The organism is Salibacter sp., assembly GCF_031581065.1.
In the GTDB taxonomy this organism is placed as follows: domain Bacteria; phylum Bacteroidota; class Bacteroidia; order Flavobacteriales_G; family Salibacteraceae; genus Salibacter.
This window is the reverse complement of record NZ_JAVLBN010000008.1, coordinates 1-57671: the sequence shown is the minus strand read 5'-3', so window position 1 is coordinate 57671 and position 57671 is coordinate 1. Positions and strand designations below refer to the sequence as shown.

Below are 57671 nucleotides of genomic sequence, written 5' to 3'. Positions count from 1 at the left end.
ATGTTGTATTCTCACAGTAGTATTGGTCAGAACCAATTGAAACGGTTGGTGGGGTTCTGAAAGTAATGTTGATTGTATCAGATGATGTGCAACCTCTTGTATTTGTTACAGTAACAGAGAAGGTGCCTGCTTGTGCAAAAATATTAGCAGTAGTATCACCCGTACTCCAGGAGTATGCTGACTGATTGGCTGGTGCAGAAAGCTGTATGCTGTCTATTAGACAAATCGCAGTATCATTGCCTAAATCAAATTGTTCGCCTGGATCAAAATAAATATTTACAGTATCAGATGATAAGCAACCATTTTGATCAGTAGTTGTAACAGCATAATCGTCAGACTGGCTAACCGTTCTAACTTGGTTAGTTGAAGCATCATCCCATGTATAAGAATTGAAGCCAGCACCAGCATCAAGAACAGATGTTGCTCCAAGACATAAGGTGTCATCTGGTCCAAGATCTACTTGAGTTACATTGAAATATTGAACTTCAGTACTATCACTGTACTGGCACCCTAGAGTGTCAGTTCCAGTAACAGTGTAAACACCTGCAGTATCAGCGAAAATACTTTGAGTAATTTCATTAGTGCTCCAACTGTATGCTGTTAAAACCGAGTCACCAATTATTTCGACAGAGTCTTCTGGGCAAATAACCTCAGTATTTGGAACAATATCTACAATACCTGAACTCGATACTAATATAGAATCACTCTTTTGGCAACCATTAGTATCAATTGCAACCAAAGAGTATTCACCGGGACCATAATTGATACTTGAGCCTGTATCAGGTAATAAGTTCCAATTATAAGTATCGAAACCGGGTGTTGAAGCGTCAATCACAATCGTGTCATAGTAACAGATGAATGTATCATTAGGTAAACTAAATAGGATATCAGGGTTGTGAGCTAAGCTAAAAGTATCTGAATAAGTACAGGAATTGCTGTCAATAGCCGTAATTGAATAATCTCCAGGCGCATAAACTAATATAGAGCTATCACTAGAACTCGTATTCCATGAATAACTATCGAATATGTTTCCCGGCCCGATTTCAACACTATCTTCAGCCACACAAATTGTATCGTCTACAGGTAGTCCAAATGCTAATTGTGTATAGTTTGTAATATTAGCGATATCTGCAGCTGTACATCCTAAGCTATCAGAAATAGTTACCTGGTAATTGTTTCCACCATAACCAAAAATTGTTGGAGTACTTGCGCCTGTATTCCAGGCATAACTATTAAAAGAGCTTGAAAAGGCTCCTAATTCAACAGAGTCATTGTAGCAAATAACTGTATCACTAAGTATAGGGCTAAGTGTTATTAGATCTGATACAACAACAGTAAGAGTGTCTCGATTACCACAACCATTAAAATTGTCAGAAACCACCTCGTACGTAGTGGTTTGACTAGGCTTTGCCCAAAAATCATTCCCTGTGACAGCAGCAGTATCACTAAAGTTGACTCCCGGATTAATAGCTTCTCCTGAAAGAACATTCCAATTAAACTGATTGCCACCTACTACTTCAATAAAAGTAGTGTCATTTTGGGAACAGAGTGTATCCGGGTCACTTGTACTTGTAATAGTTGTTTTAGGCAGGACAGTTAAATCAAACTGTAAAATAGAAAGAGCAGGAACAGGACAGGCGTCATCCTCTAACTGAACTGTAAAACTTTTCATCCCTGCTTGAGTCGTTGGTATATTACCATTTACAGTGATAATGCTTGTATCATCATTTATGACATTGACATTAGAATTAGGGAATACGGCATCAACATTTGTGAATGAAATAACAGAATCTCCTGTTGGTTGACCACCTAAAAGAGAATCAGTAAACATAAGTTGAAAACTAAAAGAGTCACCAGCACAAACCTCCAATGAGTTGGAATCTAATATAGTTGTTTGACTACCTACATTCATGAATCCCGGATCAATCATATATGGTATGGCATTGTTACAGTTTTGTACTACAAACTGAAAGTCTCGAGTTACACAGCCTATAAGTGAGTCTCCACGATATTCACAGACTTCAATAGCAACAACCCAATTCCCTGGAGCATTAGCCATGCTTGCATCAGGAATGAATGATAACTGACCGTTTGTGCTGTTAAAGTTAACAGGAGATGCAGCTCCAAAAGGCTGTGTTGAAGAAAAACCTGCGTTGTAAGTAATAGGGTTTAAGTTATTGCCTAATGGGGTTACTAGGTTGTAAACTAATGAGTCACCGTCTGTCTCAACTACACCGGGATTGAATTCTACATTTTGACCAACGCATACATATGGAATTCCGCTATATGAGAATGTTGGAGAACTATTAGGACAAGGGATGCTATTGTCGAGTGTTGCGACAACTGAGAATTCTTCATTAAGTGAATTAGATATGTTATTTGAAGAATTCCTGTCAGCTACAGAATATGCAAGTTGTAAACTGTCACATCCCGCAGGAAGAGTAATAGTTGCTTGATAGATGTATTCTAACATCCCTGGAAGACCACCACCAGAACAAGAGCTATTGGGTAGAGCTGTTGCACACAATTGAGAAATCTCGCTTGCTGGGCCTATTCGGTTTAATGTTAAAGTTTGATTGAAACCGCAATTAGATGTGATATCAATATCTTCATTATTCCCTAAGGTAGCAGAACCAGAGCAGTCTTCAAATAAACGAAGTGTAATTTGAAATTGATTTGGACCTATACATTGATATTCTATATTACCGCCAGATACGTGAGTAGCCTCTACGGGGTTGTTGACCAGTAAAATAAAAAGGGTTATAAAAGGTGCAAGTAATAATCGTTTCATAATCATCGTGTATCAACTCATTACTTTGGACGCAAAATAATGCTTATCGTTGCTATCTTAAAACTGCAAAATACTAAGAATTACTATTTTTTCATTCTATTCTATTGAAAATATTTGTTGTCAATAGAATCTGATTGTTGAGTTAAACCAAAAATAAAAATATGAGTGAATATACAATCTATCACAATCCGAGATGCAAAAAAAGCAGGGAAGCGCTTCAAATGTTGGAAGATAAGGGTGTCAGCTTTGATGTTGTACAATATTTAAAAGAGGTTCCGACCAAAGAAGAACTCAAAAAAATTCTCGCTAAATTAAATGTTAAACCATTTGATTTAGTGAGAAAAGAGGAAAAGAAGTTCAAAGAAGAGTACAAAAAACTAAACCTGAATGACGAAGAGTGGATTGAAGTAATGCACCAAAATCCAAAGCTCATCCAGCGACCTGTTGTCGTGAAGGGTAATAGAGCAGTCATCGGGAGACCGCCAGAAAATGTAAATGAGCTATTTTAAGCTTCAGTCTTTTCTTCTTCTTTTTTCTCCTCTTCTTCCTTTTCAGGTTTAGCTGCTAAAGGAAGGGTTGTTCCAACTGCAAGAGGTACGAAGAAAGCTGCGCTCGCGATAACGACAAAAACTAAAAATCCTAGAAACTTCATAATCTATTCAATGTTTTCGACCACAAATGTAGAAAATAGCGCAAATGAAATGGCGATTCAGAATAGAAAAGTTTTATTTCGTATTCTGAAAACTCAAAAATAATTGTTCAATGGAATATAGAATTGAAAAAGATACAATCGGAGATGTGAAGGTTCCTGCTGATAAGTACTGGGGTGCACAAACTGAACGCTCCCGAAACAACTTTAAAATTGGTGAACCGGGAAGCATGCCAATTGAAATCGTTCACGGTTTTGCTTACCTCAAAAAGGCTGCGGCTCACACTAATGCTGAGTTAGGAGCTCTCGAAGACGATAAAAAGGAACTCATCAGTAAAGTATGTGATGAAATCCTAAAAGGTGATCTCGATGATCAGTTTCCACTTGTTGTATGGCAAACTGGCAGCGGGACACAATCGAACATGAACGTAAATGAAGTGGTGGCTAACCGCGCTCATGTTTTACAGGGAAACAAGCTGGGAGAAGGAGAGCGGTTTATTCATCCCAATGATGATGTCAATAAGTCTCAAAGTTCTAATGACACTTTTCCAACCGGAATGCACATCGCGGCTTACAAGAAAATTGTAGAAGTTACGATTCCGGGTGTTGAAAAATTGCGCGATACGCTCAAGAAGAAGTCTGACGAGTTGATGAAAGTCGTGAAAATTGGGCGTACCCACCTAATGGATGCAACACCTTTGACGCTCGGTCAAGAATTTTCCGGCTACGTATCACAACTCGATCACGGACTAAAGGCTCTGAACAATAGCTTAGATCACCTGTCAGAACTCGCTTTGGGTGGAACTGCTGTAGGAACCGGAATCAATACTCCTGAGGGCTATGCCGAATTGGTCGCTAAAAAAATCGCAGATTTCACAGGCCTCCCATTTCGCTCAGCTGAAAATAAATTTGAAGCCTTAGCAGCGCACGATGCTTTGGTTGAAACGCACGGAGCGCTTAAGCAACTCGCTGTTTCGCTCAACAAAATAGCCAATGATATTCGATTGCTCGCGTCAGGGCCAAGAGCTGGAATTGGCGAAATCACAATCCCAGCAAACGAGCCCGGTTCATCGATTATGCCGGGCAAAGTTAACCCAACACAGCCTGAGGCACTTACAATGGTTTGCGCACAGGTAATGGGAAATGACGTTGCTGTTACTGTTGGAGGCACGCAGGGACATTACGAACTAAATGTTTTCAAGCCAGTGATGGCTTACAATGTCTTACAAAGTGCTCAACTGATTGGAGATGCCTGCGTATCGTTTAACGACAACTGCGCTGTTGGAATTGAACCTAATGAATCCCGAATCAACGAGCACCTCAATAATTCATTGATGCTCGTCACGGCCCTCAATACCAAAATTGGTTATGAGAAAGCTGCGAAAATCGCTAAAACAGCTCACGAAAATGGGACAACGCTCAAGGAAGAGGCGGTTAACCTCGGGTTTTTGACAGAAGAACAATTCGAAGAATGGGTGCGACCTGAAGATATGGTGGGTTCACTCAAGAAATAATCTTCGATTTAGTCGATAATGATCAGAGCCGAACTTCAATCATGGAGTTCGGCTTTTTTAATTCGTGGTTAAATGTGCTCATCCCCAAACTGCTGACCCAATTTAACTCGCAACGGTTTGATGTTTTGCTCGCTCTTTTTCGATGATATGAGTAAAGCGTCTTTCGTTTCAACAATAATTAGATCCTGAACATCCTGTAATATCGCGACTTTTTCAGGAGTCACATTAATCACGTTTCCTGATGCGTTTTCAAGAAGTGTTTTGCCACTGATTACAACATTTTGATTGGCATCTTTTTCACTAACATCATAAACTGATCCCCAGGTGCCAAGGTCGCTCCAACCAATATCTGCTTCTATGACTTTCACGTTTTCAGCTTTTTCCATAATGCCAAAGTCAATAGAAATAGCCGGGCAATCATTGTATAATTTATCGATGACTTCGCCTTCAGAATGATTCATAAACTTATCGCTGTAAACATCAAAACACTTTTTAACGAGCGGAAGATGTTTTTCAAAAGCTTCTAATATTGTCGCCAAACTCCAAAAAAACATCCCAGAGTTCCATGCAAAGTTTCCAGATTCTACAAACTCTTCAGCAGTTGGCAAATCGGGTTTTTCCCTGAACTGTTTAACAGTTTGTAATCGGTCAGATCCAGCTTCGTATTCGATATAGCCGTATCCCGTATCAGGGCGAGTTGGTTTGATGCCCAGTGTTACAAGGTCATCATATTCTGAAATGTGGTCAATTGCTGAATTGACAGTCGCTTCAAATTCTTTTTGTTTCAATATGAGATGGTCAGCCGGTGTAACGATAAGGTTTGCTTCCTTATCAATAGCAGCGATTTTGTAGGCAGCGTAAGCGATGCACGGAGCCGTATTGCGCATCGTTGGTTCCGTTAATACCTGATCTTCTTTGAGCTCAGGTAGTTGTTCCATTACGATATCTTTGTAATCTTCGTTGGTTACAATCAGGAAAGAGTCTGGCTCACAAACAAACCGGAATCGCTCATAAGTTTGCTGGATAAGCGATTGGCCGGTTCCCAAAATATCCAAAAACTGCTTGGGTGTTTTACTTGTGCTGGCAGGCCAAAACCGGCTACCAACACCTCCGGCCATTATAATACAATAGGTTTTCATGAAACTTTTATTCTGTTTATTTCAGCAAATTCGTTGACTAAGTAATACTTTTCCTTTTGTAAATCTAAACACTTGTAGCGTGTTCGCAATTTTTCTCCTTTTTGAAAAACGCGTTTACCCAGCTTGAATACTTCACCTGTATTAATATCTCTGAGGTGGAGTACATCTTTGTTGTCGTATTTTTTCAGAACCGCAAATAGCCTGGGATCTGAACAGCTCGATGCTTTTGGGTTTTTCATGTGTTTGGTGAGTTCTTTCAAAACATCCTGCGGAAATACTTTTTCGTTGAGAAAGGGATTCATCACATTCATGAAAGCGAGTTTCCACTGGACTCCATGTGGTTTTACCTTGTGTTTGTGGTCCAGGTAAACAAGATAATGAGCAAATTCGTGAATCAGTGTTATGAGGAAAGCGTAGGCATTCAAGTCGGCATTGATTGAAATGCGGTGACCGTGCGTTCCCCGAGGTGAGCGATAATCCCCAAACTTACTCTTACGGGCGCGTTGGATTTTGAGCTGGATCGGCTCTGACCGAAACAATTCAATAACTTGATTGACAGAAGCTGGTGGTATGTATTTTTCGATTACACGCTTGAATTGATCAGCCGGCATTTTATTTCTTTTTATCCCAAGTTGGACACGGTGGATTGCAATCTTTTTTGAAAACTCCACACGATTGAAACAACAAACCCGCAACAAATATTGCAATTATGGTAAAAAGGGTTTTACTTTTCATCGGAATCTTTTGATTTTAGCGTTTGATTTTAGAATGGCTATTTTTACCCAAAATTAAGTAGAATGAAATTGTTGAGCCACATTGGCCGGTTTACGCTGTTAATGCTCATTACATTTAAACGTCCTGAGAGCTGGAAGAGTTTTAGGAAACGGATTGTAACTGAGATGAATGACCTGGGACTGGACAGTTTACCCATTATTGCGGTAATTTCAGTTTTTATGGGAGCGGTGGTTACAATTCAAACTTCTACAAATATTGATAGTGGTTTTATTCCATTGTATACGGTAGGGTTTGCTGCGCGCCAATCAGTAATTCTCGAATTTTCCCCCACGATTATCGCACTCATTTTAGTAGGTAAGGTAGGTTCCAGCATTTCCAGTGAAATAGGAACAATGCGAGTATCTGAGCAAATTGATGCACTCGAAATAATGGGAATCAATAGCGCTAACTTTTTGATTTTCCCAAAAATTATTGCTGCGGTAATTATCAACCCATTTCTCATTACATTGAGTATGGCAATTGGGATTGCCGGTGGTTATGCCGTTGCTGTGGGAACAGGCTTGATTGGAGCATCAGACTATGAGTACGGTATTCAACTCGACTTTAAAATGTATGATTATTACTACGCCATGATCAAAACGGTTGTGTTCGCTTTTGTGATTACTTCAATTCCGGCTTATTTTGGCTATTACACCAGTGGCGGATCTGTTGAAGTTGGTAAGTCCAGTACAACAGCCGTAGTGGTGAGCAGCATTGTTATTTTAGTTCTTAATTATTTACTCACGCAACTTCTGTTGATATGATCAAAACTATTGACCTCTATAAATCATTTGGAGAAACAGAAGTTCTTACTGAGATCAACACAGAGTTTGAACGCGGTAAAACCAATCTGGTGATTGGTGCCAGCGGATCAGGGAAGACGACTTTGACTAAATGTATTGTTGGGTTAATTGAGCCCACAAAAGGAAACGTCCTGTATGAAGGAAAAGATTTTCACGCGATGGACTTCCAGGAAAAAAAAGAAATCAGAAAAAAAATCGGGTTTCTCTTTCAGGGTGGAGCTCTGTTCGATTCTCAAACAGTAGAAGAAAATCTCCGTTTTCCGCTTGATATGTTCACCAATCAAACGGCAAAAGAAAAACTCGATCGAGTAAACTTTTGCCTGGACAGGGTGAATCTAAAAGGCGTTAATAACCTCTACCCGGCTGAGCTATCGGGAGGTATGAAAAAACGTGTTGGTATAGCCCGCGCAATTGCAATGAAGCCAAAATACCTTTTTTGCGATGAACCAAACTCCGGTTTAGATCCCAAAACTTCTATTCTCATCGATAACCTCATCAGTGAGATTACCCATGAATACGATATTACAACGATTGTCATCACGCACGATATGAACTCTGTTCTCGAAATTGGTGAAAACGTGATGTTCATCCACGAGGGAAGAAAATGGTGGGAAGGTTCTCGTAGAGAAATACTACAAACGAACAACCGCGAGGTCGTTGAATTCGTTTATGCTTCCAGTTTTATGCAAACCATTAGAGAAAAAGCCAATCTCAAATAAAACTGTTTATTTGTGACTTGTTTTGAAACGAAATAGCATAACCATATTGCTTTTGGCAACATTTGCCATTTCTTATCTCGGCCCCTATTTGTGGATCGAATATCAGCGATCTGAGGTCAAATCTGAGGTGAAATGGCGCATGATTGACGGAATTGATCGCGAAGAGCTGGTCTTGCTCAAATTTTCAAAACAACAAAGCGAAAACGAGCTGCATTGGGAACACTCAAAAGAATTTGAGTACAAAGGTGAAATGTACGATGTTGTTGAGCGAGAAAATCGCGCAGACTCTGTCTTTTACTGGTGCTGGTGGGATTACGAAGAAACTGAACTCAACAGGGAGCTCGCCTCATTGTTGCAGGATGTCTTTGGATCTGACCATCACAAACAAAAAGAACAATTAGTAACGCAATATTTTAAATCACTTTTTTGGTCAGATCCTCAAGTAAACCAGCCAATTCCAAATAACATTGAAGTTGCCCAAAATAAACCCTACGATTTTTCACTCAAAACAGCTTTGGTAGATCCACCGGAGCAACCTCCAAAATTCGGTTAAACATATTTTCAATTGCGAGCTATACAGCTCAACAGGACTGCTATGCCTTAGAAATAGTAAATGTTTAATCGAAAAATTAAATCCATGAAACAATATTTAATCTTGTGGTTGCTCATGGGATTGTCGTATGCCGGTTTTTCTCAGGAAGTAACCGTTACGAGTGCCGCGAGCGACCAGCCAATTGAATTGGTAACTTTTAGCAGTCAGAACCCAAAGGTTTTTACCACAACAAATGCCGAAGGGAAAGCTGATATTTCAAAGTTCCAGGGATCAGAGTTGATTGAGATAAGGATACTTGGCTACAAAACACGCAGAATGACTTACGAAAAACTCAAAGCTGAAGGGTTTAGTATTCAACTGGAACCTTCAAACCTTAGCCTGGGTGAGGTAGTTGTTTCCGCTAACAGGTGGAACCAGTCATCTTCAAAAGTCCCGTCCAAAATCACCAGTATTTCGAGAAAGGAAATCACGTTGCAAAACCCCCAAACAGCAGCTGATTTACTCGATGTGTCAGGTGAAGTTTTTGTGCAAAAGAGTCAGCAAGGTGGTGGAAGCCCAATGATTCGCGGATTTGCCACAAACAGGCTCCTCTACACGGTTGACGGAGTACGAATGAATACTGCTATCTTTCGCGGTGGTAATATTCAAAATGTGATCTCACTCGATCCGTTTGCTGTAGAAAACACTGAGGTTCTTTTCGGGTCAGGATCTTTGATTTATGGTAGTGACGCGATAGGTGGTGTGATGAGCTTTCAAACGCTCAATCCTCAGCTTTCCCTCACTGATGATCCGTTGATTAAGGGAAATGCTGTTGCACGTTATTCGTCAGCAAATAATGAAAAAACAGGCCATTTTGATGTCAACATAGGATGGGAAAAGTGGGCACTCGTTACGAGCTTCAGTTCAAATGATTATGGAAATCTGAGAATGGGAACTGATGGCCCCAGCGAATATAAACTCCCTTATCATGTTGAACGCATAAGCGGAATTGATCAGGTAGTGGAGAACGAAGATCCGTTTGTTCAAAATCCATCGGGTTATTCACAGCAGAATTTGATGCAAAAAGTTCGGTTCAGACCAAATGAGAACTGGGACTTTGAATACGGGTTTCATTATTCTGAAACGACAGAGTACGGCCGTTTTGACCGCCATTTGCGCACTCGAAACGGAAGACCGCGCTATGCAAAATGGAATTATGGTCCGCAAAAATGGATGATGAACAATCTCAAAATCATGAACAGCAGTTCAAATGCGCTCTATGATGATGTGACGCTACGTGTAGCGCAACAGTATTTTGAGGAAAGCAGAATCGACAGGTCATTTAACGATGATGAGGAGCGCAACCGAATTGAGGAAGTAGATGCTTATTCGGCAAACCTCGATTTCTCAAAGTCGGTTGGAGATAAACACCAGCTTTACTACGGAGCGGAAGCGGTTCTGAACGATGTTACCTCAACAGCTTACATTGAAAACATCATTTCAGGAAATCGTTTTGCAATCGGTACGCGTTATCCTCAATCGACATGGGCGTCTTATGCTGCTTATCTCACTGATTATTACCAGGTTTCTGAAAAAGTGATGTTGCAGGCAGGTGTTCGTTACAATCATTATGTGATTGAATCGGAGTTTGATACTGGTTTTTATGATTTCCCATTCACCGAAGCCAACATTAACAATCGTTCAGTAACCGGAAATCTTGGGTTGGTGTATCGACCAACCAATAGCTGGGTCATTAAAGCAAATGCCTCTACAGCGTTCAGAGCCCCAAATGTTGACGACATCGGGAAGGTGTTTGACTCTGAGCCGGGAGCAGTCGTTGTTCCCAATCCAAACTTAGAAGCAGAGTATGCTTACAGTGCAGATTTGGGAGTAGCAAAAAAGTTAGGTGATATCGTGAAAGTAGATGTTACTGCTTTTTACACGCTGCTCGATAATGCACTGGTTAGGCGTGATTATACGCTTGATGGACAGGATAGCATCATGTATGACGGAATGATGAGTAGAGTTCAGTCTATTCAGAACGCAGCAACGGCCAATGTTTACGGTATTCAAGCCGGCATAGAGATTCATTTGCCTGCCGGGTTTGAATTGTCGAGTGACTTCAATTATCAAAAAGGTGAAGAAGAACTCGATGATGGAACAACAAGTGCATCACGCCATGCTGCTCCATGGTTTGGAGTATCAAGACTTACATACCGTGCAAACAACCTCTCCCTCCAGTTTTACAGCAGGTACAGCGGTAAGATAGAGTACGATGAATTAGCTGTTACTGAGCAGGGGAAGCCTGAGTTATATGCAAATGATGGAAATGGGAATCACTACTCTCCATCGTGGTTTACGGTTAATGTGAAAGCAAACTACCGTTTGACGGAAAACTTAAGTGTAGGTGGTGGAGTTGAGAATATCACGGATCAACTTTACAGGCCTTACAGTTCTGGAATAGCCGCTCCGGGAAGGAATTTTATTCTTTCGCTGAGGGCTAATTTTTAAGCAAAAGGGGGTGTATCAAAAGGCGTATTAAAGTTTAAAATTCATTAAGGAGTAAAATGTAAATACTTCTTAATCACGTTTTTAAATTTTAAATAATTGCCTTTTAATACCGAAAAAATGTAAGATTTTTCGGTATTGATACACCCCCTTGTCCTTATTGATAATCTTATCAACGTTGAATAATGATTTTTTTGCTTAGGTTACCTACTTTCAAGAAATAGACACCATTGTTGAGAGAGCTAACATTGAGTTGAGCATTATTGGATTTTAATGTACCTGATTTAACTAGTTGACCTTTAATATTGAATAGCTCATACTCTAATGATGTTGAATTGGATAAAATATTTACTTGACTATTGGCTGGGTTGGGGAATAATGTGATGTTAATTCTCTCACTTTCGATCACTTCGGACGGTGCTGATACTAATTTGAGTATGTCATTCACTCTAGATAAATTCATTCCATAACTATTACTTTGACTAGGGTATAATGGGGTCATGAAATGAAATTGTGATTCCATTAAAGTTGCACTTGAAACAGAACTTTCATTTGAATCAATAATAGGCTGGTCAGCTATTTTTTTAAGATTTAAATCGTATAGTTTCAATTGGTTTATTTCATAGTCATTGGAGTCGTTTGTACTTTCATTTGAGAAAATAAACAGGGTTTCGTTAAATTGATGTATTAAAGAAATAAAACGGTGTGCACTATCTTTTTGGGTGATAATAGAATCAATAGAGTTGCTGAAATCACTTTTGTTTAGCTTGTATAATTTGCTGTAGAAATAGTTGTTTGAACTATGAGTCAACACTGATGGAAAAATAAAGTTTGCTGTAGATTCCATGGAATTAATGGAACCGGTATCATTAAATGATTTTTCGTCTATGATGTCAAAAGTGTATGGATCAATTGAGCAGATATATGGAATTCTATTATTGAAGGATGCCTCAACTGAATCAGGATTAAAATAACCGTACATATAGATTTGGTTATTATCGTACTTCATGTTTAAAGTATGGCGTGTGAAATTTGTTTTTGCCGTATCAAACTTTACGAAGTTTAAATTTTTGTCGAACTCATAAAGGAATGTGTATTTGAGTTCGCCATTAGCAGAAGCTGAAAACCTCCTGTGTTCAAAGTTGCTGATTATATGGCCATCATCTCTCACTATAACATCCTTGAAGATCATCCTGTAACCAAATCTCGAAGAGTAAGGATGCTGGAAAGTAGCTGTTTTTACAAGGTCAAAATGTTGATCAAACCAAAATATTTTGGGGTCAAAATCTCCGCACTCCTGTATGTTACCGGTCACGACAAACCCGTACTCAGGATGAAGTTTGATGTCAAAGAATTCATTTTGTGGGTTGAGACATTGTGGATCGCTGTAAGTTGTATCATCAATGATTTGATAGGAAGTAGTATCAATACGAGCAAGATAGAAATTGTCTAAACTTTTTGTGCCTACTATTATGAGATCACCATTGTTATCAGCAATCATATTATTGATTCTAATACCGTAATAATCCTGTAATTTTTGAATATTGATATTTTGCCCTTGAAGCTTTTGAAATGAGAATAAGCTTAGAGCTATTAGAAGCAGTATAATGTGGCGAAAAGTGATCATGTGTTAAAATATTATACCGCTAAGTTAAAAAATAAAAAAGACCCGCAAAACATATACGGCTCTTTTTTGCTTTGAAAATGATGTTACCCTATCAATCCAGCTCTTCTCAAAAGCGCATCTGGATCGGGTTCCTGGCCTCTGAATCTTTTGTACAGAATTGAAGGATGTTCAGATCCTCCGGCTTCAAGTACATTTTCTTTGAAACGTTTAGCTGTTTCTGCATTGAAAATGCCGTTTTCTTTAAAAAATTCAAAAGCATCTGCATCGAGAACCTCTGCCCATTTGTAGCTGTAATATCCTGCGCTGTAGCCTCCCTGGAATAGGTGCCCAAATTGCGTACTCATAGCTGTTCCATCTACATTTGGGAGCACATCGGTTTTTGAGAATGATTTTTTCTCTAAATCTGCTACTGTCGTATTTTCAATTTGACTTTCCTCTTTTACATCGTGCCAGTTCATATCGAGCAATCCAAAGCTCACCTGCCTGATAGTTTTGTATCCTTCATTATAAGTCGCACTGGCTTTGAGTCTGTCAACTAATTCCTGAGGGATTTTCTCTCCCGTTTTATAGTGCTTTGCAAAAAGGTCGAGGCACTCTTTTTCGTAACACCAGTTTTCCATTAGCTGAGAAGGAAGTTCAACGAAATCCCAATAGACATTTGGCCCGGTGATGCTCGGGTAGCGTCCTTTACCCAAAATGCCGTGCAATGCGTGACCAAACTCGTGGAACAACGTGGTTACCTCGTTAAATGTGAGCAGAGAAGGCGTGTTGCCTGTCGGTTTGTTGAAATTGCACACAATAGAAACATGAGGCTTTTTTTCTTTACCATTTCGCTTTGATTGCGAGCGGTAGATCGTCATCCAGGCTCCGGCACGTTTACCGGCACGCGGGAAGAAATCGGCATAGAAAATCGCGAGATGGTTCTGATCGTGATCGAGGACTTCATACGTGATGACATCCTTGTGGTATTTGGGAATATCAGTACGTTCCTTAAATGAAATATCGTAGAGCTTACCCGCTGTTTTGAAAACGCCATCAATCACATTTCCCAGCTTGAAATACGGTTTCAACTCTTCGTCATCAACTTCGTATTTAGCCTTTTTGAGTTTTTCGCTGTAATACGAAAAATCCCAGCGTTGAAGATCTTCCAGCCCGTCCTCTTTTTTGGCAAATTCAGCAACTTCCTTCACATCATTCTCGGCAGCCGGCTTAGCTTTTTCGAGCAGGTAATCGAGGAATTCATGAACCTTTTGTGGCGACTCTGCCATGCGTTTTTTCAGCGTGAGGTGAGCGTGCGATTCAAAGCCCAGTAACTTCGCTTTTTTCAGACGGAGAAGCGCTATTTCTTTTACTGTTTCTTCGTTATTTCGGTCATTGTCTTTGTACGCTTTTTTGCCTGATGCCATGAACATTTCCTTGCGTAAATCGCGATTGACGACATACGTCATAAAAGGGAAAAAGCTGGGGAAATGGAGTGTGAAAACAAACCCGTCTTTGTCTCGCTCTTTTGCCTCTGCCTTAGCCGCTTCTTTGTAAGTATCGGGCAGGCCTTCGATTTTTGATTCATCAGTGATGTGCAGCTCGTAATCGTTGGTTTCTTTCAACAGATTCTCGCCAAAGTTGAGCGATAACTTGGCCAGTTTGGTGTTGAGTTCGCGCAGATCTTTTTGTTTATCGGCAGGTAGCTCAGCACCGTTGCGAACAAAATCTTCATACGTGTTTTTGAGTAGCGTTTGCTGATCAGTGTCAAGTGCTTTTTTATCAGTTGTTTCCCAAACTTTTTTGATACGTTGAAAGAGCTCTTTGTTGAGCAGGATGTTATTCGAGTGCTCGGTCAGAGCCGGAGAAACCTCCTGCGCAATAGCCTGCATTTCGTCATTGGTCTCGGCCGAGTTGAGGTTGAAAAAGACCGATGTTACGCGATCTAATCGCTCACCGCTAAATTCGAGTGCCTCAATCGTGTTTTCAAAATTGGGATCGGCATCATTGGCCGTAATTGCATCAATTTCATTCTTGTGTTCGTCAATTGCTTTTTCAATTGCCGGTTTGTAGTCTTCCAGTTTTACCTGGTCAAAAGGAGCCGTTTGAAAAGGCGTATTGAAATCTGATAAAAGTATATTGCTCATGATTGTTGAATCGTTTTATGCGCGAATCTACGAACTAGCCGCGAAATTGTGACGTAAGCATAGCCCGGTTCTGACCGAAACCGAAAAATATCCTAAGGTGATAATAGTCACAGTGCATTAAAAATGAGCTCTCTAAATTCGCTCAAAAGTTTGTTAGCTATGAAAGAACATCAAATTATTATTATTGGAGGTGGAACAGCCGGAATTACAGTTGCTGCACAGCTCCTCAAAAAGGATAAATCGCTCGATATTGCGATTATTGAGCCCAGTGAAAAGCATTATTATCAACCTGCGTGGACTTTAGTTGGTGCAGGTACTTTTGATATGAAAAAGACTGAACGAACTGAGGCTTCAGTCATGCCCGATGAGGTAAAATGGATTAAAGAATACGCGTCATCTATAGAGCCTGATGAAAACAAGGTTTCTCTCAAAAATGGTGTCGATGTAAAATACGAATATCTCATTGTTGCTCCAGGGCTGAGTATTGATTTGGATGGAGTTGAAGGATTGAGAGAGGCAATGGGAAAAGATGGCGTTTGTTCAAACTACATCGATCCGGAATATACATGGGAAGTACTTCAAAACTTCAAAGGCGGAAATGCACTTTTTACTCAACCTGCCACTCCTATTAAATGTGGAGGTGCTCCTCAAAAGATCATGTATTTGGCAGCTGAGTATTTCCAAAAACACGGACTGGCTGATAAAACCAATACCATTTTTGCGACTCCGGGTTCAGTGATTTTTGGGGTTAAAGAATTTGCTAAAACGTTGATGAAAGTTGTCAATCGTCACAATATTGCAGTGAAGTATTTCCATAAGCTCTACAAGATTGACCCAAAAGAAAAAAAGGCGTATTACAAACTCACGGCTACTGATGATTCTCAATGTACTTCGATCAATGATGATGACAATCGTGTAGGTGAAGAGGTGATTGGAGATGCTACTATGGTCATTAAATATGAAATGTTGCACCTGGCGCCACCACAAAAATCTCCTGATTTTGTAGCGAAGTCAAAAATAGCTGTTCAGGAAGGCGGAAATAAAGGTTGGGCTGAGGTTGATCATCACACCCTTCAGAATCCCAACTATCCCAATGTTTTTGCCCTGGGCGATGTGGCTGCTTTGCCAACTGCTAAAACGGGAGCTGCGGTTCGTAAGCAGGCACCGGTTGTTACAGAGAATATCTTGCACATGATCAAAAATGAAAAGAAACTGAGCGATGCTTACCAGGGCTACTCTAGTTGTCCGCTCGTTACAGGCTATGGAAAAATGGTGCTGGCCGAATTTGGCTATGGAAACAAACGAATGAGCGATCCACTCATTTCTAAATTCGTTGACGTGACGAAAGAGAATTACAGCATGTGGATTTTGAAAAAGTATGGGCTTCCTTATCTGTACTGGAATTTGATGTTGAAAGGGAAAGCTTAACAATGTAATTATATTTGCTCTTAATGCAGGATTTGGGTAAAATCTTAATGGTAATAGCAGTGCTTCTCCTCTTGGTGGGAGCACTGCTTTTCTTTTTGGGAGATAAGCTTTCCTGGCTCGGCAATTTACCCGGAGATATCAGAATAGAAAGGGAGAATGTAAAAATCTATATTCCTATCACGACAATGATATTGCTGAGTGTCGTTCTATCTGTAATTATTTGGCTTTTGAGAAAGTTGGGGTAGTCGATAGTAATCAAACTAAAAAAGCAGGCTCTGGTCAGAGCCTGCTTACACAGCTAAACAACCAGGTTTTTAATGCGGCAATTTATGACGCAATAAACCGTAGACAAAAGTCCCTAACAATGCACCAAAAATCACGAGTAAAATGAGCCAGTAGCCTCTACCCAACAACAGGTACATAGGGCCGGGGCAGGCGCCTGCCATTGCCCAACCCAATCCAAAAAAAGTACCGCCTATCAAATAGCGGGCAACACTTTTATTCTTTGGGTTAAATGTGATGAGTTGGCCTTCTATACTCTTTACTTTTTTGCGTTTGATAAACTGAACCATAATGATTCCTAACACAACTGCCAGTCCAATGATTCCATACATGTGGAATGAATCAAAATAGAACATTTCAATAATTCGGTACCAGGAAACAACCTGTCCCTTTGTGAGTGCAATACCAAAAATGACTCCTATTCCTAAAAACTTCAAGTATTTCATAAATAGATTTTTATCAGATTAAAATGGTAAGATATGTGGTAGTATGTAGTACGTCATCGCCATACCGCCAATGAAGAATCCAATCACAGCGATGAGTGATGGGAGTTGAAGATTTGCCAATCCGCTTATTGCGTGACCGGATGTACATCCACCGGCATAACGTGCTCCAAATCCAACGAGGAACCCGGCAACAATAAGGTAAGCTACGGTTCCAACTGTGATTTCTTCAGGGTTAAAAATCTGTGACGGCAAGTAAGATTCGCCAATATTGGTCAGACCCATATCCCGCATGTTTTCAACGGATGATGATGCGAGAGCAACGGTGTGATCTGCCTCCAAAAACATGTACGAAATAAAGCCGCCAATAACACCACCCCCCACAAAGATGATGTTCCATTTTTGCGAGCGCCAGTCCCAGTGAAAGAAGTCGGAGAATTTTTGTGCTCCTGCTGCGCTACAGGCAACCCTGAGCGTATTTGAAACGCCAAATTCCTTCCCAAAATAAAGCAGGAGGAACATGGTTAAAGCAATTAGAGGGCCCACAACATACCAGGGCCATGGTTGCAAAATAAAATCCATAATTTGATTTGTTTGGTTTGTGAAATCAAAAGATAAGTGCTCCACCACTAGCGCAGCAGAGCACTTATTAATTAACTAATCGAATTGAACTTTCGTGATAAAAACTGATGTTCTATTGAACTGCTACCTCTCCACGCCAACTCACAATTCCGCCCTGGAGGTTTGTGATATCTTCAAAGCCTGAGTTGGTCATGATATTGCAGGCATTGAAGCTTCTCGCTCCACTGCGGCAATACACGAGGTATTTTTTTGATTTATCGAGTTTTTGTAATTCGCTTTGGAATGCGGGATCCTGCAAGTTGAGGTTCACCGCATTTGGTATGTGTCCTGACTCGTACTCGCCCGGGGTTCTGACATCGATCAGAACCGCATCGGGGTTGTTTTGAATCTCTTTTTCGAATGCATGTGCATTGATATTCTCAAACATAATGTTTCCTCCTAATAATTTTTTTAAAAATCCTAACATGGCTTATAGCATTGTTGAAGGACAAACATATTCGCTGGTTTTCATGCCTGCTTCCTGAATGGCATCAAAACCGCCTTCAATATTCACAAGGTCATGGTATCCTCTCGATTTGAGAATGGAAGCTGTTATCATTGAGCGATATCCGCCAGCACAGTGTAAATACATTTCTTTTTCCTGTGAGTACTCTTCCATTTTGTCGTTGATGAAATCGAGTGGAATATTGCGTACTCCTTCTCCTTCAACGTGCTGTGACTTGTATTCGCTCTCTTTGCGAACATCAACCACTTCTTCTACTTTTCCGGCTTCAAATGCTTTTTTGAATTCTTCAGCACTTACTGATTTCACACTGTCGCATTCTTTTCCTGAAGCTTTCCAGTTTTCATATCCACCTTTCAGATATCCGAGTGTGTTGTCATAACCTACTCGTGAAAGACGTGTAACGGCTTCCTCTTCACGACCTTTCTCTGTGATGAGAACAATTTTTTGGTTCAGATCCGGAATAAGTGTTCCTACCCACACAGCAAAGCTTCCATCAAGTCCGATGAAGATCGAGTTTGGAACATGGCCTTCAGCGTAAGCTTCCGGAGAACGTACATCGAGCATAATAGCACCTTCAGCATTTACTACATCTTCAAATGTATCAGGATCGAGAGCTACGTTTCCTTTTTCTAGTACTTGATCAAAACTGCCGTATCCTTTTTTGTTCATCACAGCATTTTTAGGGAAGTACTGCGGTGGAGGTACGAGACCTTCAGTAACCTGCTTCACAAACTCTTCTTTAGTCATATCCTGAAGAGCATAGTTCGTTTTCTTTTGGTTACCCAATGTGTCAGTGGTTTCAGAACTCATGTTTTTACCACAAGCTGATCCTGCACCGTGACCAGGGTAAACTGTTAAGTTGTCTTCAAGAGGAAGTATTTTATTGTGAAGTGATTCGTACAAATGTCCTGCAAGATCTTCACGTGATAGATCTGTCTTCACTGCTAAATCTGGTCGGCCAACATCTCCGATGAATAAAGTATCACCGGTGAAGATCGCTTTGTTGTTGCCATCTTCATCAATGAGGAGATAAGTTGTCGATTCCATTGTGTGACCAGGTGTATGAAGCACTTTAATTTTTACATCACCAACTTCAAGGATCTCATCATCCTTGGCGATGTGAGCATCGTATTCCGGTTTGGCGTTAGGACCAAATACAATCTCAGCTCCTGTTTTCTTGGCCAGGTCGATGTGTCCTGAAACGAAATCTGCGTGGAAGTGCGTTTCGAGAACGTATTTGATTTTAGCGCCTTCTTCTTCAGCCTTTTTGATGTAAGGCTCAGTTTCACGAAGTGGGTCAATAATTACTGCTTCGTCTTTTGATTGAATGTAATAAGCACCTTGTGCTAAACATCCTGTATAGATCTGTTCTACTTTCATAACTGTCTGATTTATTTGTTAATTATATTATTAGTTTTTGTTCTTATCCAAATGTGTCGATAGCTCGTTCAATCATGATGTAAACTCCCATGATGAGGACAAACCATCCAAATGCCGGTTTTAGCTTTTCTCCTGATACTTTATTCGACAAAGCACTTCCCATGAAGATTCCGATTACGGCAATTCCTGAGAAAATCAGCAAGAATATCCAGTCGATATCCATATTTCCGATGTCACCGGTAAACCCGATTAAACTCTTCGTGGCTATGATCAGGAGTGATGTCCCTACAGCTTCTTTCATAGGAAGCTTTGATAGTACCACGAGTGCCGGAATTATGAGGAATCCACCGCCAGCACCAACCAGGCCGGTTAGGGTTCCGACCACTATACCTTCTACTATGATAAGCGGATAATTGAATTTTTGCTCTCCAACATCCTCAACTTTTGGCGTTTTTCTTCCTCTGATCATGGATATTGAAGCAGCGATCATCAGTGCTGCAAAAAGTACCATAATACCCAGGTCTTTTGTGATTGGGGTATCTCCCATTGAAAACATGACATCAGGGATTGATGGAACCAGGAATTTTCTCGTTGCGTACACAGCAGCGATTGATGGTAAACCAAAAACAACTGCTGTTTTGACGTTGACAAGTCCTTTCTTAAAGTAGGTACCTGTACCCACTAAACTCGATAGTCCAACAATGAATAATGAATAAGCTGTTGCTTCAACAGGGTCAGATCCCAATAAGTAAACGAGAACCGGAACTGTTAAAATTGATCCGCCTCCACCGATTAATCCTAGTGAAATTCCTATTACTGCTGCTGCGATGTAACCAAGTACTGTGAGTATTTCCATTTTTTAAATAATTTGTTGGTACAAAAGTACCCTGAGGAAGAATAGCTCACAGTAACAAAAATCACATATACTTTTTGCTATATGATTGACTCGTCAATTACTCTATCAGCTCAATTTGGTTGCGCGATAGTTTTACAAGCCCTTTCTTTTCAAGCTGCTTGAGGAGCCTGGAAACAACTTCACGGGAAGTGTTGAGCTCGTAGGCAATTGTTTGATGTGTGCCTTTGATAATATTTGAGCCTGTTGCTTCTGTTGCTTTTTCAAGGTATTCAACTAAGCGTTCGTCCATTTTGTGAAAAGCGATGCTATCGATTGTTTCGAGCAACTCATCAATCCTATCGTTGTAGGTTCTGATCACAAATTGGTACCACGAGCGGTAATTGCGAATAAAATGCTCCATTAAATCTACCGGAATCATGACGATTTCAGAATCCTCAAGAGCGACAGCTTTCACTTTACTCTTCTTGTTACCCATTGTACATACGAGACTAACAGCACAAGCCTCTCCCGGGTAAAGGTAGTAGAGTAGCAGCTCATTGGCTTCCTCATCTTCGCGAAATACTTTTATTTTTCCGTTCAGAACCAACGGAATTGACTTGATGTAAGACCCAACATCGAGTAGGGAGTCACTTTTACTAATTTTCTTACAAATACCCTTCTCTGCAATTTCTTGCTTGAGTTCAGGTTCTGAAAAAAGCGGGAACCGCTGATTGATGATATCAATATTTACTGGCATAGAATTTCATTTTGAGCAACAAATATAGATTTTACTATACTTAAAAAAAGAACTTACGAAAAATACGAAAATCAGTTTAGAACCTGAGTTCGATTATTATTTATAGATTCAAATATTCAAAGAAGCCATTAGACAAGGCTCTTTTGTGAAAATTTAGCGGGCTAAATTGAGCAAAAGAAACGCAGTATTAGTGGCTTCTTTGGAAACCCCACATATAAACAGCCATTTTCTTCCTAAAAGCTCGTCAATATAGCCCGCTATACTTTCCTTGCTTTTAGTCGAAACTCACTATTTATATGTGGTTTGAATCCTAAACTATGAATCGAACTCAGGTTTAAAGGACTTTGATATGTCCTTTAGCTTAAATTCGTTACTTTTGCCGACTCAAATTTTGAAGGATAAATTAATTGATATAATGGAAGTTACTCACAATTTGCAGGATGAGCTGAATGGAACAATCTCTATTAAACTCGCTAAAGACGATTACCGCGATAAAGTAGAGTCAATTTTAAAGGACTATCGTAAAAAGGCCCAAATGCCCGGTTTTAGACCTGGGAAAGTGCCAATGGGAATGGTGAAAAAGATGTATGGTAAAGCAGTTATGGCTGAGGAAGTAAACAAAATCCTCAGTGAAAAACTCAATAAGTACATCGAGGAAAAAGAACTTAAAGTTCTCGGTAATCCCCTTCCTAAAGAAGATGACTCTATCGAGTTTGATCCTGTAAAATATCCAGAACTCAACTTTGAGTTTGAAATTGGCCTGGCTCCGGATTTCAAACTGAAGATGAGTGAGAAAGATAAGTTTACGAAATACAAAGTGAAGATCGATGATAAACTCATCGATAAATATATTGCTGATCTTCAAAAGCGTTACGGAAAAGTGAGCGAAGTTGAAAAAGCTGCTGAGGAAGATATGCTTCACGGTAAATTCGTTGAGCTGGATGAAGACGGAAACGTTAAAGAAGGCGGAATTGAGAACCAGGGTACTATCACGCTTGAATTCATCGATGATGAGAAGCTGAAAAAGCAACTCACTGGTAAAAAGGTAGGAGACACCTTCAAAGTAGATCCTGCAAAAGTGAGCAAAGGCGAACAGGACATGGCGCAAATGCTTGGTGTTGAACCTCACGAAGCAGCTCAAATCAAATCTGAATTTGAGTTCACTGTTGAGAAAGTGTACCACATGAACTCAGCAGAAGTGAATCAGGATCTTTTTGACCAGGTATTTGGTGAAGGAGAAGTGAAATCTGAAGATGAATTCCGTGAAAAGGTAAAAGGCGAGCTCGAAAAAATGTTTGAGCGCGATGCTGATAACCTTCTTCAAAAGAACATCAATGACGAATTGATCGATCGTCACGAAATGGAATTCCCTGATACATTCTTGAAAAAATGGATCAAAGAAGCGAATGAAAAGCCTATCTCTGAAGAGCAAATTGAACAGGAATACCCTGATTATGCAAAGCAACTCAAATGGCAATTAATTCGTAACAAGATAGCTGAAGAGCACAAAATCGAGGTAAAAGAAGAAGAATTGATCGAATTCACTAAAGACCTCGTGAAACAGCAAATGGCTCAATACGGTATTCCTGAGCCAGAAGAAGAAATGGTGATGCAAAGCGCCATGAAAGTGTTACAGGACGAAAACCAATTAAGACAGGTTAATGACAACTTATATGCTCAAAAGTTGTTTGAAATGTTCAAAGACACTTTTAAAATTAAGGACAAAGAGGTTGACTTTGATGAATTTGTTAAATTAGCCACAGGTAAACCGGCTAAAAAAGGCATTTTAAGTAACCTCACAAACATGTTTAGTTAATTATGAGCGACTATAAAGAATTTGAAAAATACGCAGTAAAAGATCGCGGAATAGGATCAAACACTGTGCACGATTATGTTAAAGCATCAATGACTCCTTACATTCTTGAAGAGCGTCAAATGAACGTTCAGGCAATGGATGTATTTTCGAGATTAATGATGGATCGCATCATTTTTCTCGGAACTCCGGTCAATGATCAAATAGCGAATGTAATTCAGGCGCAGTTGCTTTTTCTGCAATCTGCTGATGCTGAAAAAGACATTTACCTTTACATCAACAGTCCGGGAGGATCAGTTTATGCCGGTCTAGGAATTTATGACACCATGCAATATATCGCGCCTGATGTAGCGACAATTTGTACTGGACTTGCAGCTTCAATGGGAGCTGTTCTCCTGGCAGCCGGAACTGACAAAAAGCGTTCTAGTCTTCCACATTCAAGAATCATGATTCACCAACCGATGAGCGGTACTCAGGGTCAGGTTTCTGATATGGAAATTGCGCTCAAGGAAACCACAAAAGTTCGTGATGAACTCTACTCAATCCTTGCAAACCACACGGGTAAAAAATTCGATACGATCAAGAAAGACTCTGATCGCGACTACTGGATGAGTGCTGCAGATGCCAAAGATTACGGCATGATTGACGAAGTGCTCACTAAAGATATTAAAACTAAAAAGTAATCATCGCAAGTAGCACCTTTGCTATTTGGGAAGGACGAATATGAAGGAGAAGGAAGAAATAAAGTGCTCGTTTTGCGGGCGTAAGAAAAGTGAAGTGGATATCATGATTGGTGGCCTCACAGGGCACATTTGTAATAATTGTGTTGAGCAGGCCATCAAGATTGTAGAAGAAGAAGAGAGCAGTAAGGTTCAGCAGTCTCTTGGTCAGAACCTGAACCTCCTCAAGCCGGCTGATATCAATTCACACCTTGATAAGTATATCATTGGACAGGAAGATGCTAAACGCGTTCTCTCTGTTGCCGTTTACAATCACTTCAAACGATTGACACAAAAAGTTGACGAGGATGAGGTTGAGATTGAAAAGTCAAATGTTGTATTGGTTGGGAAAACCGGGACAGGAAAAACACTTTTGGCCAAGACAATCGCTAAAATTCTCAACGTGCCTTTCTGCATTGCTGATGCTACGGTTCTGACCGAAGCAGGTTATGTAGGTGAAGATGTTGAAGCTATTTTATCAAGACTGTTGCAGGCTGCTGATTACGATGTTGAGGCTGCTCAACGCGGAATTGTATTCATCGATGAGATTGATAAGATTGCTCGTAAGGGCGATAATCCATCAATCACACGTGATGTATCGGGTGAAGGTGTTCAGCAAGCGTTGTTGAAGCTCCTTGAGGGATCTACAATTGGTGTTCCGCCTCAAGGTGGTCGCAAGCATCCTGAGCAAAAACTGGTACAACTCGAGACAAAAAACATCCTGTTCATTTGCGGTGGTGCTTTTGACGGAATCGATAAAGTTATCAGCCGTAGAATGAATACGCAGGCAATTGGTTACGGAAACAGAGCTGCCAAACAAATCGACAAGGAAAATATGTTGCAGTATGTAACTCCTGCAGATTTGAAAAGTTTTGGTTTAATTCCTGAGTTGATCGGGCGTTTTCCAGTATTGAGCTATCTCAATCCGCTCGATAAAGAAGCACTTGTGCGTATTTTAACCGAGCCGAAAAACAGCCTTGTTAAACAGTACAAGAAATTGTTTGAGATGGAAAATGTAGAGCTTTCATTCGATAAAAAAGTACTGGAATACATCGTTGAGAAATCGATCGAATTCAAATTGGGAGCACGTGGATTGCGCTCGATTTGTGAAGCGATTATGCTCGATGCAATGTACGATATTCCATCAAAAGCTGATGACTCAGATAAATCTGATAAAAAGGAAAAACAAAAACTTCATATTACGATCGATTACGCTAAAAAGAACCTGGAAAAATCAGGTATCAACAAGCTGAAAGTGGCTTAATTATAAGTTGAAAATATTGAAATTGAAACCCTTCCCTGATCGTTGAGATTGCGGAAGGGTTTTTTATTTATTACAAAGGAAATTTAACCGTCTCAGTAGTGTTGTAAAACGCTACTGAAAAACTGCTGCTACACGAGCGGCTAAAGTTGATCTCTCTTGTTGCGATGTTGGGAGCATTGAGAGCGGCTTTTCCCTGCATTGGGTTTTTGCAGGTGTAAGTGATCATCCAGTCTTCGTTGAACTGAGAGCTGAATTGCTGACCTCTAAAACTTATCCCTCCGTAACTCCCCGATCCTGAGAAACCATCGTCTTCAGCTAAGTAAGGAGTGAAGTTCCCGGTAGTGAATTTCAACGTATCAGAAAAGTTGAAATACATTTTTTGTGTTTTGATACCTTGTCCAAGTCGAAGAATTCTGGCATCAGTAAGTTCTCTCAAAATTCCTTCAGTTTGACTCGTTGAATCAGCCGTGTTGATATCCATTTCTCCCAGTAGTTCATAATTACCAATTTGATGAAAGTCAAATGAAACTCTCATTGATAGTGTTGAATCGTAAGGAGCGTAAAGCCAAACACGTAATCGGCCTTTTTTAGGGTAGTCGCGTTCTGTTATCTTGAGATCCTCTCCATAATTGATCAATATTTCTCTCGGATAACCGAATGTAGAATTTTGCGTGAGCATTAATGTATCCTCTTCACGTGGGAGGTAAAGTGTATCGTCAGTGCTCAAAAGCGTGTCGTTGATCAGTATTTCATGAATGCTCAAAAAAGCCTCGTTGTAAAGCTTCATGGCTCTTACCATATCAGTTGATGCTACAGTTGTATCATCGTTTTCGCGTTGGCTGTCATTACACGAAACGGAGAGCATCAAAACAGCCACAAGGGCTAGTATAGTTGTGGTTCTGACTGTGAATTTAAGGTAATTACCTGATCTAAAAATTTTCATAGTGAAACTGGTTGATTGTTCAAACTTAACCGATTGTCGCTAAAAATAATGATTTTATTGCGAATCATCGATTTTGTCCCAAATACAAAAGCTAAAACTGTATTCGTGACGATGATCAGGAGCGTGATCTTCTTTGCTCACGAGCTTCCATTTGTTCTCGTCAAATTGCGGGAAAAACGTGTTGCCATCAAACTCTTCATGAACACGTGTAATGTGCATGCGGTCTATGAGATTTTGCTCAAGCGCTATCTTGTAAATTTGCCCACCACCAATGATAAATGGCTCCTCATCTCCGGCTTTTTTAGCAATTTCTAAAGCTTCATTTAACGAGTGAACAACAATTGCACCATCAGCCTGGAAAGATTGGTCACGAGTGATAACGACATTGTCTCGGCCTTTTAATGGTCTGTACTTCAGCGGAATCGAGTCCCAGTTTTTTCTACCCATGATAACTGTGTGTCCGGCAGTAGTATCTTTAAAATATTTCAAATCGCGGGGTAGATACCAAATGAGATCATTGTCTTTTCCAATCACTCCGTTTTCTGCAACAGCAACGATTAATGAAACACGCTTAAAAGCCATTATTTATGATGTTTTTGAATATCAATTGGTGAAATATAAGTCAGTTTGTCTTTCACGGTCAGAGCCGAATGAATCATCGTCTCCGCAACTTGCCCAACGTGAACAGGACGCTGTTTTTTTAGCGGGCCAACAAGTAGTGGTTTCAGGAAACTCAACACTTTGTATCCCAAATTTTCGCCAAAACGCGAATCAGGACGTGAAGCTCCGTAAAGAAGTGAGGGTTGAATGATAACGAGCTGTTCAAAATCCAGTTTTTTCAGAGCCTCTTCAATTTCCCCTTTTACTTTCATATAAAAGAACAGTGAGTTTTCGTCAGATCCGTAAGCTGAAACGAGTACGAACTTTTTCACGTCAATCAACTTTGCCCATTTGGCAAAGTGCAGGGCATAATCGAAATCGACTTTTCTGAATTCTTCTTTTGATCCGGCCTGCTTTATCGTAGTACCCAGCGAACAAAAACCAACCTCGGCTTTTACTTTGAGCTCGATATTAGGGAGTTGGTCAAAGTCGATAACATGATTTTGTGTCTTTGGGTTCTGAAAATCGACATCACGCCTGTTGAGGCAGTGGATCTGACCGAAGTCATCATTGCTTTCGAGCTTTTCTACGAGCTGTTTTCCAATAGCCCCTGTGCTTCCTGCAAGTACAGTATTCATCATACTGCTACTGGAGCTTTAATGGCCGGCCATGGATCGTAGTTTTCGAGACTGAAATCGTCAATGCTAAAATCGAAAACGCTTTTCACTTCAGGGTTGAGCTTCATTTTGGGCAGCGGTCTAATTTCTCTGCTCAAAAGTTCTTTTGCCTGTTCTACATGATTTGAATAAAGATGTACATCGCCAAATGTGTGAACAAACTCACCGGGCTTTAATCCTGTTCCCTGGGCTACCATTTGAGTGAGTAGTGCATAAGAAGCAATGTTGAAAGGAACACCTAAAAATGTATCAGCACTTCTTTGGTAAAGCTGGCAACTGAGTTTTCCTTCACGCACATAAAACTGGAACATTGTGTGGCAGGGAGGAAGTCCGGCTTTTGCCATCTCTTCAATTTCAGCAGCATTCCACGCACTCACGATGAGTCTGCGAGAGTTTGGGTTTCGTTTGATTTCTTCAGTGACCCATTTTAATTGATCGGTACCGTTGAAATCGCGCCATTGTTTACCGTAAACAGGTCCCAGTTCACCGTATTTTTGTGCAAATTGATCATCTGTTTTGATCTTTTCTACAAACTCTTTCTTCGCTTTTTTCCACTCATCAGAATATTTCGGGAGCTTTTTGTCCAGATTATTATCAGTAAGCCATTTTTGAAAAGGCCATTCATTCCAAATATTGACTCCGTTTTGGACCAAATACCGGATGTTAGTATCACCGGCAATGAACCATAACAATTCATGAATAATAGATTTCAGATGAACTTTTTTAGTTGTTAAAAGCGGGAATCCTTCCTGTAAATCAAAGCGCATTTGATATCCGAAATGCGAATATGTTCCCACGCCTGTTCGGTCTTCACGGTACTGGCCTTTATCCAGTAAAAAATCAAGCAACTGATGATACTGTTCCATAATGATGAACTGAAAAAATGATGGAACAAAGTAACATTTTTTGACTGTCGATTGGAAATTAAATTAGCATTCCAACAATTGATGCTGTGAAAAGGCAAGCGAGCGTTCCGCCAACGAGTGCCTTGATTCCGAGGTTTGAAAGTAGTCCTTTTCTATTTGGTACGAGGGAACCGATTCCGCCAATTTGAATTCCGATTGAAGCAAAATTCGAGAACCCACAAAGGATATAAGTTGCCATGACAACACTTTTTTCGTGAGTGAATAACTCGGCAGCTTTCATTTTGCCAAGCGTCACATAAGCGTAAAACTCGTTGAGAATGGTTTTTTCTCCCAGTAATTGGCCAACAAGGACTACATCATCCCATGGGACACCTAGCACATATGCTATTGGCGCAAACAAGTAACCGATTACAAACTGAAATGAAAAGTTATCATAGTTCGTATTTTCAGCTATCCAGACGTTAAACCCACCAATTTCACCAATTTGTTCGAGGATGTAATTTCCAAAATAGATGAAAGCAGTGAACACGAGCAACATTCCGGCAACATTTACCGCGAGTTTGATACCATCTGTAGTGCCGTTTGAAATAGCTTCAAGCACATTAGCGCCCATGTTTTGTTTTTGCATGCTCACATTGTCCTCGATCGGTTCGGTTTCCGGGACGAGCATTTTAGCAGCTACGAGTCCGGCCGGGGCACTCATAATAGAAGCTGCCAGTAAGTGTTTGGCAAAAAGAATTTTCTCAGCCGGATCACTTCCACCTAAGAAGCCGATGTATGAAGCGAGCACCCCACCGGCAATAGTTGCCATGCCACCTGTCATGAGCGCCATCATCTCAGACTTCGTCATTTTGAGTAAGTATGGTTTCACCAAAAGTGGTGCTTCAGTCTGTCCCATGAACATATTTCCTGCTGCGGCTAAACTTTCAGCTCCGCTCAGTTTCATGGCCCTTTTCATCACCCATGCAAAACCGTAAACGATTTTTTGTAAAATTCCGAGGTAATAAAGAAGGCTGGTCAGAGCCGAAAAAAAGACGATTGTAGGAAGCACATTAAAAGCGAAGTTCATCAGAGCCGGATCGATTTCACCGGTTTCAAAGTTTCGGAATAAAAACTCTGTACCGAAGTAGGTAAATGAAATCACTTTGACGAAAGCCCTGCTGAAAAACTCAAATACATCTGCAACAGCCGGTACTTTAAGCACACCAATAGCAAATATAAACTGGATAATAAGGCCTTTGATAACCAGTGACCAGTTGATGTTTTTGCGTTTTTCGCTCAACAGGTAAGCGATAAAAAGCAAAAAAAGGATTCCGATCAATCCTTTAAGTACAGAAACGAAAGTAATGCTGGAAATCATTTGCCTCGATTACCTCACAAAGAAAGTAAATTTATGAGAATGGGAGCGTAGGAGATTTAGTGTAATGGGTTTGGATCTGACTGAAGTTCTAATTTGAGTGTCTCCTGTCAATTTCATCGCGCAATTTTGAGGCTAACTCGTAATCTTCTTCCTCAATTGCTTTATCGAGTTTTGTTTCGAGTTCTGAAATCGACAGCGCATTCAGTCCTTCTTTTTGCTGTTTTGGTTCAGATCCGGCAGATGTAACATCAGTTTGGCTTGCAGCTTCTTCCTCTTCAATTGAAATACCTGCCTGCGACATGATGAATTCGTAGGCATAAATGGGGCATTTGAAGCGCACAGCCAATGCGATTGCATCGGAACTGCGCGCGTCAATTTCTTCTTCTTTAACACCGTTATCCAGAATGAGCTTTGCGTAAAAAACGCCTTCTACGAGATTGTAGATTATTACTTCTTTCAACTTTACATCAAACCGATCGGCCACGGTGAAAAACACGTCATGTGTGAGTGGTCTGCTCGGTTTCATTTTTTCCAGCTCAATGGCTATTGCCTGGGCTTCAAAGTTGCCGATAATAATAGGTAGCCTTCGTTTTCCTACGTCATCACCCAGGATGAGAGCGTAGGCTCCCGTTTGAGTTTGACTGTAAGATAATCCTACAATGTTAAGTGCTACTTTTTTCTCCATAGAACAAAGCCCATCCGGGCACGTGTGCTTTAGTGAATATGATTAGTTCTCAGCCTGAAAAGCTTCGATCGCCTTATTCAACTTTGGTACAACTTCAAAAGCATCACCAACGATACCGTAGTCTGCTGCTTTGAAGAATGGAGCTTCAGGGTCAGTGTTAATGACAACGATCACCTTACTGCCGTTAACTCCGGCAAGGTGCTGAATAGCTCCTGAAATACCAACTGCGATGTACAGATTAGGGCGAATCGCGATACCTGTTTGTCCCACGTGTTCGTGGTGAGGTCTCCAGCCCACATCAGAAACTGGTCTTGAACAAGCTGTAGCTGCTCCTAAGTTTTTCGCAAATTCTTCGATCATTCCCCAGTTTTCAGGACCTTTAAGACCGCGACCAGCAGAAACTACGAGATCAGCCTCAGTCAATGGAATGCCTCCATCTGTGTTAGCTTTTTCAACATTAGTTACAGTAATTCTTGAGTCACCGAGATCAGCGCTGAATTCCTCAACCTGAGCTGTTCCACCAACTTCTTCTTTTCCTACTGAATTAGGGAGAATTGAAATAACTTTTTTCTCAGTATTCACTTTGTACATAGCGAATGCTTTTCCTGAGAATACGTTCTTTTTCACGACAAAACCATCAGACGTATCAGGGTAATCTACTGCACCTGAAACGAGTCCGGCTTTGAGTTTTGCACTCAAGATCGGTGCAACACTTTTACCTGTGAAATCCTGAGCGAATACGATGATATCAGCACCTTCCTGCTCAGCTGCTGCAGCTGTTAATTTGGCGAGCTTAGTTGGTAACATGTTCGTAACAGACTTGTTGACCAATACCTTTTTAGCTCCGTATTTACCGAGTGCTTCAAGGTCTCCATTGTCCACATCACCGTAAGTTATGGCAACAGCTTCGCCACCTTCTTTATCAGCTACTTTAGCAGCATAAGAAACAACTTCGTATGACGATTTTGAGATTTTTCCTTCTTGTGTATCTACAAATGCTAGTACTGCCATGATTAAATTACTTTAGCTTCTTTGTGTAATAATTCTACCAACTCTTCAACATTTTCCGGGTCAACCAGCTTCACATCACCTTTTTCAGGTGGAAGTGCATAAGAAACAACTTCAGTCAATTCCTCAGCGTCAACCGGTTCCACAACTTCGAGTTTTTTACTTCTGGCAGCCATGATCCCACGCATATTTGGAATGCGTTGCTCAGCCATACCTTTAGCAGCACTTAAAACAAATGGAGTTTCAACTTCAAGTGTTTCTTTACCGCCCTGTATATCTCTTACGATAGTTGCTTTGTTGCCATCTAAATCCATTTTAGATGCATTTGAAATGTATGGTAGATCCATGATTTCAGCAACCATTCCGCCAACCTGACTTCCGTTATAGTTGATGGTTTCTTTTCCTAAAAGAACCATGTCGTAATCATTTTCTTTGGCGTAATTTGCTATTTGTGAAGCTACGTGATAAGCGTCTTTAGGTTCTGAATCAATACGTACAGCATCATCAGCGCCAACTGCAAGTGCTTTTCTAATGATCGGATCCACATCTTCCTTCCCAACAGTGATCGTTGTAACTGATCCTCCCTGTGCTTCTTTAACTTCAATACCTCTAACGAGTGCGTACCACTCATCATAAGGGTTTACGATATACTGAACTCCTGATTCATCAAACTCTTTATTGTCATTTGTGAATTTGATTTTCGTAGTTGTATCAGGAGCTTTGCTAATTCCTACTAATATTTTCATTGTTAATTGTTTTAACGGTAAAAATCAAAGCGATTACAAAACTAACCAAATTAAGCGCAGTCTAAAAACTGACACCATAAAAAGTATGCATGCATAAGAACTACTTTACTTGTTTAAACAAGATTGTTGCTGAAGGGTTTATTTTTTACATTTGCGCCACTTGAAATATTACGAATAATGAGAGAAATCCAATTCAGAGAGGCTATAAAAGAAGCCATGACAGAGGAAATGAGAAAAGACGAGAACGTCTTCCTCATGGGTGAAGAAGTAGCCGAATATAACGGAGCTTACAAAGCATCTCAAGGTATGCTCGATGAATTTGGCTCTAAAAGAGTCATCGATACACCAATTTCAGAACTCGGTTTTGCGGGTATTGGTGTTGGAGCAGCAATGAACGGATTGCGCCCAATTGTCGAGTTTATGACCTGGAACTTTGCTATTCTCGCAGCCGATCAGGTGATTAACTCTGCTGCTAAAATGCTTCAAATGAGTGGTGGACAGTACAATGTGCCAATCGTGTTTAGAGGTCCAAATGGGCAGGCAGGACAGCTCGCTGCTACACACTCGCAGGCTTTTGAATCAATTTACGCCCACATACCGGGTCTTAAAGTGATTACTCCGAGTAATCCGTACGATGCTAAAGGACTATTGAAGTCAGCTATTCGTGATGATGACCCTATTGTTTTCATGGAAAGTGAGAAAATGTACGGTGATAAAGGAGAAGTGCCTGATAGCGAGTATTTGGTTCCGATCGGGAAAGCTGATGTGAAGAAAGAAGGATCTGATGTAACAATCGTTTCTTTTGGAAAAATCATGAAGGTGGCTCTCCAGGCGGCTGAAGAACTCGAAAAAGAAGGCGTTAGTGCTGAGGTGATCGATTTGAGAACAATTCGACCATTGGACTACGAAACAATTATACAGTCAATCAAGAAAACGAATAGACTCGTGATTTTGGAAGAGAGCTGGCCGATGGCTTCAATTTCAACTGAAATTTCTTATGTCGTTCAGAGTCAGGCATTCGATTATCTCGATGCTCCAATCCGCAGATTGACACAGGCTGATACGCCATTTGCATTTGCTAAAGAACTCATCGATGAAGCTCTTCCGGGAGTTGAAGATGTTGTGAAAGCAGCAAAAAAATCGAAGTACTTGATTTAAGGTAAAAATAGAATATTTAGATAAATGAAGGCTGTTTCCTAATGGATTCAGCCTTTTTTCGTTTAAAAACAGTTCTAAAAGCATCTCTTTATTTTATTCTATATTTGAGACTTTTGAAATTTTCAGAACCTAAACCTTTAATTAAATAAACATTATTTCAAAAGTTAAATGATATGGAAAATCTAGTATACCTATTACCGCTTTTTGGAGTAGTAGCGCTTATCTACATGGTCTTTTTGAGAAAATGGGTCAATAAGCAGGACTCAGGAGGGGCGCGAATGAAAGAACTCGCAGCATTTATCAGAGAGGGAGCGCTCGCCTTCCTCAGTGCTGAATATCGGGTTCTGACCATTTTTGTGATTGTTGCCGGGGCTCTACTCGGACTCATTTCCTTTCTGGTTCCCACAACGCATTGGTTCATCGTAGTTGCGTTTGTGATTGGAGCAGTTTTTAGTGCAGTAGCCGGAAACATAGGAATGCGTGTTGCAACTGCAGCCAATGTGAGAACCACACAGGCTGCCAGGACTAGTTTGCCTAAAGCATTGAAAGTTTCGTTTTCTGGCGGAACTGTTATGGGACTTGGTGTAGCAGGGTTGGCAGTATTTGGACTCAGCTTTTTGTTCTCAATACTATTTGCCTGGTTCATGGGCGGTACGTGGACAAACACTCACGACATGACGGTTGTACTGGAGGCGCTTGCCGGATTTTCATTAGGTGCAGAATCTATCGCGTTATTCGCTCGTGTTGGTGGAGGGATTTACACAAAAGCGGCTGATGTTGGAGCCGATCTCGTTGGTAAAGTTGAAGCCGGAATTCCTGAAGACGATCCACGAAATCCGGCTACTATCGCTGATAACGTTGGTGACAATGTTGGTGATGTTGCCGGTATGGGAGCTGATCTTTTTGGATCTTACGTGGCAACAATGCTGGCTGCAATGGTACTCGGTAATTACGTGATCACCGATATGGGAGGGAGTATCAACGATGCTTTTAATGGCATTGGCCCAATTTTACTTCCCGTAGCAATTGCAGGTGTAGGATTGATCTTTTCTATAATTGGAACACTGTTCATCAAAATCAAGAGTAATGATGCTAAAGAATCTGAGGTTCAGGCTGCGTTGAATCGCGGTAACTGGTCTTCAATTATCTTAACTGCTGTAGCAGCTTATTTCCTTATCGCCTGGATGCTCCCCGATACACTAACTATGAACTTCTTTGGAATGGGTGTTTCAGAGGTTGATAGCATGAATGTTTTTTATGCTGTTTTAGTAGGTCTTGTTGTGGGTGGAGCTATTTCATATTTCACTGAATATTACACAGGTCTCGGCAAAAAACCTGTTATGAGTATCGTTCAGAACTCATCAACAGGAGCGGCAACAAACATAATTGCTGGTCTTGGCGTGGGGATGATCTCCACATTTTCATCAGTTCTGTTGTTTGCCGGTGCAATTTGGGGCGCTTACACACTTGCAGGTTTCTATGGAGTTGCGATTGCAGCATCTGCAATGATGGCAACAACAGCAATGCAATTAGCAATTGATGCTTTTGGTCCGATCGCGGATAATGCCGGAGGTATTGCCGAGATGTCTGAATTACCGGAAGAAGTTAGAACACGAACTGATATCCTGGATTCTGTTGGTAACACGACTGCAGCAATTGGTAAAGGTTTTGCCATTGCATCTGCGGCTCTGACCGCTTTAGGACTTTTTGCAGCTTATGTAACATTTACCGGAATTGACGGTATCAACATTTTTAAAGCAAATGTTCTCGCTGCGCTTTTCGTTGGTGGAATGGTACCTGTGGTATTTTCAGCTCTTGCTATGAAATCTGTTGGTAAAGCGGCCATGGAAATGGTGAAAGAAGTTAGAAGACAATTCAAAGAGATTCCTGGTATTATGGAATCAAAAGCACAACCGGAGTATGGTAAATGTGTTGATATTTCAACTCAGGCTGCTCTTCGCGAAATGATGCTCCCTGGAGCAATGACAATTTTTATTCCGATTGTAATTGGATTTGCTATGGGTCCGGAGCCACTTGGTGCTTACATGGCAGGTGTTGCTGTTTCTGGTGTTCTTTGGGCAATTTTCCAAAACAATGCCGGTGGAGCATGGGACAACGCCAAAAAATCATTTGAAGCCGGAGTTGAAATCGATGGGGAAATGACTTACAAAGGTTCTGAAGCGCACAAAGCAGCCGTTACAGGTGATACAGTTGGCGACCCATTTAAAGATACTTCCGGTCCGTCAATGAATATTTTGATTAAGTTGACATGTCTTGTCGGACTGGTAATTGCACCAATCTTAGGTCAGGTTTACGGTGGAGGCGAAGCCCACGGTGAAGGAATCACAAACAGTGAAGAGGCTTACATCGAGGAAGAGATTAAAGAAATGGAAGCTAAAGAAGCTTCAAAAGATCTTTCTAAAGTATCAGGCCTGTGGGCAATTGATGGTGATCACACATACATCGATTTTGAAATCAGGCACCTGTTGTCAACATCTAAAGGAAACTTTGGTGATGTAAGCGGATCTTTTGAAGTAGGAAGTGATATAAGAAATAGTAATATCGATATCATGATTGATGCTGCTTCAATCAATACACGAAATGAAAAACGCGATAAGCATTTGAGAGGTGAGGATTTCTTTCATGTTGAGAAATACCCAACGATCAAGTTTAGCTCAAGTGATGTTGAAAAAACTGCTGTTGGTTATGTAGCTCACGGAGAATTGAGCATGCGTGGTGTTACTCGTGAAGTTGATCTTCCGTTTACTTTTGCAGGTGTTGAGGAGTCTCCCTACAAAGAAGGCTTGATGGTATCTGGCTTTGAAGGCGAGTTGACTATCGACCGAAATGATTACGATCTCGGTTATCAGCCAGCTCCCGGAATGTTAGGTAAAGAAGTGACCATTCACTTTGATGCTGAAGCACAGCAGATGCAGGAATAAAATCAAAACATCTTCATTGAAACAGGCCGTCCGGTTTTGGATGGCCTTTTTTAGTTGTAAACATCCAGATAAGTTCCGTCAAAATTAGTTTTGTATTGCTTGAGCGGTTGAGTAGCAGGTCCTTTTTGAACAGAGCCGTCATAAATTGAAAACCTTGATCCGCTGCACGGATCTTCAGCAGCAATATTTGTTGAGTCAACAAACACCTGACATCCATCATCAGGCTTGTAAGGAGAATGACGATCATAGGCATTGAATTCATTTGGACCCTGTCTGTAAATCAGGATTCCACGACTTCCGCCCGAGTAATACTCCCAGCCTCCGGTTGCCTGGAGATCAAAATTTGCAGGGTTGTTGACATTGATTCTCAGGTTAACCCGAACACGAGGTATGTTCGTACTCTGTTCGTTTTTATTACATTTGGTTTGGCTGAAAAGCAGGATAAATGCTATTAACCAAACACGTACCGCATAGCCTGCGTACTTCATAAAAAATGTTTTTATGGTAAAACGCTTTTTACAAACGTTAGTTGTGCTATTTTTATTGGCAGGAACCACAGCTGTTCAGGCTCAGGATAAAAAGAAAACGAAGATACCAAAAGATAAAGAAAAGTACGCTGAAGAAAAGGCTAAGGAAAAAAAAGAAAAACAAAAAGAAGTCCGTGAAGAGCTGAAAGAGCGGCATAGAGAACTGCAAAGTAAAGAAACCAAAAAGCGGATGAAACGCTCTAAAAGGCGATCTGAAAGAATGAAAAAAGGAAAACGCAAAGTGCCTTTTTGGAAGCGCTGGTTTAGGAGACATTGATCATGGAAGACATTAGCAATTATTTTTATCTCATTTTTCTCGCCATTAGCTTGATATTTGGGTTTTTGGGAAAAAAGAAGAAAAAGGGGGCTGAGAATGAAAAATCCTCAGGCTCTGATTTTATTACCAACTTTTTAGACGAACTCGACCCTGATGGCGGGCAACGGGATGACCGAAGAAAGCCTGAGCCAGTTACTCATCAACAATCAGAACCGGAGCCCGAGCCGGCAATGGAGAGTTCTCAAACGAATGTAAGCGACTCGAGGAGACCGTTATCAGAACTGGTAAAAGATAACGATGTCAGCAAAAAAGCTGAAGAATTGCGTCAACGAAGTCGTAAAGAAATTGCATCGGCCGATACGAAAATGGACTTTCACAAGCAGCAAAGTGCTTTGAAATTGGCTAAAAGGAGAAATGCTCGAAAGAATCATCCTCTTGATGGTATTGACTTTGATATAAAAAATGCAGTAATTTATGATGCAATTTTGAATAGGCCTAAATTCTGATCAATAGACCAAAATATTATCTGTCAATCCTTTTTTTGCTCTCGTTCTTTTCCCTGAACCTGAGAGCTCAATCCTATTATTTTAAATCGTACAATGTTGAAGATGGCTTGCCTTTCATCAAGGTGAACAGCATGACACAAGCATCTGATGGAACACTTTGGCTTGGTGGTTATGCGGGAATTGCCAGGTATGATGGCTTGTCTTTTGAAACTCCTCAACTCAAAAATGAAATTATTCATTCCAATGTTTCTGTTCTCAAGAATGATGGAGAATCAATTTGGGTAGGAACAACTAAAGGTGTTTCGCGAATTGTAAATGATTCAGCGATAAACATTGATATTAATGACGGCCTCAGCGAGTTAGCAGTACGGGATATTGTATTGGTCAATGATGCCGCCTATATCATACACCCAGGTTCAATTACTGTTTTGAATGGTGAAAATCCGATTGATACAATACACGCAGGCACTGATATGAGACTTCGGGTGGGTTCGTGGTACAGAGATGCTCTTTGGGTCGGCTCTGACCGTGGACTGTTAAAAGTGAATGAGAATGACAGCCTTTTACCTGTATCGTTTTCCAGTCAATTCAGAGCCAGGGTTCACGCATTTGAGATAGTGGGGGATAAGCTCTATTTTGGATCTGACCATGGGCTGCACAGCACAACTGATGGTGAGAGCCTCGAGACCTTTGGTGTGGTAAACGGCTTGCTAGGCAGTACAGTGAGCAATATTGTACAAAAAGACTCAAACGTTTTGTGGGTATCTACAGAGTTGGGGCTCAATCAAATTAAAGGAGATAAGGTGAGTTTGTTGTTGATCGATGATCACCCCGGAAGCAACCATGTTAAAACATTTTTTACTGATTATGAAAATAACACATGGGTGGGAACTGATTTTGGTCTTTATAAATCTGTAGGGAATGCGTTTGAGCACTTTTCCTACAAAGATGGTTTGAGGAGTAATTTTATATATGGAATTGAGGCTGATTCAAGAGGGAATATATGGGTAGCTACTGAGAGTGAAGGAGTGTATAAATACAATGGAAGAAATTTTACCGGTTACTCAGTTTATCATGGATTGCCTAACAATAGAGTGAGGAGCATTCATGCAAAAGGAGATAGCCTGCTCATAGGAACACTGAATGGCTTTGTTGTTAGGGAGAAAGGTGTCTTCAAACGAGTCAAAAACGGCCAAATTCCCGCTTACAGTATTCAGGATGTTAATGGCTATGGAACATTAATAGGGAGTAGATCGGGAGTAGCAAAGTTTGAAAAGGATAGTATAAGATGGCTTTTTAGAGATACTACTAAAAAATACAATGTTTGGGATATAGTTAACACTGAGGATTCAACCCTGTGGATAGGAACTTTTGAGGGAGGTTTATTACATTATAGAAATGGAGAGTTGTTAGATGGAAATGAAATCACCGGTATTCCCTTTTCTCAGCATATTGCTATTGTAAGAGATTTTAAAAATAATTTGTGGGTTTCTTCATTTGATGGTGTCTATCATTATGACATTCAGAACCGAACAGCCAAAAGGTATAGTACGGAAAACGGGCTCAGTTCAAACCTTATATATACGCTTGATATTGATGAGTCTAATAACCTTTGGATCGGTTCAAACCAGGGAGTGAACAAAATCAACCTTGAGGATTATTATGAATTCGATCAGATCCATTTTGCAGCTTATGGAATTAATGAAGGGTTTGTTGGTGTTGAGTCAAATGCCAATGGCTTATTCATAGATGAGAATCAAAATGTTTGGCTGGGAACCGTAAACGGACTCATGCGTTTAGATCCATCCAGGTTACAGGAAAACAGGAAAGAGCCAAAACTTCAAATTACAGATATTGAGCTTTTTTACAAAGACACCAATATTATCAATGGAGTTCATTTACCTCATGATCAAAATACAATCAGTTTCCAGTACAATGGTATATCATTGACCAACCCTGAGAAAGTACGCTACCGAATAAAACTTGAAGGGTATAGTGAGTGGTCTCCGGTTACAGATAAAAGAGAGGCTACTTACAACAATTTGCCACCGGGGCGATACACTTTCAAAGTGTTGAGTTCCAATAATACCGGAGTTTGGAATGAAGAACCCAAATCATTCAGTTTCACAGTAGAAAAACCTTTTTGGCAAACTACCTGGTTCAGAATATCAGGAACAGGTTTAGTTGTATTGATACTGTTTTCGTTTTATCAGGTTAGAGTGAATAAAATTAAGAGGAAGTCCAAATTAGAGAGAAAGCTTGATAACCTCAAGCTGCAGGCTCTTCGTTCGCAAATGAATCCGCATTTCATCTTTAATTCGATGAATAGTATTCAGCATTTCATCAATAGCAATGAAAAGCGAGAGGCCAATTATTACCTCAGTAAGTTTGCATTATTAATGCGTAAAACCCTTGAAAACTCAAGACAAACAGCTATTTCGCTTCAATCAGATCTTGAAGCATTGAAACTGTATGTTCAATTAGAGCAGTTACGTTTTCCAAACAAGTTTGATTTTGATTTGAATATTGATGAAGGAGTAGATCCACGTCAAACATTGATCCCACCAATATTAATTCAGCCCTTCGTGGAGAATGCCGTAATTCATGCCTTTAAAGACGTGGATTATAAAGGAAAAATAAAAGTCACATTGAAAAACGAGAATGAATACCTTGTATGTAGAGTTGAAGATAATGGAATCGGACTGAGTGAAGCATCAAAAAAACAAGTACATTCAACCCATAAATCTGCAGCGATGGATATCATGAATGAGCGGGTTGACACATTATCAGTCTTGTACAAAACAAGACTCGATATTGAAATTGTCGATTTAAAAGATGAGGATTCATCGGGAACACTAATAATATTGAAAATACCCATAATTGACCATGAAAACACTGACATGTATATTAGTTGATGACGAGGAAAAGGCTCGTGATAATTTAGAAAACTTGATCAAGGAGTATGTTGAAAAGCTTCAAATAGTAAAAAAGTGCAGCAACATTACTGAAGCTTCAAAAGCAATTGACGACTACGATCCTGATATCATCTTTCTCGACATTGAGATGAATACAGCAACAGGATTTGATTTGCTGGAAAAGCTCAAAGATGACTGGTACAATGTAATATTCGTTACTGCTCATGACGAGTATGCAGTGAAAGCATTTCGATACTCGGCAACTGATTATCTACTCAAGCCTATTGATATTGACGAATTAATTGAATCAGTTGAGAAAATCCGTAACGGTCAGAGCCAAAAAGAGCAGGCTTTAGATGTGAACGCTGGATCTGATCGTGATGTGAAAAAGCTCGCTGTTCCAATTCATGATGGAGTTAAGCTCGTGAGTATAGATGAAATAATCAGGTTTGAAGGAACAGGTAACTATACAAATGTATTTACCGATGAAGGTGATAAGGGAACATTTTCAAAAGGGATTAAACATTTTGAGGAGATGTTGATGCAAAAGAGCTTTGTTCGAGTTCATCGTTCACATTTAGTTAATATTAATTTTATCAAAGAGTACCATAAAGGTAGAGGAGGTTTTATCATCTTAAAAGACGGTACACAGCTGGAAGTATCTCGAAGAAGGAAGCACGATTTGATGGATAAAATGATCAGTTAATGTTAAAAAAAGCCCGAATACGAAATTTTTTCTACCGAAATCACTTTGTCACTTGTTAAGAGACCTTAAATTCGCGACCTTTATTCTGTATTTAGCAGTAGTTGAAAAATAACAAAAGTGAGTTTTTGTTTGCCTTTTAAATAAGCGTATTTGTTTTTTATAAAGCTGTTAATCAAAGTGCTGGAGTTAGCTTTAGTGAATTGATTTGTATTTGGCTTTGAGTTTTATATATCTTTACGCGCCTTTTTAAAACGTTGAGGAAGAACAAAATTCACGTTATTAAACCTTAAAATATGTTAAGAAAGTTACTTTTAACGGTAGTAGTTATTCTGGTGAGTCAGACAGTTATGCTTGCGCAAACTGGACAGGGGTCAATCCAGGGTAAGTTATTAGATGAAAAAACAGGAGAGCCAATTCCTTTTGCAAACATTGTTTTAGAGAGGAATGGTGTGCAGCAGGCGGGTACGTCAACAGACATGGATGGTAAGTATAACATTAAGCCTGTAGAGCCGGGAACCTACACTTTAAAGGCTTCTTTCGTTGGGTATCAGTCAAAAGCTATTCAGGGGATTAAAATTAACTCTGGTAAAATTTCTTTTGTTGATGTTAAACTATCATCTTCAGTTGAAAACCTGGAAGAATTTGAGGTTGTTGACTATAAAGTACCGTTGATTGAGAAAGATAATACATCTGCTACAACAACCATTACTAAAGAAGATATTGATAAAATGCCAACACGTGGTGCTACTGGGTTAGCACAAACAGTAGGCGGTGTATATTCTCAGGATGATGGTTCTGGAGATCTAAATATTCGCGGTGCGCGTTCTGATGCTAACTATTACTTTATTGATGGGATTAAGGTTCGTGGATCTAATAACCTGCCACAAAGTGCCATTGAGGAGGTTTCAGTTATTACTGGAGGATTGCCTGCTCAATATGGTGACGTTACAGGTGGTGTTATTAGTATTACTACTCGAGGTCCATCAAAGAATTACTTTGGTAGTGTTGAATACATTACATCAGGTTATAAAATCGGTGATGAGGTTTACGGATTAGATAAATTTGGTTACAATCTTTTTGAGGGTAGCGTTTCTGGACCACTTATTATGAAAAAAGATTCTTCAGGAGAGAAAACGGAGCCTTTAGTAGGTTTCTTCCTTTCTGGTAACGTACAATCTACTCAAGATCAACGACCATCAATTACAGGTTCCTGGAAAGTGAAAGATCAGGCTCTAGCTGAATTGCGACAGGATCCTTTGCGTTATGCTACGCAGGGAACCGGAGCTTTTCAAAATGCTGATTTTCTTAGATTAAACAATTTCGAAAAAGTAAGAACTCGACCAAATAACGATCAAAACCGTTTTGTAGTTAATGGTAAATTAGACTTTAATACAGGAGAAACTACTAATTTGACTTTTGGCGGTAGTTATGAGTGGCAGCAACGAAAAGTTTTTGATTATGATTATTCTCTTTTTAATTATGATCAATACCCCGAAGAGACTACTTCAACATGGAGGGTCTTTGGTCGTTTTACTCAACGATTCAATAACAGTTCTGATGAAGATAATGAGAGTGTAGTTAAAAACGCTTACTACACTGTTCAGGCAGATTATAGCCAGAACAACTTTAGAAGATGGGATGCAAATCATCAAGATAATCTTTGGAATTACGGTTATTATGGCCAATTTGAAACTGAGCAAGCTAGAACTTATGAGTTGACAGAGGATGCTCAGGTGTACTCTCGTTCAAACCCCGATAGTTTACTTTGGTCTGGACGTGCTTACTTACAAAGCACATTCACTGATACATTAATTGGGTTTAGCCCATCTAATATTAATAGTGGAGCAGCTGAATTTACCAGTACTTATTACGAGCTCTTTGGATGGCAGGGATATGATGAAAATGGAGATCCTGTTTTTGATAAAGAATTAGCTTCAGATTTTTCTGGAGATAATCAGGGAGGATCACTGATTTATAACCCTGAAAACAGTACATTGAGGCCATATTCCTCTGCAGAAAACTTCTTCCTTCGTTCTTATAATAACATTCGTCAAAACGGAGGTTTTGTTAATGGAGATCTTACAGGAAGCAACGCCATTAGTGTTAATGACGTATGGGACAGCCATGCTACTCCTTTTAACTCTTACACAAAGAACCAGAGAAACCAATTTCGATTGAGTGCAACAGGTTCAGCTGACATTAAAAACCATAACATAAGCTTGGGATTTGAATATGAACAACGAATTGATCGTTCTTACGGTATGGCTCCCGCAGGAATGTGGTTCATTGGTCGTTTGAGAACCAATAGTCACCTGGATCAGTTGAATACTGATGTAGGTGAAATAATTGGATATTCTAATTCAACACCAATTATCAACTTTGAAAGACAAAATGCTTCGCCAGGTGAGTATGCAGGGGAGGTTAATAACGACAACCAGTCATTCTTCGATTATAATCTTCGCCAGAGCCTTGGTTTAGACCCTGATGGTAATGACTTTATTGATTTCAACTCATTATCACCAGAGGATATGGAGGTTGAATATTTCTCAGCTAATGAATTGTTGAATAACGGTTCTGAGTTAGTTTCATATCATGGTTATGATGCATATGGTAACAAAATCAATGATAATCCCAGCATTGATGATTTCTTTAATGAAACTGATGAGTATGGAAACTATACTCGTCCAATTCCTTCATTCCGCCCTACGTATGTAGCAGGTTGGATTCAGGATAAGTTTGCATTTGACGATCTCGTATTCAACGTAGGTTTGCGTATTGACCGCTACGATGCGAATCAATCTAACCTTGTTGACCCTTATGTTTTATTCCCTACTGTTAGAGCAGGAGAACAGGAAGTTCAGTCACTTGCTGAGTCAATGGGAGAATATACTGTTCCGGGTAACATCGGAGATGATTATGTAGTTTACGTTGACAATGTTGAAGATCCTTCTTCAATTGTTGGTTACCGTAATGAGGAAACATGGTTTGATGCTCAGGGTGCTGAATTAGCAGATGGATCTAGCCTTCAAACTACATCAGGTAATGTAGCTCCATTATTAGTAGATAAGCAAAGCACTTCATCTAATGACATTAATTCATCATCTTTTGAGGATTATGAGCCTCAATTGAATGTGATGCCAAGGATCTCTTTCTCTTTCCCAATTAGTGAAGAGGCTCTTTTCTTTGCTCACTATGATGTGCTGACTAAACGTCCAGGCGGGAACAGATTGAATCCATTGGATTATTATTTCCTCGAGCAGAGAACAAGTGCTCAGAGAATTAATAACCCGGCACTTCAACCAGAGCAAACTATCGACTACTCAGTAGGGTTTAAGCAAACTCTGAGTAAGAGTTCTGCTATGACGATCGAAGCTTTCTACCGAGAAATGAGAAATCAAATTCAGTTGATTGGTCGTCAACAAGCATTTCCCAAAACGTACACAACTTTTGGTAACATTGACTTTGGAACAGTTAAAGGACTTACGTTCTCTTATGATTTGAGAAGAACTAAAAATCTTAAGTTGAGAGCTGCATATACACTTCAATTTGCTGAAGGTACAGGTTCTACTCAAACATCTGCTGCAAACCTCATTCGTGCAGGTAAGCAAAATATTAGAAGTACAACTCCTTTGAGTTATGACCAAAGACATGCTATCGTTGCAACTGTAGATTACCGTTACGGTTCTGGCAAAGATTACAATGGTCCAATTGTATTCGATAAACCAATACTTAAAAATACGGGTGCAAACTTCCAGTTTAATCTTGGATCAGGTACTCCTTACTCTAAACAACAAGTGCCAACAGGAAACGGACTTATTTCAGGAGGGGGATCACCAATTATTGACGGTAGTATCAATGGATCACGTTTACCATGGCAATTTAGAGTTGATGCCAGACTCGATAGAGATATTAAGCTTAAAGTTGGTGAAAATAATAAAGAGTTAAATCTCAATGTTTACCTATGGGTTTTGAATGTGCTTAATACTCAAAACATAATTAATGTATACAGAGCAACAGGCACTCCTGATGATGATGGTTACCTGAATGATCCTAGGTTTGCTCAAAGTATTGATGCAAGAATTGATACCCAGGCATTCACTGAACAATACCTCATGAATGTAAACAATTATTACAATTATGCATTACCAAGAAGGGCAAGAATTGGTGTGATTCTAAGTTTCTAAGAATTATGAGAACGGGTGAAAAAAATATGATTATGAAAAGTAAATTAAAACTCCTTCTTCTCTCTTTATTCCTCATGGGGTCTTCTATTAGTGTAATAGCTAAGGAAGGTCCTTACATGGACAAAAGGAATTCAAGTGGGAAAAAAGACAATAGTAGTTCTGATATAGCTGCTAACTGTACTCCACCGACTGGATCTGAAGAGCTCAACATTAACAATACTAGAGCATTGATCCAAACAGGAGGCGATATGTGGTGGGATCTCGTTGGTCAGGCAAAATATGAGATTCCTAAAACAGAAGATGGGAATGGTCCAACAGCCTTGTTTGCGGGTTCATTGTGGCTTGGTGGACAGGATGTATCAGGACAACTAAAGGTTGCTGCTCAAAGGTTTCGTTCAAATGGTAATGATTTTTGGACTGGACCACTCAGTACTACAGATGCTGAAATCACACCTGAAACTTGTTTAGAATATGATCAGCACTTTTTAACTTACCGTCAGGATGTAGCAAGGTTCGTTGCCTGGTATCAAGCTGGCTTAGAAGGGCCGGAAGTGCAACAAGAAAACTTTCCAGATTATCAAATTCCTGAAAGTATTTTGAACTGGCCAGCTCATGGTAGAGACTATGCTCCTTATAATGAGGATTACTACTTAGCGCCATTTAATGATGTTGACGGTGATGGGAACTACAATCCTCAAAATGGTGATTACCCACGTTATAATCTTGAAAACGTAGAGAATTGCGAGCAAAGAATCGTTGATATCTATGGTGACCAAAATCTTTGGTGGGTCTTTAATGACAAAGGAAACATCCACACTGAATCACAGTCAGACCCAATTGGTATGGAAATCCGCGCGCAGGCATTTGCATTTGCTACCAATGATGAGGTCAACAACATGACTTTTTACAACTATGAGCTAGTGAATAGATCTTCTTTCGAACTGCAAAACACTTATTTCGGTTTTTGGGTTGACCCAGATTTAGGGAACCCACAGGATGATTATGTTGGCTGTGATGTTCAGAGAGGTATGGGGTATGCTTATAATGGAGATGAGAATGATGAAGATAACCAGGGGGCTACTGGTTACGGTACTCAACCACCAGCTATTGGTGTTGACTTCTTCCAGGGACCATTTCAGGATAACGACCAAAAAGATAACTGTCTTTGCCTAAATGATTATCAAGGTGCCATTGATGACGATGGTATCCCCTATGATGGTTTAGGTGTTGGTTATGGTGACGGAATACCTGATAACGAAAGACTAGGTATGCGTGCTTTCCTCTACCATAATAATGATCGAAGTAATACTGGAGATCCAGAGAGAGGCTCTGAATATTATAATTACCTTAGAAGCTTTTGGAGAGATAATTCTAGAATGGTGTATGGTGGAACTGGCTATCAGGGAAGTGTTAGCCCTCCATATATTGAAGCTGATTACATGTTTCCCGGAGATTCTGACCCTGTAGGATGGGGTACAGGAGGCGACCCTCAGCCAATTTGGACTGAGGTAACTGCAGGAAACCAGCCATTTGATAGAAGGTTTGTTCAATCTGCAGGACCTTTTAGACTTGCGCCTGGTGCTGTAAATAATATTACAGTTGGTGTTGTTTGGTCTAGAGCTAATTCAGGTGGAGCTGAGGCATCTGTTGAAAAACTTAGAGTTGACGATGATAAAACTCAGGCTTTGTTTGATGCTTGCTTCCAATTACTCGATGGGCCAGATGCTCCTGAAGTAACAACTACAGAGTTAGATAGAGAGATTATTTTAAAAATTGATAATCCTCAAATTTCAAATAACTACAATGAATCTTATGCTGAGGCAGATCCATTTTTAATTCCACCAGATACTTTGACAGCTGAAGATGGTACTAAATATGGAAAACCTTCTGATAATTCTACAGAAGAAAATGATGAGAATTACGAAAGATTAGCTTTGGAGTATCAATCGTATTTGTTCCAGGGTTATCAGGTATTCCAACTTAAAGATAATTCTGTATCGGCTTCTGATCTTTACAATAATGATCTTGCAAGATTAGTAGCTCAATGTGATGTGAAAGATGATGTTACTGACCTAGTCAATTACGAATTTTCACAGGATGTAAATGCTGCAATTCCGCAACCGAGAGTTGAGAATGCAGAGAATGAAGGTATTCGCAAAACATTCCGCATTACTACTGATGCATTTGCTGAAGGTGACAATCGTTTGGTAAATCACAAGACTTATTATTTCATGGTGATTGCTTATGGTCATAATAATTACAAGACTTATTCGCAAACTCCAGATGGTTTAGACGGACAAACAGAACCTTACCTTCCTTCAAGAAGGTCTTCTTCCGGTCCGATCCCAGTTACGACTGTGATTCCTCACAAAGTTGATCCAAGGAATGATGGTACAATACTAAATGCTCAATACGGAGATGGTGTGCCTGTGAAGAGAATTGAAGGACTTGGTAACTCAGGTTACTTCCTCGACCTGACTCCAGAATCTGAAGATGCTGTTATGAGCGGAGAACCCTGGAAAGTTGAAAATCCAATTTACGAAGCAGGAAGAAGCCCTATTGAGGTTTCTGTTGTAGATCCTCTCAATGTAAAAGATGGAACATATAGAGTTGAGTTTAAAGATTCAACATACAACTTTAGAGAGTCTTCCTTTATAGCAGTTACTGGTTCTACTCTTGAAGACACCGTGTTTTTTCAAAATCCTGTAAATGTATTGGGAGAAAGATTAATTCCAGAAGCAGGTATCGGTATAACTCTAGGTGATGTTACAGATCCGGGATTAACTGATATCAATGGTGATTTAGCCGAGGATAATGGATACATTGGAGCTGAAATTGAGTTCTCTGATAATGAAAATGAATGGCTAACAGGTGTTACTGATACCGATGTTAACACTTACACCAATTGGATCAGGTCTGGGACCTCTGTTGAAGAAGGTCAGGATCCTTATTGGGATTATTCTTACACATTTGATGATGGAATTCAAGGGGCAGGTGTTGATGATGAAGAAGACTATGAACAAATACTAGAAGGTACATGGGCGCCATTTAGATTAGCTGGTTGGAATACACACGCGCCAGGCGCAAATGATGTTGCTAATTTTAACAATCAGTTGTTTGGAGCACCATCAATTGACCCTGAAGTTAGACCTAGACAATTTTTGCAGTATCTGAATGATGTGAATATTTACTTTACATCGGATAAATCAAAATGGACTAGATGTGTTGTGGTAGAAACTCAGGATGACCCATCTCTAGCTCAGGGAAATGCAACAAAGTTATTTCCTCGTAAAGCTCCATCTGTTGATAAAGATGGTAATCCAGCTGACACTAGTCAAGGTCCAAGCAACGATCCTAATAGTCCAGGCTATATCTCTGAAACTGGTATGGGATGGTTCCCAGGTTACGCTATAGATGTTCAAACAGGAGAGCGTCTTAACCTGGCGTTTGGTGAGGATTCTTATCTAACCAGTGATAATGGTGCTGATATGATTTGGAATCCAACTTCTGTCATTTCTCAGGGTGTCCAGCAGGATGCAAATATCAGGTTTGGAGGTAAGCATCATATCTACGTGTTTAGAAATAATGTAGTAGAAGAAAATAAATATATTGCACCTGATTACGCAACATTGAATCAGCCAGAATATAGAATGCCTGCATATGATGAAGGTCGATTCATGATAGAAAAACTGTCAGACCCTGATAGTAAATCTTCTACTGACCTTAGAAGAGATTATATCAGTGTTTACAGAGCTTGTTCATGGACTTCTATCCCAATGTTAGAACCGGGGCAGGAGTTACTGAGTAGTGATGTAACTGTTAAACTACGCGTAAACGAGTCGTTCCAGTTGTTTTCTTCAAAAGAGAAACTATCAATTGGTCAGGAACTTGAAAATGGAGTTCAGTATCTTGTCGAAAAAGGTCCTGTTCAATATCCTGATGTCGATGGAAACTCAACTACCTACCAAAGAGGTAGCATAATTGTTGGTCAAGGCCCAGGACAGGTTCTTGAATCTGTCACTTCTGGCTTCCATACTACTGATAACGATTCTGTTGATAATGTAGTCAGAACCGAAAACGCTGGCAGGCCATTGTACGAGTTTACAGTAGAAGGAATGGAACCAACAACCAATGTCAATAACATTGCTGAAGAAGCTCTTGAATTGATTAAGGTTGTTCCAAACCCTTACTATGCTTACAGCTCTTACGAAGTTGATAAACTCGATAACAGAGTTAAGATTATCAATCTTCCAGAACGTTGTAATATCAAGATTTACACATTGAATGGAATACTTGTTAGAGAGTTCTCAAAAGATGATCCTAATATCAGTTCACTGGACTGGGATCTGAAGAACCATGCTAGAATTCCAATAGCTAGTGGTGTGTATCTAATTCACGTGAACGTTCCAGGTGTTGGAGAAAAAGTATTGAAATGGTTTGGAGTTATGCGTCCAGTTGACCTTGACTCATTCTAAAATTGGGAGCGTTGAAATTATTTATAAATCGACACGGAAATAACTTAAATATGAAAAGACGATATAGTGATAAAATAGTAGGAGCTGTGATTTTTGCAGCCCTTACTATTTTCTCAACGCAAACACATGCCGGAAATGAAGACCGTATTGGTGCTGCAGGCGCAACTCAGTTGTTGTTAAATCCATGGGCTAGAAGTGCTGGATTTGGTAATGCGAACTTTGCTACGGTTGAAGGTGTTGATGCGATATATGGAAACGTATCTGGTTTAGCATTTATGAATCAAACTCAGGTTGGTTTTACTCACACTCGTTACTTAGGGTCTTCAGGTATTGGAATAAATGCTATTGGCCTTGGGCAAAGAGTTGGACAGGCTAGTGTTCTTGGAGTTAATGTTGTTACCATGAATTTCGGTGAAATTGAAAGAACGACTGTAAATCAGCCTGAAGGTGGTCTGGGAACTTACCGTCCTACCTTTGGACACATCGCTCTTTCCTATGCCAGAGAATTTTCAAATAGCATTTACGGTGGAATTACAGTAAAAGCTGTAACAGAAGGTGTAGCTGATGCCAAAGCTCAAGGCGTTGCCTTTGACGCGGGTATTCGCTATGTTACTGGAGAGTATAACAACTTTAAGTTTGGAATATCACTCAAGAATATTGGGCCTAAGATGAATTATGAAGGTGATGGTTTATCGCTTACTAACACCTTAGATGAAAAGCAGTTTACGCTAGAACAAAGGACTGAAGGCTATGAACTTCCATCTGTTTTGAATCTCGGTGCCAGTTATGATTTCTTACTCGGGAATATTGCCGATTCAGCAGGGACTGACTTCGTTGCCGAACACCGCATTACTGGTGCATTTAACTTCATGTCTAACTCATTTGGTAAAGATCAGTTTAGCTTAGGTGTTGAATATGGTCTTAAAGAAATGTTCATGGTGCGTCTTGGTCTCGCTTACGAAGAAGACCTATTCGATAGTGAAGCTTCTCAAAATGTAACTACTGGTCCCACAGCAGGATTCACTGTTGCACTCCCAATAGGAGATGAAGGGAAGTCTGTAGACCTCGATTATAGCTATCGCGATACGAACCCTTTCGATGGTATTCACTCTATCGGATTGACACTCGATTTATAGCAGATAAATTTTCTTATTTTTGTAAAACCCGTCTCTCAAACGAGAGCACGGGTTTTTGTTTGTTTATTACAAGTAAAACAACTTATTGTCATGAGTAAAGTTAACTATTATACAGCTGAAGGTTTAGCCAGGTTGAAGGAGGAACTAAAGGATATGGAGTCAGTTCAGCGACCTAAGATTTCTCAGCAGATTGCTGATGCGAGAGATAAAGGAGACCTCTCTGAGAATGCTGAATACGATGCAGCAAAAGAAGCTCAGGGTCTACTCGAAGCTAAAATTGCCAAACTCAAAGAAGCAATAAGCAATGCCAGAGTTGTGGATGAAAGCCAGCTCGATGACTCTAAGGCGCTCATCCTTTCTTACGTTACGATAAAAAATACAGCGAACGGAAAGAAAATGAAATATCAACTCGTTGCCCCTAAAGAAGCCGATTTGAAGAGTGGGAAGATTTCAGTTGACTCTCCAATAGGAAAGGGTCTGCTTGGAAAAGAAGTTGGCGATATCGCTGAAGTAGAGGTCCCCACCGGTAAAGTGAAATTTGAAGTAGTAGAAATCGCTAGAGACTAATCGATATGGCCAGTATTTTCTCTAAATTGATAAACGGAGAGCTACCTTCTTACAAGGTTTATGAAGACGATAAAGCTTTTGCTTTTCTGGATATCAATCCTATCGCTGAAGGGCATTTACTCGTGGTTCCCAAGAAAGAGGTTGATTATATATTCGATCTCGATCCTGAAACGCTCTCGCACTTACACTTAACCGCTCAAAAAATCGCAAAAGCAATGGATCAGGTTTTCGATTGCGAAAGAGTAGGCGTTGCTGTTGTGGGTCTCGAAGTTCCGCATGCCCACATCCATCTTATTCCGATCAACGGGGTTCACGACATTGACTTTTCTCGTCCTAAAATTGATTTCTCTGAACAAGAATTTAAGGCGATACAGCAAAAAATTACTGACGCTATTTAATCTTACCGGGGTTCTGACTAATAAAGGAACCCCATCCTTTGTATTTCTTTTGGTCAGATCCCTGAGCGCCACCCTGGAAATGGTGGCAAACCGCTACAGATAATCCATCAGTTGCATCGAGGTGTTTGGGCATCTTTTCTTCTTCGATTTTCAAAAGTTTTTGGAGCATTTTAGCAACCTGCTCCTTTGATGCTGATCCAGATCCGGTAATGCTCTGCTTAATTTTCCGGGGGCTGTATTCCGTCATGGGAATGTCGCGGTAAACCGCAGCAGCTATTGCTACACCCTGGGCTCTGCCCAATTTCAACATGCTCTGCACATTCTTACCGAAAAAAGGAGCTTCAATCGCCAGCTCATCAGGATGGTACTCATCGATTAAGTTAAGCGTTCGTTCAAAAATCTTTTTAAGTTTCTGTGCCTGATTATTCAACTTAGTCAAATGAATTTCACCCATTTGAACAAGTTCCATCTTCTTATCACGAACAACGATAATTCCATACCCAGTAATAGTCGTTCCGGGATCTATTCCTAATATGATCTGCTCGGCTTTTTGCAATGTAGTATCTTTGATGTTTTATGTGCGCAAGTTACCCCAAATATAAAGCTACTCTGTCCCTAAACAACGTGATTAAGGGAATTATTTTCCTGTTGGCAGTTGGCTTTTTAATAAGGCACATTAGTGAAAATGCACAATCTGTAAACTTTGATTTCCAGTTTTCCGGTTTTCAGGTTCTCGCTATTCTTGTCTCTATTTTACTGATTCCAGCCAATTGGCTCGTTGAATCCTGGAAGTGGCATATTCTCCTTAAAAAAACTGATCAAACCAGTTTTAAAACTGCAGTTGGAGCTACTTTAAACGGTCTCGTATTCAGTTCTATGTTGCCTAACAGAGTTGGAGAAACTCTCGGTCGAACACTTTACCTATCACCAAAGAACAGAACAAATGGAGCATTTCATTCATTGTTAACATCAGCTGCACAGCTCACAACTACATTAATCATAGGGCTTTTAGCTTTGCCTTTTTATTTTGTGGTGATTGACCAGGAATTGAGTTTAGGGTTGTCTATCTTGAGTTTATCTGCTCCGGTTCTCATTTTGATCGGTTATTTTAACCTTAAAACAGTCTTTAAATTAGTGAGTAACTGGAAATGGGTGAGAAAGAAATTATCAAAACACAATGAAGCATTTGGGCAGTACAGCAATTTGCAACTCATTCACGTGCTGTCGTTAAGCATTTTTCGTTATTTCATATTTAGTCTGCAGTTCACATTGTTAATTTTTGCTTTTGAGTCAGGTTTCTCATTTTTTCATGCGTTTGTCTCAATTCCGGTTATTTATTTGCTAACTACCACAATTCCCAGCTTTAGCCTTGCTGAACTTGGCCTTAGAGAATCTGTAGCCGTATTAATTTTGGGAGCGCTCAACTACTCAATAGCTCCAATATTGGCTTCAACTTTTTCAATTTGGCTTCTAAACATTGCAGCTCCAACATTCTTTGGGTTGGCACTTCTCTTATTCAGGAAACTAAACGTATTACCTTTACGCCAAAATGTACTTTCAGGCGCTCCAAATCGTTAGTTTCGTTGTTTACTTAGCAGTTCTGCTCTATGTATTAAAAATACTGAGAAGAAAATCTCCGTTTCGGTCAGAGCCTAACAATACACCCGTTTCCTTATCGGTTATTGTACCATTCAAAAACGAAGCGTCAAACCTGCCGGCACTTTTGAATTCCATTTGCGAGTTGAAGAATCCTGATTTTGATGTAGAGTTCATCTTTGTCAACGATCATTCAGAAGATGATTTCTGGGATCTTTTTTCGCTAAAGCTCAATTTTACTTACTCGATAATCGACAACAACGGAAGTGGAAAAAAAGAAGCACTTCAAACAGGTATAGAAAAAGCAAAAGGAAATTACATTGCCACAACTGATGCTGATTGTGTTTTGCCTTCAGACTGGCTTGAGACTATTGATGATGCTGAGAAAAGCGATATGCTCATCGGGCCGGTTGTAGTTTCAAACCATGATGGTTCACTCCTCAGCGACTTTCAGTACTTCGAATCAATTGTATTACTGGGATTGTCAAAAGCCACAATCAACATCAACAAATCGATTTCTGCCAGCGGAGCAAATTTGATTTTTAGTAAAAAAGCATTTCAGAATGTTGGAGGATACGATGCGCATACGCATCAAAAATCCGGAGATGATTATTTCCTTCTGAATGATTTTTACGCAAAAGGGTATTCAATTTCGTGGCTTGATAATGCCAGTCCGGTTTACACTCAGCCAGTAAACTCGGTTAAAAAGCTCCTCCGGCAAAAAACGCGCTGGGTGAGTAAAACAAAAGGTAAAATGCCTTTTCATACTACGATCTTAGGAGCTGTTATTCTTTTGGTGAATTTTACTGTTGTCGTTTCAACCCTCGGAGTAATTGTAGGTTATTTACCATCAGTTTTTTTAATAGCGAATTTGCTTAAAGTTTTTATTGACGTACTCTACATCCAGAGTGTATCAAAAAATGAAGGATTGTTTTTCTGTTTCAGAAAAGCATTTTTATCCGGCTTGATTTATCCTTTTTATTTCGCAACAGTGAGTGTGTTGTCGCTTTTCAGGGGATCTGACTGGTAATTTAAAAAATGAAAATAGCTGCGGAGCAAATAACAAAACCAACCACCATTAAAATAAGCGTAAAAGGTAAGATTTGTTTGGCTTTGAGTCCGGTAATGCCGAGTAGTGGAAGTGCCCAAAAAGGCTGTAACATATTCGTGAGCTGATCGCCATAAGCCATAGCCATGATGCCTTTTGTAAAAGTAATATCGAGATCGAGGGCAGCCTGAATAATAATCGGACCCTGAATGGCCCATTGCCCTCCACCGCTTGGCACAAACACATTTACGAGTCCGGCACTGATGAAAGTGAAAAACGGATAACTCTCCGGTCCGGCATTGTTAGCGATAAACTGGGAAATATCAGCTACCATTCCCGAGTCTTTCATGATGCCCATAATCCCAAAATAGAGTGGGAATTGAATGAGGATTCCGGCCGCTCCACTAATCGCATCTCCTACAGCTTTAGTGAAATTGTGAAAAGATTGATGCATCACAAGTGCCAGCCCGAGTAAAAGGAGGTTGATGTTGTTGGGAGTGAAAAAGTTAAATGGATTGTCGAGGTTGAAAAGGATAAGAATTGCTGTCAACAAGACAATTGCCCCAAACAAAATTCCACTCCATTTTGAATGATCAATCTGCTCGGCTCCTTCAATGATTTCCTGTTCGCTCTCTTTGTAGGAGATCTTGAGGTTGAGCGGCTCCGGCTTCGTGTTCTGACCAATAATGTACAACACAGCCGGAACCAGGATCAGAAATGCGAGCGAAACAACGATGTTCATATTCCCGAAAACAGTTTCCTGAAAGGTGATGCTCTCCGGAACTTTAGCCAGCATGGCAGAGTCGAGCTTGTCGCTCACGAGTGACTTTAAATGACCGGGCTCGGCAACTTTGATGAGTGAGGAACCGGAAAATCCTCCGTGCCAAACGAGCAGTCCGGTGTAGCCCGCAGCTCCCACAACGGGATAGTTAATTCTGATCTGGTTACGCTGAGCGTACTCAGCAACTTTACGAGCGAAAACAGCACCAAAAATGAGGGCGAGTCCCCAGTTGAACAATCCAACTAAAATGGTGAAAAATGCAACGATCGAAGCAGCTTTCGCTGTAGTGTTACAAGCTCCTAAAAACCGATCGATGAATTTTGAAACGGGTTTACTCAACGCCAATGTGTGCCCCAAAACGAGGATCAACATCATTTGCATGGCAAAGATCATGAGTCCGCCATTCCACAAACCATCTTTCCAAAAAAAGAGGAGTTCAATCCAGTAAGGATCTTGCTCCTCTGTAACATTTTTTCCACCGGTATCGGTGAAAAGTAAAGCCAGCAAATAAGTGACTACCGATAAAATAACAGCGATAGCAAACGGAGATGGGAGTAAACGTTTAAATAATCGCGCAAATTGATCGGTTAAGTGCATTATTTAAAATGGTAAATCATCATCGTTATTATCATCTGCCGGAACATCAAATGCTGCGTCATTTTCAGGTGGTGGAGGTGGCATTGATGGTCCTCCGCCCTGTTTGGCTTGTGCCTCAGCCTTTTCAATTTTCCACGCGTTGAGATTGACGAAATAGCGCCCGTTGTATTCGTTTCCGCGAAGGTTGAAGTGAACAGTAACTTCTTCGCCTTTTTGGTGTCCGTCAATCATATCACATTTGTCGTTATACAATTCCAGCTTAATATCCTGTGGATATTGTTCCTGAGTTGTTACAACGAATTCGCGTTTTTTAAATCCGCTCTTGAATTCCTGAGCGTCAAATATTTCTTTGATTTTTCCGTGAATATCCATAATTATCTGTCGTTAAAAGTAAGTAGTGTTTTCCAGGCTTCTTCAACTTTTCCCTGGCTCAACAATTCTTTAGCTATTTTATGTAGTTCGAGTTCCAGTTTAGGCGCATCATCTTGCAGGTCAACAAAAAGATCGCTCAACTCAGTGAGCTTGTAATCGTTCACTTCTGTTTCATCAGGAAGTTCGTCCACATTGCCTAATCTTCCCAGGTCATTTCCGGTCAGAACCGTAGAGTTGCGGATGTCTTCAGGGATCTGATCGACACCGATGCCTAAACTTCTCAATGGCTTTGGTATTTCAAAGAGCGCATCTCCGCTTGCCCGGCAATAATAAGATCCGCCCATGCGCGCAACGAGGTCGATTTTCTGTTGATCGATCGATCCGTTTTCGTCAAGCACATCTTCGTTGATGTGGATCATCACAATCTCACAAACGATTAAATTTCCGGCACCGCCTTCAGTTCCTGTTTCAATGATGTCTTTCACTTTACACTCGAGTTGAACCGGACTTTCTTTTACTCTGAAAGGTTTCACCAACTCAGATTTGATAGGAGTAAGTCCTGATTTTTCAAACTCGTTGACACCATCACCGTACTCTGTGCTCGACAAGCTCATTTGCTCAACGATCGGGTAATTCACAATGTTGATCACCACTTCACCGGTTGCTTTTGCATTTTCGAGCGTGTGCTTGGTTGTGTTGTTGCGTACCCTGCGAGCAGGTGAGAATATAGCGATTGGCGGATTAGACCCAAAGGCATTAAAGAAAGAAAACGGACTCAGGTTTGGATTCCCGTCTTCGTCAATTGTACTTGCAAAAGCGATGGGTCGTGGAGCAATAGCGCCCAGCATGTAGCCGTGCAATTTTGCTGTTTCCGTATTTTTAGGATCTACTTTTAGCATGTATTGATTGTTTTGTTGAGCAAAAATAAGGATTGAGTTGAGTTAGAGAAGGTGATTAAAGTTTTGCAATTTAAAATTAATTATATCTTTGCCGCCCGTTCACGCAACACCAATGCGGGTGTGGTGGAATTGGTAGACACGCTAGATTTAGGATCTAGTGCCGCGAGGCGTGTGGGTTCGACTCCCTCCACCCGCACTTTTAAGCCGTCATTTGACGGCTTTTTTTGTTTGTTACAACTTCAACTGAACGTTTAGCCATTCACCATCAAAGTCGGCTCCCAGCTTTTTGTAAAAGTTGATGGCTGATTCATTCCAATCGAGAACCTGCCATTCAAAGCGTCCCATTTTTTCTTTCTTAGCCTTTTCTTTTAAAGCTGAAACGAGCTTTTTGCCAATTCCCTTTCTACGATGATTTGCTGATACGATCAGATCCTCAAGATACAAGCTGGGGCCTTTCCATGTTGAATATTTGTAATAGTAGAGCGCAATGCCTGCTATTTCGTTATCCACCT

General features: G+C 40.3%; 50 protein-coding genes and 1 tRNA gene (1 of these 51 running past the window's edge). 25 read left to right on the top strand and 26 right to left on the bottom strand.

Annotation, left to right across the window (positions count from 1 at the left end):
* Nucleotides 1–2791, bottom strand: the 5' portion of a protein-coding gene (locus RI557_RS03690) for a gliding motility-associated C-terminal domain-containing protein (RefSeq protein WP_310682188.1). It extends 1799 nt beyond the left edge of the window; 2791 of the gene's 4590 nt are visible here — the first part of the coding sequence; the start codon lies at nucleotides 2789–2791; the stop codon falls past the left edge of the window.
* Between the two features lie 161 nt (nucleotides 2792–2952).
* On the opposite strand from RI557_RS03690, the gene arsC reads away from it, so the two are divergent.
* Nucleotides 2953–3300 (top strand): arsenate reductase (glutaredoxin), encoded by a 348-nt coding sequence (arsC, locus tag RI557_RS03685; RefSeq protein WP_310667111.1) that lies wholly within the window; start codon nucleotides 2953–2955, stop codon nucleotides 3298–3300.
* Here the strand turns inward: arsC and RI557_RS03680 are convergent.
* Nucleotides 3297–3443: a hypothetical protein gene (locus RI557_RS03680; RefSeq protein ID WP_310667113.1), complete on the bottom strand. Its 147-nt coding sequence runs from the start codon at nucleotides 3441–3443 to the stop codon at nucleotides 3297–3299. The genes arsC and RI557_RS03680 overlap by 4 nt on opposite strands.
* 110 nt (nucleotides 3444–3553) lie before the next feature.
* Between RI557_RS03680 and fumC the strand changes: the two genes are divergently transcribed.
* Nucleotides 3554–4954: a class II fumarate hydratase gene (gene fumC / locus RI557_RS03675; RefSeq protein ID WP_310667114.1), complete on the top strand. Its 1401-nt coding sequence runs from the start codon at nucleotides 3554–3556 to the stop codon at nucleotides 4952–4954.
* 68 nt (nucleotides 4955–5022) lie between these two features.
* Here fumC and RI557_RS03670 read toward each other — a convergent pair whose 3' ends face one another.
* Nucleotides 5023–6093 (bottom strand): sugar phosphate nucleotidyltransferase, encoded by a 1071-nt coding sequence (locus RI557_RS03670; RefSeq protein WP_310667116.1) that lies wholly within the window; start codon nucleotides 6091–6093, stop codon nucleotides 5023–5025.
* The gene (locus RI557_RS03665) at nucleotides 6090–6704 is read right to left on the bottom strand and encodes a SprT-like domain-containing protein (RefSeq protein WP_310682186.1); all 615 of its coding nucleotides are present in this window, start codon (nucleotides 6702–6704) and stop codon (nucleotides 6090–6092) included. Before RI557_RS03665 ends, RI557_RS03670 begins: the two co-directional genes overlap by 4 nt.
* A gap of 186 nt (nucleotides 6705–6890) precedes the next feature.
* Between RI557_RS03665 and RI557_RS03660 the strand changes: the two genes are divergently transcribed.
* The 4 genes from RI557_RS03660 to RI557_RS03645 all read left to right on the top strand — a co-directional run bounded on the left by RI557_RS03660 (nucleotide 6891) and on the right by RI557_RS03645 (nucleotide 11432).
* Entirely contained in the window at nucleotides 6891–7631 is a 741-nt protein-coding gene (locus RI557_RS03660) for an ABC transporter permease (protein ID WP_310667118.1), read from the top strand.
* Nucleotides 7628–8389 carry an ATP-binding cassette domain-containing protein gene (locus RI557_RS03655; protein ID WP_310667119.1) on the top strand — a complete coding sequence of 254 codons (762 nt, stop codon included), beginning with the start codon at nucleotides 7628–7630 and terminating at the stop codon, nucleotides 8387–8389. Before RI557_RS03660 ends, RI557_RS03655 begins: the two co-directional genes overlap by 4 nt.
* Nucleotides 8390–8441: 52 nt before the next feature.
* Nucleotides 8442–8942, top strand: coding sequence for a hypothetical protein (locus tag RI557_RS03650; protein WP_310667120.1), 501 nt, complete (start codon nucleotides 8442–8444; stop codon nucleotides 8940–8942).
* Between the two features lie 84 nt (nucleotides 8943–9026).
* Entirely contained in the window at nucleotides 9027–11432 is a 2406-nt protein-coding gene (locus tag RI557_RS03645) for a TonB-dependent receptor domain-containing protein (protein WP_310682178.1), read from the top strand.
* Nucleotides 11433–11601: 169 nt separating this feature from the next.
* Here RI557_RS03645 and RI557_RS03640 read toward each other — a convergent pair whose 3' ends face one another.
* Both RI557_RS03640 and RI557_RS03635 read right to left on the bottom strand, forming a co-directional pair.
* Nucleotides 11602–13056, bottom strand: a complete 1455-nt coding sequence (locus tag RI557_RS03640) for a T9SS type A sorting domain-containing protein (protein WP_310682176.1) — start codon at nucleotides 13054–13056, stop codon at nucleotides 11602–11604.
* 83 nt (nucleotides 13057–13139) lie between these two features.
* Entirely contained in the window at nucleotides 13140–15182 is a 2043-nt protein-coding gene (locus RI557_RS03635; protein WP_310667123.1) for a M3 family metallopeptidase, read from the bottom strand.
* A 159-nt stretch (nucleotides 15183–15341) separates the two neighbouring features.
* On the opposite strand from RI557_RS03635, the gene RI557_RS03630 reads away from it, so the two are divergent.
* Together RI557_RS03630 and RI557_RS03625 are read left to right on the top strand one after the other, a co-directional pair.
* Nucleotides 15342–16610, top strand: a complete 1269-nt coding sequence (locus RI557_RS03630) for an FAD/NAD(P)-binding oxidoreductase (protein WP_310682174.1) — start codon at nucleotides 15342–15344, stop codon at nucleotides 16608–16610.
* Between the two features lie 23 nt (nucleotides 16611–16633).
* Nucleotides 16634–16855 (top strand): DUF2905 domain-containing protein, encoded by a 222-nt coding sequence (locus RI557_RS03625; RefSeq protein ID WP_310667128.1) that lies wholly within the window; start codon nucleotides 16634–16636, stop codon nucleotides 16853–16855.
* A gap of 69 nt (nucleotides 16856–16924) precedes the next feature.
* Here RI557_RS03625 and RI557_RS03620 read toward each other — a convergent pair whose 3' ends face one another.
* The 6 genes from RI557_RS03620 to RI557_RS03595 all read right to left on the bottom strand — a co-directional run bounded on the left by RI557_RS03620 (nucleotide 16925) and on the right by RI557_RS03595 (nucleotide 21394).
* On the bottom strand, nucleotides 16925–17338 hold the full coding sequence (locus RI557_RS03620) for a DUF6691 family protein (RefSeq protein WP_310667129.1): 414 nt from the start codon (nucleotides 17336–17338) through the stop codon (nucleotides 16925–16927).
* Nucleotides 17339–17356: 18 nt separating this feature from the next.
* Entirely contained in the window at nucleotides 17357–17917 is a 561-nt protein-coding gene (locus tag RI557_RS03615) for a YeeE/YedE thiosulfate transporter family protein (RefSeq protein WP_310667131.1), read from the bottom strand.
* Nucleotides 17918–18029: 112 nt separating this feature from the next.
* The gene (locus RI557_RS03610; protein WP_310667132.1) at nucleotides 18030–18383 is read right to left on the bottom strand and encodes a rhodanese-like domain-containing protein; all 354 of its coding nucleotides are present in this window, start codon (nucleotides 18381–18383) and stop codon (nucleotides 18030–18032) included.
* 3 nt (nucleotides 18384–18386) lie between these two features.
* Nucleotides 18387–19802 carry an MBL fold metallo-hydrolase gene (locus tag RI557_RS03605; protein WP_310667133.1) on the bottom strand — a complete coding sequence of 472 codons (1416 nt, stop codon included), beginning with the start codon at nucleotides 19800–19802 and terminating at the stop codon, nucleotides 18387–18389.
* 43 nt (nucleotides 19803–19845) lie between these two features.
* Nucleotides 19846–20658, bottom strand: coding sequence for a sulfite exporter TauE/SafE family protein (locus RI557_RS03600; protein ID WP_310667134.1), 813 nt, complete (start codon nucleotides 20656–20658; stop codon nucleotides 19846–19848).
* Nucleotides 20659–20755: 97 nt separating this feature from the next.
* Complete coding sequence (locus RI557_RS03595) at nucleotides 20756–21394, bottom strand: Crp/Fnr family transcriptional regulator (protein ID WP_310667136.1); 639 nt, start codon at nucleotides 21392–21394, stop codon at nucleotides 20756–20758.
* Nucleotides 21395–21809: 415 nt separating this feature from the next.
* Here RI557_RS03595 and tig point away from each other — a divergent pair, with 415 nt between their 5' ends.
* Genes tig through clpX form a run of 3 tightly spaced genes read left to right on the top strand, consistent with a single transcriptional unit; the run spans nucleotide 21810 to nucleotide 25190 of the window.
* Nucleotides 21810–23210: a trigger factor gene (gene tig, locus RI557_RS03590; RefSeq protein ID WP_310667137.1), complete on the top strand. Its 1401-nt coding sequence runs from the start codon at nucleotides 21810–21812 to the stop codon at nucleotides 23208–23210.
* Nucleotides 23211–23212: 2 nt separating this feature from the next.
* Nucleotides 23213–23890, top strand: a complete 678-nt coding sequence (locus tag RI557_RS03585) for an ATP-dependent Clp protease proteolytic subunit (protein WP_310667138.1) — start codon at nucleotides 23213–23215, stop codon at nucleotides 23888–23890.
* Between the two features lie 40 nt (nucleotides 23891–23930).
* Entirely contained in the window at nucleotides 23931–25190 is a 1260-nt protein-coding gene (gene clpX, locus RI557_RS03580) for an ATP-dependent Clp protease ATP-binding subunit ClpX (RefSeq protein ID WP_310667139.1), read from the top strand.
* Nucleotides 25191–25260: 70 nt separating this feature from the next.
* Here the strand turns inward: clpX and RI557_RS03575 are convergent, their stop codons facing one another.
* From RI557_RS03575 to RI557_RS03540, 8 genes are all read right to left on the bottom strand, one after another.
* Nucleotides 25261–26133, bottom strand: a complete 873-nt coding sequence (locus RI557_RS03575) for a hypothetical protein (RefSeq protein ID WP_310667140.1) — start codon at nucleotides 26131–26133, stop codon at nucleotides 25261–25263.
* Nucleotides 26134–26187: 54 nt separating this feature from the next.
* The gene (locus tag RI557_RS03570) at nucleotides 26188–26715 is read right to left on the bottom strand and encodes a dihydrofolate reductase (protein WP_310667141.1); all 528 of its coding nucleotides are present in this window, start codon (nucleotides 26713–26715) and stop codon (nucleotides 26188–26190) included.
* The gene (locus RI557_RS03565; RefSeq protein ID WP_310667142.1) at nucleotides 26715–27374 is read right to left on the bottom strand and encodes an NAD-dependent epimerase/dehydratase family protein; all 660 of its coding nucleotides are present in this window, start codon (nucleotides 27372–27374) and stop codon (nucleotides 26715–26717) included. The genes RI557_RS03570 and RI557_RS03565 overlap by 1 nt, the downstream gene beginning before the upstream one ends.
* The gene (thyA, locus tag RI557_RS03560; protein ID WP_310667143.1) at nucleotides 27371–28276 is read right to left on the bottom strand and encodes a thymidylate synthase; all 906 of its coding nucleotides are present in this window, start codon (nucleotides 28274–28276) and stop codon (nucleotides 27371–27373) included. The genes RI557_RS03565 and thyA overlap by 4 nt, the downstream gene beginning before the upstream one ends.
* Nucleotides 28277–28334: 58 nt before the next feature.
* The gene (locus RI557_RS03555) at nucleotides 28335–29636 is read right to left on the bottom strand and encodes a nucleoside transporter C-terminal domain-containing protein (RefSeq protein WP_310667144.1); all 1302 of its coding nucleotides are present in this window, start codon (nucleotides 29634–29636) and stop codon (nucleotides 28335–28337) included.
* An 88-nt stretch (nucleotides 29637–29724) separates the two neighbouring features.
* A complete protein-coding gene (locus RI557_RS03550; RefSeq protein ID WP_310667146.1) occupies nucleotides 29725–30321 on the bottom strand; it encodes a bifunctional nuclease family protein in 597 nt (198 codons plus the stop codon).
* A gap of 42 nt (nucleotides 30322–30363) precedes the next feature.
* Nucleotides 30364–31332: an electron transfer flavoprotein subunit alpha/FixB family protein gene (locus tag RI557_RS03545; RefSeq protein WP_310682165.1), complete on the bottom strand. Its 969-nt coding sequence runs from the start codon at nucleotides 31330–31332 to the stop codon at nucleotides 30364–30366.
* A 2-nt stretch (nucleotides 31333–31334) separates the two neighbouring features.
* Nucleotides 31335–32075: an electron transfer flavoprotein subunit beta/FixA family protein gene (locus tag RI557_RS03540; protein ID WP_310667148.1), complete on the bottom strand. Its 741-nt coding sequence runs from the start codon at nucleotides 32073–32075 to the stop codon at nucleotides 31335–31337.
* Nucleotides 32076–32252: 177 nt separating this feature from the next.
* Between RI557_RS03540 and RI557_RS03535 the strand changes: the two genes are divergently transcribed.
* Both RI557_RS03535 and RI557_RS03530 read left to right on the top strand, forming a co-directional pair.
* Nucleotides 32253–33233, top strand: a complete 981-nt coding sequence (locus RI557_RS03535) for a pyruvate dehydrogenase complex E1 component subunit beta (RefSeq protein WP_310667149.1) — start codon at nucleotides 32253–32255, stop codon at nucleotides 33231–33233.
* A 173-nt stretch (nucleotides 33234–33406) separates the two neighbouring features.
* Nucleotides 33407–36175 carry a sodium-translocating pyrophosphatase gene (locus RI557_RS03530; protein WP_310667150.1) on the top strand — a complete coding sequence of 923 codons (2769 nt, stop codon included), beginning with the start codon at nucleotides 33407–33409 and terminating at the stop codon, nucleotides 36173–36175.
* 50 nt (nucleotides 36176–36225) lie between these two features.
* Here the strand turns inward: RI557_RS03530 and RI557_RS03525 are convergent, their stop codons facing one another.
* The gene (locus RI557_RS03525) at nucleotides 36226–36663 is read right to left on the bottom strand and encodes a hypothetical protein (protein WP_310667151.1); all 438 of its coding nucleotides are present in this window, start codon (nucleotides 36661–36663) and stop codon (nucleotides 36226–36228) included.
* Between the two features lie 13 nt (nucleotides 36664–36676).
* Between RI557_RS03525 and RI557_RS03520 the strand changes: the two genes are divergently transcribed.
* The 9 genes from RI557_RS03520 to RI557_RS03480 all read left to right on the top strand — a co-directional run bounded on the left by RI557_RS03520 (nucleotide 36677) and on the right by RI557_RS03480 (nucleotide 51866).
* Nucleotides 36677–36979 carry a hypothetical protein gene (locus tag RI557_RS03520; protein WP_310667152.1) on the top strand — a complete coding sequence of 101 codons (303 nt, stop codon included), beginning with the start codon at nucleotides 36677–36679 and terminating at the stop codon, nucleotides 36977–36979.
* Nucleotides 36980–36981: 2 nt separating this feature from the next.
* Entirely contained in the window at nucleotides 36982–37485 is a 504-nt protein-coding gene (locus tag RI557_RS03515) for a hypothetical protein (RefSeq protein WP_310667153.1), read from the top strand.
* A gap of 35 nt (nucleotides 37486–37520) precedes the next feature.
* A complete protein-coding gene (locus tag RI557_RS03510) occupies nucleotides 37521–40400 on the top strand; it encodes a two-component regulator propeller domain-containing protein (RefSeq protein WP_310682163.1) in 2880 nt (959 codons plus the stop codon).
* Nucleotides 40372–41106 (top strand): response regulator, encoded by a 735-nt coding sequence (locus RI557_RS03505; RefSeq protein ID WP_310667156.1) that lies wholly within the window; start codon nucleotides 40372–40374, stop codon nucleotides 41104–41106. Before RI557_RS03510 ends, RI557_RS03505 begins: the two co-directional genes overlap by 29 nt.
* 293 nt (nucleotides 41107–41399) lie before the next feature.
* Nucleotides 41400–45290, top strand: coding sequence for a carboxypeptidase-like regulatory domain-containing protein (locus RI557_RS03500; protein WP_310682161.1), 3891 nt, complete (start codon nucleotides 41400–41402; stop codon nucleotides 45288–45290).
* A gap of 32 nt (nucleotides 45291–45322) precedes the next feature.
* Nucleotides 45323–49765: a T9SS C-terminal target domain-containing protein gene (locus RI557_RS03495; protein ID WP_310682159.1), complete on the top strand. Its 4443-nt coding sequence runs from the start codon at nucleotides 45323–45325 to the stop codon at nucleotides 49763–49765.
* Between the two features lie 50 nt (nucleotides 49766–49815).
* On the top strand, nucleotides 49816–50901 hold the full coding sequence (locus tag RI557_RS03490) for a PorV/PorQ family protein (protein ID WP_310667159.1): 1086 nt from the start codon (nucleotides 49816–49818) through the stop codon (nucleotides 50899–50901).
* 90 nt (nucleotides 50902–50991) lie between these two features.
* Nucleotides 50992–51468 (top strand): transcription elongation factor GreA, encoded by a 477-nt coding sequence (gene greA, locus RI557_RS03485; protein WP_310667160.1) that lies wholly within the window; start codon nucleotides 50992–50994, stop codon nucleotides 51466–51468.
* 5 nt (nucleotides 51469–51473) lie between these two features.
* Nucleotides 51474–51866, top strand: coding sequence for an HIT family protein (locus RI557_RS03480; RefSeq protein ID WP_310667161.1), 393 nt, complete (start codon nucleotides 51474–51476; stop codon nucleotides 51864–51866).
* Here the strand turns inward: RI557_RS03480 and ruvC are convergent.
* Nucleotides 51859–52422, bottom strand: coding sequence for a crossover junction endodeoxyribonuclease RuvC (gene ruvC, locus RI557_RS03475; RefSeq protein WP_310667162.1), 564 nt, complete (start codon nucleotides 52420–52422; stop codon nucleotides 51859–51861). The two genes, RI557_RS03480 and ruvC, sit on opposite strands and share 8 nt — an antisense overlap.
* Nucleotides 52423–52490: 68 nt before the next feature.
* Here ruvC and RI557_RS03470 point away from each other — a divergent pair, with 68 nt between their 5' ends.
* Complete coding sequence (locus RI557_RS03470; RefSeq protein WP_310667163.1) at nucleotides 52491–53444, top strand: lysylphosphatidylglycerol synthase domain-containing protein; 954 nt, start codon at nucleotides 52491–52493, stop codon at nucleotides 53442–53444.
* Nucleotides 53416–54492, top strand: a complete 1077-nt coding sequence (locus RI557_RS03465) for a glycosyltransferase (protein WP_310682157.1) — start codon at nucleotides 53416–53418, stop codon at nucleotides 54490–54492. Before RI557_RS03470 ends, RI557_RS03465 begins: the two co-directional genes overlap by 29 nt.
* Nucleotide 54493: 1 nt before the next feature.
* On the opposite strand, the gene RI557_RS03460 is transcribed toward RI557_RS03465, so the two are convergent.
* The 3 genes from RI557_RS03460 to RI557_RS03450 are packed head-to-tail and all read right to left on the bottom strand — an operon-like array spanning nucleotide 54494 to nucleotide 57159.
* A complete protein-coding gene (locus RI557_RS03460; RefSeq protein WP_310682155.1) occupies nucleotides 54494–55888 on the bottom strand; it encodes a TIGR00366 family protein in 1395 nt (464 codons plus the stop codon).
* A gap of 3 nt (nucleotides 55889–55891) precedes the next feature.
* Nucleotides 55892–56260 (bottom strand): DUF3127 domain-containing protein, encoded by a 369-nt coding sequence (locus RI557_RS03455; RefSeq protein ID WP_151168656.1) that lies wholly within the window; start codon nucleotides 56258–56260, stop codon nucleotides 55892–55894.
* Between the two features lie 2 nt (nucleotides 56261–56262).
* Nucleotides 56263–57159, bottom strand: coding sequence for a flavin reductase family protein (locus RI557_RS03450; protein WP_151168658.1), 897 nt, complete (start codon nucleotides 57157–57159; stop codon nucleotides 56263–56265).
* A gap of 114 nt (nucleotides 57160–57273) precedes the next feature.
* On the opposite strand from RI557_RS03450, the gene RI557_RS03445 reads away from it, so the two are divergent.
* A tRNA-Leu gene (locus RI557_RS03445) sits at nucleotides 57274–57355 on the top strand.
* A 35-nt stretch (nucleotides 57356–57390) separates the two neighbouring features.
* Here the strand turns inward: RI557_RS03445 and RI557_RS03440 are convergent.
* Nucleotides 57391–57671 (bottom strand): GNAT family N-acetyltransferase (locus RI557_RS03440; protein ID WP_310682153.1); only part of this gene is annotated, 281 nt, incomplete at its 5' end.

Excerpts from the sequence above, each read along its gene's own strand:
- RI557_RS03535 (WP_310667149.1), top strand. The coding sequence starts at position 32,253 with ATGAGAGAAATCCAATTCAGAGAGGCTATAAAAGAAGCCATGACAGAG.
- RI557_RS03495 (WP_310682159.1), top strand. The coding sequence starts at position 45,323 with ATGAAAAGTAAATTAAAACTCCTTCTTCTCTCTTTATTCCTCATGGGG.
- RI557_RS03555 (WP_310667144.1), bottom strand. The coding sequence starts at position 29,636 with ATGATTTCCAGCATTACTTTCGTTTCTGTACTTAAAGGATTGATCGGA.
- RI557_RS03645 (WP_310682178.1), top strand. The coding sequence starts at position 9,027 with ATGAAACAATATTTAATCTTGTGGTTGCTCATGGGATTGTCGTATGCC.
- RI557_RS03585 (WP_310667138.1), top strand. The coding sequence starts at position 23,213 with ATGAGCGACTATAAAGAATTTGAAAAATACGCAGTAAAAGATCGCGGA.
- RI557_RS03615 (WP_310667131.1), bottom strand. The coding sequence starts at position 17,917 with ATGGATTTTATTTTGCAACCATGGCCCTGGTATGTTGTGGGCCCTCTA.
- RI557_RS03575 (WP_310667140.1), bottom strand. The coding sequence starts at position 26,133 with ATGAAAATTTTTAGATCAGGTAATTACCTTAAATTCACAGTCAGAACC.
- RI557_RS03635 (WP_310667123.1), bottom strand. The coding sequence starts at position 15,182 with ATGAGCAATATACTTTTATCAGATTTCAATACGCCTTTTCAAACGGCT.
- RI557_RS03605 (WP_310667133.1), bottom strand. The coding sequence starts at position 19,802 with ATGAAAGTAGAACAGATCTATACAGGATGTTTAGCACAAGGTGCTTAT.
- fumC (WP_310667114.1), top strand. The coding sequence starts at position 3,554 with ATGGAATATAGAATTGAAAAAGATACAATCGGAGATGTGAAGGTTCCT.
- RI557_RS03640 (WP_310682176.1), bottom strand. The coding sequence starts at position 13,056 with ATGATCACTTTTCGCCACATTATACTGCTTCTAATAGCTCTAAGCTTA.
- RI557_RS03680 (WP_310667113.1), bottom strand. The coding sequence starts at position 3,443 with ATGAAGTTTCTAGGATTTTTAGTTTTTGTCGTTATCGCGAGCGCAGCT.
- RI557_RS03570 (WP_310667141.1), bottom strand. The coding sequence starts at position 26,715 with ATGGCTTTTAAGCGTGTTTCATTAATCGTTGCTGTTGCAGAAAACGGA.
- RI557_RS03460 (WP_310682155.1), bottom strand. The coding sequence starts at position 55,888 with ATGCACTTAACCGATCAATTTGCGCGATTATTTAAACGTTTACTCCCA.
- greA (WP_310667160.1), top strand. The coding sequence starts at position 50,992 with ATGAGTAAAGTTAACTATTATACAGCTGAAGGTTTAGCCAGGTTGAAG.
- RI557_RS03550 (WP_310667146.1), bottom strand. The coding sequence starts at position 30,321 with ATGGAGAAAAAAGTAGCACTTAACATTGTAGGATTATCTTACAGTCAA.
- RI557_RS03660 (WP_310667118.1), top strand. The coding sequence starts at position 6,891 with ATGAAATTGTTGAGCCACATTGGCCGGTTTACGCTGTTAATGCTCATT.
- RI557_RS03665 (WP_310682186.1), bottom strand. The coding sequence starts at position 6,704 with ATGCCGGCTGATCAATTCAAGCGTGTAATCGAAAAATACATACCACCA.
- RI557_RS03540 (WP_310667148.1), bottom strand. The coding sequence starts at position 32,075 with ATGAAAATATTAGTAGGAATTAGCAAAGCTCCTGATACAACTACGAAA.
- tig (WP_310667137.1), top strand. The coding sequence starts at position 21,810 with ATGGAAGTTACTCACAATTTGCAGGATGAGCTGAATGGAACAATCTCT.
- clpX (WP_310667139.1), top strand. The coding sequence starts at position 23,931 with ATGAAGGAGAAGGAAGAAATAAAGTGCTCGTTTTGCGGGCGTAAGAAA.
- RI557_RS03525 (WP_310667151.1), bottom strand. The coding sequence starts at position 36,663 with ATGAAGTACGCAGGCTATGCGGTACGTGTTTGGTTAATAGCATTTATC.
- RI557_RS03655 (WP_310667119.1), top strand. The coding sequence starts at position 7,628 with ATGATCAAAACTATTGACCTCTATAAATCATTTGGAGAAACAGAAGTT.
- RI557_RS03545 (WP_310682165.1), bottom strand. The coding sequence starts at position 31,332 with ATGGCAGTACTAGCATTTGTAGATACACAAGAAGGAAAAATCTCAAAA.
- RI557_RS03520 (WP_310667152.1), top strand. The coding sequence starts at position 36,677 with ATGGTAAAACGCTTTTTACAAACGTTAGTTGTGCTATTTTTATTGGCA.
- RI557_RS03595 (WP_310667136.1), bottom strand. The coding sequence starts at position 21,394 with ATGCCAGTAAATATTGATATCATCAATCAGCGGTTCCCGCTTTTTTCA.
- arsC (WP_310667111.1), top strand. The coding sequence starts at position 2,953 with ATGAGTGAATATACAATCTATCACAATCCGAGATGCAAAAAAAGCAGG.
- RI557_RS03500 (WP_310682161.1), top strand. The coding sequence starts at position 41,400 with ATGTTAAGAAAGTTACTTTTAACGGTAGTAGTTATTCTGGTGAGTCAG.
- RI557_RS03505 (WP_310667156.1), top strand. The coding sequence starts at position 40,372 with ATGAAAACACTGACATGTATATTAGTTGATGACGAGGAAAAGGCTCGT.
- RI557_RS03600 (WP_310667134.1), bottom strand. The coding sequence starts at position 20,658 with ATGGAAATACTCACAGTACTTGGTTACATCGCAGCAGCAGTAATAGGA.
- RI557_RS03630 (WP_310682174.1), top strand. The coding sequence starts at position 15,342 with ATGAAAGAACATCAAATTATTATTATTGGAGGTGGAACAGCCGGAATT.
- RI557_RS03455 (WP_151168656.1), bottom strand. The coding sequence starts at position 56,260 with ATGGATATTCACGGAAAAATCAAAGAAATATTTGACGCTCAGGAATTC.
- RI557_RS03610 (WP_310667132.1), bottom strand. The coding sequence starts at position 18,383 with ATGTTAGGATTTTTAAAAAAATTATTAGGAGGAAACATTATGTTTGAG.
- RI557_RS03450 (WP_151168658.1), bottom strand. The coding sequence starts at position 57,159 with ATGCTAAAAGTAGATCCTAAAAATACGGAAACAGCAAAATTGCACGGC.
- RI557_RS03670 (WP_310667116.1), bottom strand. The coding sequence starts at position 6,093 with ATGAAAACCTATTGTATTATAATGGCCGGAGGTGTTGGTAGCCGGTTT.
- thyA (WP_310667143.1), bottom strand. The coding sequence starts at position 28,276 with ATGGAACAGTATCATCAGTTGCTTGATTTTTTACTGGATAAAGGCCAG.
- RI557_RS03465 (WP_310682157.1), top strand. The coding sequence starts at position 53,416 with ATGTACTTTCAGGCGCTCCAAATCGTTAGTTTCGTTGTTTACTTAGCA.
- RI557_RS03625 (WP_310667128.1), top strand. The coding sequence starts at position 16,634 with ATGCAGGATTTGGGTAAAATCTTAATGGTAATAGCAGTGCTTCTCCTC.
- RI557_RS03480 (WP_310667161.1), top strand. The coding sequence starts at position 51,474 with ATGGCCAGTATTTTCTCTAAATTGATAAACGGAGAGCTACCTTCTTAC.
- RI557_RS03490 (WP_310667159.1), top strand. The coding sequence starts at position 49,816 with ATGAAAAGACGATATAGTGATAAAATAGTAGGAGCTGTGATTTTTGCA.
- RI557_RS03530 (WP_310667150.1), top strand. The coding sequence starts at position 33,407 with ATGGAAAATCTAGTATACCTATTACCGCTTTTTGGAGTAGTAGCGCTT.
- RI557_RS03565 (WP_310667142.1), bottom strand. The coding sequence starts at position 27,374 with ATGATGAATACTGTACTTGCAGGAAGCACAGGGGCTATTGGAAAACAG.
- RI557_RS03620 (WP_310667129.1), bottom strand. The coding sequence starts at position 17,338 with ATGAAATACTTGAAGTTTTTAGGAATAGGAGTCATTTTTGGTATTGCA.
- RI557_RS03515 (WP_310667153.1), top strand. The coding sequence starts at position 36,982 with ATGGAAGACATTAGCAATTATTTTTATCTCATTTTTCTCGCCATTAGC.